The sequence below is a fragment of the Dickeya aquatica genome, from assembly GCF_900095885.1.
GTDB lineage: Bacteria > Pseudomonadota > Gammaproteobacteria > Enterobacterales > Enterobacteriaceae > Dickeya > Dickeya aquatica.
The window spans coordinates 2,710,311-2,767,981 of sequence record NZ_LT615367.1 but is presented as its reverse complement, the minus strand read 5'-3'; the positions used below and the strand labels follow the sequence as shown (position 1 = coordinate 2,767,981).

51 protein-coding genes, 4 tRNA genes and 1 pseudogene (2 of these 56 cut by a window edge) are annotated in these 57,671 nt (G+C 52.3%); 29 read left to right on the top strand and 27 right to left on the bottom strand.

The window, feature by feature from the left end:
• Positions 1 to 1,016, bottom strand: the 5' portion of a protein-coding gene (gene ydiK, locus DAQ1742_RS12510) for an AI-2E family transporter YdiK (protein ID WP_035341257.1). It extends 88 nt beyond the left edge of the window; only the first 1,016 of its 1,104 coding nucleotides appear in the window; its start codon is at positions 1,014 to 1,016; the stop codon falls past the left edge of the window.
• 327 nt (positions 1,017 to 1,343) lie between these two features.
• Between ydiK and ydiJ the strand changes: the two genes are divergently transcribed.
• A complete protein-coding gene (ydiJ, locus tag DAQ1742_RS12505; RefSeq protein ID WP_035341259.1) occupies positions 1,344 to 4,403 on the top strand; it encodes a D-2-hydroxyglutarate dehydrogenase YdiJ in 3,060 nt (1,019 codons plus the stop codon).
• Complete coding sequence (locus DAQ1742_RS12500; RefSeq protein ID WP_035341261.1) at positions 4,403 to 4,825, top strand: hotdog fold thioesterase; 423 nt, start codon at positions 4,403 to 4,405, stop codon at positions 4,823 to 4,825. Before ydiJ ends, DAQ1742_RS12500 begins: the two co-directional genes overlap by 1 nt.
• Before the next feature lie 53 nt (positions 4,826 to 4,878).
• Here the strand turns inward: DAQ1742_RS12500 and DAQ1742_RS12495 are convergent, their stop codons facing one another.
• Positions 4,879 to 5,280, bottom strand: coding sequence for a hypothetical protein (locus DAQ1742_RS12495; RefSeq protein WP_035345893.1), 402 nt, complete (start codon positions 5,278 to 5,280; stop codon positions 4,879 to 4,881).
• Between the two features lie 308 nt (positions 5,281 to 5,588).
• On the opposite strand from DAQ1742_RS12495, the pseudogene DAQ1742_RS12490 reads away from it, so the two are divergent.
• Positions 5,589 to 6,533 (top strand): annotated as a pseudogene (locus DAQ1742_RS12490) (L,D-transpeptidase family protein); the annotation flags it as partial.
• A 183-nt stretch (positions 6,534 to 6,716) separates the two neighbouring features.
• Here DAQ1742_RS12490 and DAQ1742_RS12485 read toward each other — a convergent pair.
• On the bottom strand, positions 6,717 to 6,953 hold the full coding sequence (locus DAQ1742_RS12485; protein ID WP_012769424.1) for a major outer membrane lipoprotein: 237 nt from the start codon (positions 6,951 to 6,953) through the stop codon (positions 6,717 to 6,719).
• Positions 6,954 to 7,260: 307 nt separating this feature from the next.
• Complete coding sequence (gene pykF / locus DAQ1742_RS12480) at positions 7,261 to 8,673, bottom strand: pyruvate kinase PykF (protein WP_035341262.1); 1,413 nt, start codon at positions 8,671 to 8,673, stop codon at positions 7,261 to 7,263.
• Between the two features lie 714 nt (positions 8,674 to 9,387).
• Between pykF and licT the strand changes: the two genes are divergently transcribed.
• The 6 genes from licT (at position 9,388) to DAQ1742_RS12450 (ending at position 17,558) form a co-directional block, all read left to right on the top strand.
• On the top strand, positions 9,388 to 10,233 hold the full coding sequence (gene licT, locus DAQ1742_RS12475) for a BglG family transcription antiterminator LicT (RefSeq protein WP_035341264.1): 846 nt from the start codon (positions 9,388 to 9,390) through the stop codon (positions 10,231 to 10,233).
• Between the two features lie 305 nt (positions 10,234 to 10,538).
• Positions 10,539 to 12,434, top strand: a complete 1,896-nt coding sequence (bglF, locus tag DAQ1742_RS12470) for a PTS beta-glucoside transporter subunit IIABC (RefSeq protein WP_035341266.1) — start codon at positions 10,539 to 10,541, stop codon at positions 12,432 to 12,434.
• A 29-nt stretch (positions 12,435 to 12,463) separates the two neighbouring features.
• On the top strand, positions 12,464 to 13,861 hold the full coding sequence (locus DAQ1742_RS12465; protein ID WP_035341267.1) for a glycoside hydrolase family 1 protein: 1,398 nt from the start codon (positions 12,464 to 12,466) through the stop codon (positions 13,859 to 13,861).
• A 128-nt stretch (positions 13,862 to 13,989) separates the two neighbouring features.
• A complete protein-coding gene (locus DAQ1742_RS12460; protein WP_035341269.1) occupies positions 13,990 to 15,588 on the top strand; it encodes a carbohydrate porin in 1,599 nt (532 codons plus the stop codon).
• 55 nt (positions 15,589 to 15,643) lie between these two features.
• A complete protein-coding gene (locus tag DAQ1742_RS12455) occupies positions 15,644 to 16,825 on the top strand; it encodes an alpha/beta hydrolase-fold protein (RefSeq protein ID WP_035341270.1) in 1,182 nt (393 codons plus the stop codon).
• Positions 16,826 to 17,081: 256 nt separating this feature from the next.
• Positions 17,082 to 17,558, top strand: coding sequence for a GNAT family N-acetyltransferase (locus DAQ1742_RS12450; RefSeq protein WP_035341272.1), 477 nt, complete (start codon positions 17,082 to 17,084; stop codon positions 17,556 to 17,558).
• 121 nt (positions 17,559 to 17,679) lie between these two features.
• Here the strand turns inward: DAQ1742_RS12450 and DAQ1742_RS12445 are convergent, their stop codons facing one another.
• From DAQ1742_RS12445 to DAQ1742_RS12435, 3 genes are all read right to left on the bottom strand, one after another.
• On the bottom strand, positions 17,680 to 18,870 hold the full coding sequence (locus tag DAQ1742_RS12445) for a cytochrome P450 (RefSeq protein WP_035341273.1): 1,191 nt from the start codon (positions 18,868 to 18,870) through the stop codon (positions 17,680 to 17,682).
• Positions 18,871 to 19,253: 383 nt separating this feature from the next.
• The gene (yajD, locus tag DAQ1742_RS12440; protein WP_012770157.1) at positions 19,254 to 19,601 is read right to left on the bottom strand and encodes an HNH nuclease YajD; all 348 of its coding nucleotides are present in this window, start codon (positions 19,599 to 19,601) and stop codon (positions 19,254 to 19,256) included.
• A 380-nt stretch (positions 19,602 to 19,981) separates the two neighbouring features.
• A tRNA-Ser gene (locus tag DAQ1742_RS12435) sits at positions 19,982 to 20,071 on the bottom strand.
• Between the two features lie 94 nt (positions 20,072 to 20,165).
• Between DAQ1742_RS12435 and mtfA the strand changes: the two genes are divergently transcribed.
• Both mtfA and DAQ1742_RS12425 read left to right on the top strand, forming a co-directional pair.
• The gene (mtfA, locus tag DAQ1742_RS12430; protein ID WP_035341275.1) at positions 20,166 to 20,957 is read left to right on the top strand and encodes a DgsA anti-repressor MtfA; all 792 of its coding nucleotides are present in this window, start codon (positions 20,166 to 20,168) and stop codon (positions 20,955 to 20,957) included.
• A gap of 122 nt (positions 20,958 to 21,079) precedes the next feature.
• Positions 21,080 to 21,155: transfer RNA gene (locus DAQ1742_RS12425), tRNA-Asn, on the top strand.
• Between the two features lie 460 nt (positions 21,156 to 21,615).
• Here DAQ1742_RS12425 and DAQ1742_RS12420 read toward each other — a convergent pair.
• A complete protein-coding gene (locus DAQ1742_RS12420; protein WP_035341276.1) occupies positions 21,616 to 22,767 on the bottom strand; it encodes an NADH-dependent flavin oxidoreductase in 1,152 nt (383 codons plus the stop codon).
• A gap of 155 nt (positions 22,768 to 22,922) precedes the next feature.
• On the opposite strand from DAQ1742_RS12420, the gene DAQ1742_RS12415 reads away from it, so the two are divergent.
• Complete coding sequence (locus DAQ1742_RS12415; protein WP_035341278.1) at positions 22,923 to 23,819, top strand: LysR family transcriptional regulator; 897 nt, start codon at positions 22,923 to 22,925, stop codon at positions 23,817 to 23,819.
• A 100-nt stretch (positions 23,820 to 23,919) separates the two neighbouring features.
• Here DAQ1742_RS12415 and DAQ1742_RS12410 read toward each other — a convergent pair.
• From DAQ1742_RS12410 to DAQ1742_RS12400, 3 genes are all read right to left on the bottom strand, one after another.
• Positions 23,920 to 23,996: transfer RNA gene (locus DAQ1742_RS12410), tRNA-Val, on the bottom strand.
• Positions 23,997 to 24,000: 4 nt separating this feature from the next.
• Positions 24,001 to 24,077, bottom strand: a tRNA-Val gene (locus DAQ1742_RS12405).
• 154 nt (positions 24,078 to 24,231) lie between these two features.
• Entirely contained in the window at positions 24,232 to 25,605 is a 1,374-nt protein-coding gene (locus DAQ1742_RS12400; protein ID WP_035341280.1) for an MATE family efflux transporter, read from the bottom strand.
• Between the two features lie 271 nt (positions 25,606 to 25,876).
• On the opposite strand from DAQ1742_RS12400, the gene DAQ1742_RS12395 reads away from it, so the two are divergent.
• Entirely contained in the window at positions 25,877 to 26,527 is a 651-nt protein-coding gene (locus tag DAQ1742_RS12395; protein WP_035341281.1) for a riboflavin synthase, read from the top strand.
• An 82-nt stretch (positions 26,528 to 26,609) separates the two neighbouring features.
• On the opposite strand, the gene cfa is transcribed toward DAQ1742_RS12395, so the two are convergent.
• Complete coding sequence (gene cfa / locus DAQ1742_RS12390) at positions 26,610 to 27,761, bottom strand: cyclopropane fatty acyl phospholipid synthase (protein ID WP_035341283.1); 1,152 nt, start codon at positions 27,759 to 27,761, stop codon at positions 26,610 to 26,612.
• A 393-nt stretch (positions 27,762 to 28,154) separates the two neighbouring features.
• Complete coding sequence (purR, locus tag DAQ1742_RS12385) at positions 28,155 to 29,180, bottom strand: HTH-type transcriptional repressor PurR (protein WP_035341285.1); 1,026 nt, start codon at positions 29,178 to 29,180, stop codon at positions 28,155 to 28,157.
• Between the two features lie 363 nt (positions 29,181 to 29,543).
• On the opposite strand from purR, the gene cydH reads away from it, so the two are divergent.
• Positions 29,544 to 29,633, top strand: coding sequence for a cytochrome bd-I oxidase subunit CydH (cydH, locus tag DAQ1742_RS12380; protein ID WP_158513809.1), 90 nt, complete (start codon positions 29,544 to 29,546; stop codon positions 29,631 to 29,633).
• A gap of 184 nt (positions 29,634 to 29,817) precedes the next feature.
• On the opposite strand, the gene DAQ1742_RS12375 is transcribed toward cydH, so the two are convergent.
• Positions 29,818 to 30,864, bottom strand: a complete 1,047-nt coding sequence (locus DAQ1742_RS12375) for a C40 family peptidase (protein WP_180706135.1) — start codon at positions 30,862 to 30,864, stop codon at positions 29,818 to 29,820.
• A gap of 336 nt (positions 30,865 to 31,200) precedes the next feature.
• Between DAQ1742_RS12375 and DAQ1742_RS12370 the strand changes: the two genes are divergently transcribed.
• The gene (locus tag DAQ1742_RS12370; RefSeq protein ID WP_035341289.1) at positions 31,201 to 31,554 is read left to right on the top strand and encodes a Grx4 family monothiol glutaredoxin; all 354 of its coding nucleotides are present in this window, start codon (positions 31,201 to 31,203) and stop codon (positions 31,552 to 31,554) included.
• A 47-nt stretch (positions 31,555 to 31,601) separates the two neighbouring features.
• Here DAQ1742_RS12370 and rnt read toward each other — a convergent pair whose 3' ends face one another.
• The gene (rnt, locus tag DAQ1742_RS12365; RefSeq protein ID WP_035341291.1) at positions 31,602 to 32,279 is read right to left on the bottom strand and encodes a ribonuclease T; all 678 of its coding nucleotides are present in this window, start codon (positions 32,277 to 32,279) and stop codon (positions 31,602 to 31,604) included.
• 143 nt (positions 32,280 to 32,422) lie between these two features.
• Positions 32,423 to 32,830: a lactoylglutathione lyase gene (gene gloA / locus DAQ1742_RS12360; RefSeq protein WP_035341293.1), complete on the bottom strand. Its 408-nt coding sequence runs from the start codon at positions 32,828 to 32,830 to the stop codon at positions 32,423 to 32,425.
• A 255-nt stretch (positions 32,831 to 33,085) separates the two neighbouring features.
• On the opposite strand from gloA, the gene DAQ1742_RS12355 reads away from it, so the two are divergent.
• Together DAQ1742_RS12355 and slyA are read left to right on the top strand one after the other, a co-directional pair.
• Positions 33,086 to 33,325, top strand: coding sequence for a DUF1289 domain-containing protein (locus DAQ1742_RS12355; RefSeq protein ID WP_035341295.1), 240 nt, complete (start codon positions 33,086 to 33,088; stop codon positions 33,323 to 33,325).
• 173 nt (positions 33,326 to 33,498) lie between these two features.
• Entirely contained in the window at positions 33,499 to 33,936 is a 438-nt protein-coding gene (slyA, locus tag DAQ1742_RS12350) for a transcriptional regulator SlyA (RefSeq protein WP_035341297.1), read from the top strand.
• Positions 33,937 to 34,203: 267 nt separating this feature from the next.
• Here slyA and DAQ1742_RS12345 read toward each other — a convergent pair whose 3' ends face one another.
• Positions 34,204 to 34,671 carry an outer membrane lipoprotein gene (locus DAQ1742_RS12345; RefSeq protein ID WP_035341299.1) on the bottom strand — a complete coding sequence of 156 codons (468 nt, stop codon included), beginning with the start codon at positions 34,669 to 34,671 and terminating at the stop codon, positions 34,204 to 34,206.
• A gap of 346 nt (positions 34,672 to 35,017) precedes the next feature.
• On the opposite strand from DAQ1742_RS12345, the gene anmK reads away from it, so the two are divergent.
• The 5 genes from anmK (at position 35,018) to pdxY (ending at position 39,813) form a co-directional block, all read left to right on the top strand.
• Positions 35,018 to 36,136, top strand: a complete 1,119-nt coding sequence (gene anmK, locus DAQ1742_RS12340) for an anhydro-N-acetylmuramic acid kinase (protein ID WP_035341301.1) — start codon at positions 35,018 to 35,020, stop codon at positions 36,134 to 36,136.
• A 117-nt stretch (positions 36,137 to 36,253) separates the two neighbouring features.
• Positions 36,254 to 36,559: an MliC family protein gene (locus tag DAQ1742_RS12335; RefSeq protein ID WP_035341303.1), complete on the top strand. Its 306-nt coding sequence runs from the start codon at positions 36,254 to 36,256 to the stop codon at positions 36,557 to 36,559.
• Between the two features lie 79 nt (positions 36,560 to 36,638).
• Entirely contained in the window at positions 36,639 to 37,352 is a 714-nt protein-coding gene (gene pdxH / locus DAQ1742_RS12330) for a pyridoxamine 5'-phosphate oxidase (protein ID WP_083961014.1), read from the top strand.
• A gap of 138 nt (positions 37,353 to 37,490) precedes the next feature.
• Positions 37,491 to 38,768, top strand: a complete 1,278-nt coding sequence (tyrS, locus tag DAQ1742_RS12325) for a tyrosine--tRNA ligase (RefSeq protein ID WP_145916234.1) — start codon at positions 37,491 to 37,493, stop codon at positions 38,766 to 38,768.
• 184 nt (positions 38,769 to 38,952) lie between these two features.
• The gene (pdxY, locus tag DAQ1742_RS12320; protein ID WP_035341307.1) at positions 38,953 to 39,813 is read left to right on the top strand and encodes a pyridoxal kinase PdxY; all 861 of its coding nucleotides are present in this window, start codon (positions 38,953 to 38,955) and stop codon (positions 39,811 to 39,813) included.
• Positions 39,814 to 39,927: 114 nt separating this feature from the next.
• Here pdxY and gstA read toward each other — a convergent pair whose 3' ends face one another.
• The gene (gstA, locus tag DAQ1742_RS12315) at positions 39,928 to 40,542 is read right to left on the bottom strand and encodes a glutathione transferase GstA (protein ID WP_035341309.1); all 615 of its coding nucleotides are present in this window, start codon (positions 40,540 to 40,542) and stop codon (positions 39,928 to 39,930) included.
• Between the two features lie 596 nt (positions 40,543 to 41,138).
• Here gstA and DAQ1742_RS12310 point away from each other — a divergent pair.
• Positions 41,139 to 42,758, top strand: coding sequence for an ABC transporter substrate-binding protein (locus DAQ1742_RS12310; RefSeq protein WP_035341312.1), 1,620 nt, complete (start codon positions 41,139 to 41,141; stop codon positions 42,756 to 42,758).
• Positions 42,759 to 42,803: 45 nt separating this feature from the next.
• Here DAQ1742_RS12310 and ribA read toward each other — a convergent pair whose 3' ends face one another.
• Positions 42,804 to 43,397, bottom strand: a complete 594-nt coding sequence (gene ribA, locus DAQ1742_RS12305; RefSeq protein ID WP_035341314.1) for a GTP cyclohydrolase II — start codon at positions 43,395 to 43,397, stop codon at positions 42,804 to 42,806.
• Positions 43,398 to 43,645: 248 nt separating this feature from the next.
• Between ribA and pgpB the strand changes: the two genes are divergently transcribed.
• The 5 genes from pgpB (at position 43,646) to yciH (ending at position 47,407) form a co-directional block, all read left to right on the top strand.
• A complete protein-coding gene (gene pgpB / locus DAQ1742_RS12300) occupies positions 43,646 to 44,374 on the top strand; it encodes a phosphatidylglycerophosphatase B (protein WP_232046483.1) in 729 nt (242 codons plus the stop codon).
• A gap of 309 nt (positions 44,375 to 44,683) precedes the next feature.
• Complete coding sequence (locus DAQ1742_RS12295) at positions 44,684 to 44,983, top strand: LapA family protein (RefSeq protein ID WP_035341316.1); 300 nt, start codon at positions 44,684 to 44,686, stop codon at positions 44,981 to 44,983.
• 12 nt (positions 44,984 to 44,995) lie between these two features.
• Positions 44,996 to 46,165 (top strand): lipopolysaccharide assembly protein LapB, encoded by a 1,170-nt coding sequence (lapB, locus tag DAQ1742_RS12290; RefSeq protein ID WP_035341318.1) that lies wholly within the window; start codon positions 44,996 to 44,998, stop codon positions 46,163 to 46,165.
• Positions 46,166 to 46,374: 209 nt separating this feature from the next.
• Positions 46,375 to 47,088: an orotidine-5'-phosphate decarboxylase gene (gene pyrF / locus DAQ1742_RS12285; protein ID WP_035341320.1), complete on the top strand. Its 714-nt coding sequence runs from the start codon at positions 46,375 to 46,377 to the stop codon at positions 47,086 to 47,088.
• Positions 47,081 to 47,407: a stress response translation initiation inhibitor YciH gene (gene yciH, locus DAQ1742_RS12280; RefSeq protein ID WP_035341322.1), complete on the top strand. Its 327-nt coding sequence runs from the start codon at positions 47,081 to 47,083 to the stop codon at positions 47,405 to 47,407. The genes pyrF and yciH overlap by 8 nt, the downstream gene beginning before the upstream one ends.
• A gap of 77 nt (positions 47,408 to 47,484) precedes the next feature.
• On the opposite strand, the gene DAQ1742_RS12275 is transcribed toward yciH, so the two are convergent.
• Positions 47,485 to 47,700, bottom strand: coding sequence for a glycine zipper 2TM domain-containing protein (locus tag DAQ1742_RS12275; protein WP_035341324.1), 216 nt, complete (start codon positions 47,698 to 47,700; stop codon positions 47,485 to 47,487).
• A gap of 325 nt (positions 47,701 to 48,025) precedes the next feature.
• On the opposite strand from DAQ1742_RS12275, the gene araD reads away from it, so the two are divergent.
• Positions 48,026 to 48,721 carry an L-ribulose-5-phosphate 4-epimerase gene (gene araD, locus DAQ1742_RS12270; protein WP_035341326.1) on the top strand — a complete coding sequence of 232 codons (696 nt, stop codon included), beginning with the start codon at positions 48,026 to 48,028 and terminating at the stop codon, positions 48,719 to 48,721.
• Positions 48,722 to 48,814: 93 nt separating this feature from the next.
• Here the strand turns inward: araD and DAQ1742_RS12265 are convergent, their stop codons facing one another.
• The 7 genes from DAQ1742_RS12265 to sapC all read right to left on the bottom strand — a co-directional run.
• On the bottom strand, positions 48,815 to 50,881 hold the full coding sequence (locus DAQ1742_RS12265) for a carbon starvation CstA family protein (protein WP_035341328.1): 2,067 nt from the start codon (positions 50,879 to 50,881) through the stop codon (positions 48,815 to 48,817).
• Between the two features lie 277 nt (positions 50,882 to 51,158).
• A complete protein-coding gene (locus DAQ1742_RS12260; protein WP_035341331.1) occupies positions 51,159 to 52,076 on the bottom strand; it encodes an aldo/keto reductase in 918 nt (305 codons plus the stop codon).
• Positions 52,077 to 52,160: 84 nt separating this feature from the next.
• Positions 52,161 to 54,092 carry an exoribonuclease II gene (locus DAQ1742_RS12255; RefSeq protein ID WP_035341333.1) on the bottom strand — a complete coding sequence of 644 codons (1,932 nt, stop codon included), beginning with the start codon at positions 54,090 to 54,092 and terminating at the stop codon, positions 52,161 to 52,163.
• 317 nt (positions 54,093 to 54,409) lie between these two features.
• Positions 54,410 to 55,201: an enoyl-ACP reductase FabI gene (gene fabI, locus DAQ1742_RS12250; protein WP_035341336.1), complete on the bottom strand. Its 792-nt coding sequence runs from the start codon at positions 55,199 to 55,201 to the stop codon at positions 54,410 to 54,412.
• Positions 55,202 to 55,346: 145 nt separating this feature from the next.
• On the bottom strand, positions 55,347 to 56,162 hold the full coding sequence (gene sapF, locus DAQ1742_RS12245; protein ID WP_035341338.1) for a putrescine export ABC transporter ATP-binding protein SapF: 816 nt from the start codon (positions 56,160 to 56,162) through the stop codon (positions 55,347 to 55,349).
• Positions 56,162 to 57,154, bottom strand: a complete 993-nt coding sequence (gene sapD, locus DAQ1742_RS12240; protein WP_035341340.1) for a putrescine export ABC transporter ATP-binding protein SapD — start codon at positions 57,152 to 57,154, stop codon at positions 56,162 to 56,164. Before sapD ends, sapF begins: the two co-directional genes overlap by 1 nt.
• Before the next feature lie 12 nt (positions 57,155 to 57,166).
• Positions 57,167 to 57,671, bottom strand: the 3' portion of a protein-coding gene (gene sapC / locus DAQ1742_RS12235) for a putrescine export ABC transporter permease SapC (RefSeq protein ID WP_035341342.1). The gene runs 389 nt beyond the window's last position; the window shows 505 of its 894 coding nt (coding positions 390–894); its start codon lies beyond the right edge, outside the window; it ends in the stop codon at positions 57,167 to 57,169.

Below are 57,671 nucleotides of genomic sequence, written 5' to 3'. Positions count from 1 at the left end.
ACGGCCAGCACCACCGGGCCAATAAACAGCCCTATCATGCCAAATGCCAGCAACCCGCCAATCACGCCGGAGAGAATCAGCAGCATCGGTAAGTCGGCACCCATGCGGATCAATAATGGGCGGATGACGTTATCCAGCGTTCCCACCACACAGCTCCAGATAAGCAACACGGTTCCCCAACTGGTGTCTCCGCTCCAGTACAGCCAGATTATCGCCGGTATCAGCACGACCAGTGGTCCGAGTTGTGCCACGCAAGACAGGAACATCAATACCGTTAACAGCGTGGTGTAAGGAATTCCGGCCAGCGCGAGACCAATGCCGCCCAGAACTGACTGCACGATTGCCGTGACCACCACGCCCAGTGCCACCGCGCGGATAGCCTGACCGGCCAGAATGACGGCTGAATCGCCCCCTTTGCGCCCCAGCCGAATGGCAAAGCGCCGCACGCCTAAAGCGACCTGATCCCCTTTGCTATACAGCAGAATGCTAAATAGCACCATCAGGGCGCAGTGCATCAGAAAGCGGCCGATATGGGCAGCCTGTGCCACAACCCAGGCCGCAGTCTGGCCAATATAAGGCTGCACTTTGGCCATTAATGCCGGGCCGCTACTGTGCGCCAGCGAGTGCCAACTGCTGTGTAACTTGGCCCCCACCAGCGGAATGGCGTTCAGCCAGTCAAGGGCGGGGGGCGTCAGGCGGTCTTGTTGGTTTATCCAGGTAATCAGGTTAGAGGCGTTATCGATAACACTGCTAACCAGAATCGAGGTAGGGATGACAAACAGCAGCACCAGCAGCAGAGTCATCACAATGACTGCCAGTGCGCGATATCCCCAGAGTATTTGCTGTAGACGAATCAATAGTGGCCAGGTGGCAATCACCACCATGCTGGCCCAGGCAAACCCGAGAATAAAGGGCTGTACAACCCAGAAGCAGGCAATAATCAGAATGCCAATGAATAACAGACTAAACAGGATCCGCGCCAGGTCGAACCGCTGTGACTGAGATGGTTTCATCAAGAGCGATTACCTCATTCAGGAACAGGCTTAATAAAAAATGATGAAAACAAGGCGACCTGCGCTGATGCGGCTGGCACCCGATGGCAGGACGGCCTCAATCATGCGTGATTTTCAACACTTTGCACAGTGATACCGTAAAGCTCCCGGCAGCATGGTGTGCGATGGTCTATTTGCATGGCGACAACAGCACTAAGTTTTTGTTATCCACTAACGCACAGGCCCGCGAAATATGATAAAACGAGATAGCCTCAGGCAGCCAATGCGCGGCCTGGATGGCATGTATCGTAATTAGGCAAACACCTCTCGCACGGACAGGGTCAACACATAATGATCCCACAGATCACACACGCACCGGGCATCGTTCAACCGGTGCTGAGCTTTTTGGAAGCATTGAAGCAGCAAGGTTTTACCGGCGATACCGCCACCAATTATGCCGATCGCCTGACGATGGCGACGGACAACAGCATTTATCAGTTATTGCCAGATGCGGTGGTTTTCCCGCGCTCAACCGCTGATGTGGCGTTGCTGGCGCGTTTGGCTGGCGAAGCACCGTTTCGTGAGCTGGTGTTTACCCCGCGAGGCGGCGGCACCGGCACCAACGGCCAGGCCCTCAACCAGGGCATTGTGGTGGACATGTCCCGCTACATGAACCGTATTCTGGAAATCAACCCGGAACAAGGCTGGGTACGGGTGGAAGCCGGGGTGATAAAAGACCAGCTCAATCAGTACCTGAAACCGTTTGGCTATTTCTTCTCACCGGAACTCTCTACCAGTAACCGCGCCACGCTGGGCGGCATGATCAATACCGATGCCTCCGGGCAAGGGTCGCTGGTATACGGCAAAACCTCAGACCATGTGCTGGGGCTGCGTGCCGTGCTGCTGGGCGGCGAGCTGTTAGATACGCAGGCGATGCCGGTCGCGCTGGCAGAACAACTGGCGCAGGATGACTCGCCCATTGGCCGTATCTACCACACCGTGTTGCACCGTTGCCGCGAGCAACGCGCGCGTATTATCGAAAAATTCCCCAAACTGAACCGTTTCCTGACCGGTTATGACCTGCGCCATGTGTTCAGCGATGATATGCAATCGTTTGACCTGACGCGAATTCTTACCGGTGCCGAGGGCACGCTGGCGTTTATCACCGAAGCGAAGCTCGACATTACGCCACTGCCTAAGGTGCGGCGACTGGTCAACGTCAAGTATGACTCGTTTGACTCTGCGCTGCGTAGCGCGCCGTTTATGGTGGAAGCCCGCGCGCTTTCGGTAGAAACGGTGGACTCAAAAGTGCTCAATCTGGCGCGTGAAGACATCGTCTGGCATTCCGTCAGTGAACTGATTACCGATGTGCCGGGCGAGGAGATGCTGGGGCTGAATATCGTTGAGTTTGCCGGCGACGATGAGGCCCTGATAGATGGGCAGGTCGGCGCGCTGTGCGAACGTCTTGACGGGCTGCTGGCTGCCCGTCAAGCCGGGGTGATTGGTTATCAGGTGTGCCGTGATTTGGCTGGCATTGAGCGCATTTATGCGATGCGTAAAAAAGCGGTCGGGTTGCTCGGTAACAGCAAAGGTCAGGCCAAACCTATTCCGTTTGCTGAGGATACCTGCGTGCCGCCGCACCATCTGGCGGATTATATTGTCGAGTTTCGCGCCTTGCTCGATAGCCACAACCTGAGTTACGGCATGTTCGGCCATGTGGATGCGGGCGTGCTGCATGTTCGCCCGGCGCTCGATATGTGCGACCCGCAGCAGGAAATGCTGATGAAGCAACTCTCTGATGAGATAGTGGCGCTGACCGCTAAATACGGTGGCTTGCTGTGGGGCGAACACGGTAAGGGGTTTCGCGCAGAGTATAGCCCGGCGTTTTTCGGGCCTGAATTGTATGATGAATTGCGTCGGGTTAAGGCTGCCTTTGACCCGGACAATCGCCTCAATCCCGGCAAGATTTGCGCACCGTTTGGCCTTGATGCACCGATGATGCGGGTCGATGCGGTTAAACGTGGCACTTATGATCGCCAAATCCCACTGGCGGTGCGTACTGCCTATCGTGGGGCGATGGAGTGTAATGGTAACGGGCTGTGCTTCAACTTTGACACCCGCAGCCCGATGTGCCCTTCAATGAAAATTACCGGCGATCGCATTCATTCACCCAAAGGGCGCGCCACACTGGTGCGCGAGTGGTTGCGGCTGCTGTCAGAACAAGGCGCTGACCCGCTGGTACTGGAAAAAGCGTTAGCGCAGCCGCGCGTCAGTTTGCGTGATATGATTGCGAAAACCCGCAATACGCTGGCGGCACAGCGCGGAGAGTATGATTTCTCTCATGAAGTGAAAGAGGCGATGTCGGGCTGTCTGGCCTGCAAAGCCTGCTCTACGCAGTGCCCGATTAAAATCGATGTACCGGGGTTCCGCGCCCGTTTCCTGCAACTCTACCACACCCGCTATTTGCGCCCGGTGCGCGATCATTTGGTTGCCGGGGTGGAGAGCTATGCGCCATTGATGGCGCGCAGCCCGAAAACATTCAACTTTTTTCTGCGTCAGCCCTGGATCAATGCGATAAGCCGCACGCAAATCGGCATGGTGGATTTACCGCTGCTTTCTGCCCCGTCGCTGCGCCAGCAGTTTGTTGGCCACCGCGCAATGGCCACTACGCTTGAGCAACTGGAACAGATGTCTGCTGCCGAGCGCGCTGACCATGTGCTCATCGTGCAAGACCCGTTTACCAGCTATTACGATGCACAGGTGGTTGCCGATTTTATCCGGCTGGTGGAAAAACTCGGGCTGCGGCCAGTGCTGCTGCCGTTCTCTCCCAACGGTAAGCCCCAGCACATTAAAGGGTTTTTACAGCGTTTTGCCAAAACGGCCACGAAAACGGCGGCTTTCCTCAATCGGGTAGCGCGTCTTGGCTTGCCCATGGTGGGGGTCGATCCGGCACTGGTGTTGTGTTATCGCGATGAATACCGTGAAGTGCTGGGGGATAAGCGCGGCGATTTTCAGGTGCACCTGGTGCACGAGTGGTTAAGCGGCGTGATAACCAAACGTGACGATGTCGCTGAGGCATTACGCGGTGAGGCCTGGTATCTGTTTGGTCACTGTACGGAAACCACGGCCTTACCCGCCAGCACACAGCAATGGGCGGCGATTTTTGCCCATTTTGGCGCACGGCTGGAAAATGTTAGCGTTGGGTGTTGCGGCATGGCCGGCACCTATGGTCATGAAACCCGTAATCTAACGCATTCAAAAGGGATCTACGCCCTGTCATGGCAACCTTCGTTGCAGCGGTTGCCTGCCGCACGTTGCCTGACGACGGGCTATTCCTGTCGCAGCCAGGTAAAACGTATGGAAGGGCGCGGGTTGAAACATCCATTGCAGGCGTTGCTGGAGCTGGTGTGATGCTGTGGAAACGTGAAACGGATATTGAGCAGTTAAATCGGATGGCGCAGGGCGGTATAGCGAGCCATATTGGCATCCGCCTGACCCGCCTGACGGATGAAACGCTGGAAGGGGTGATGCCGGTTGATAACCGTACCCGACAGCCATTTGGCTTGCTGCACGGTGGCGCATCCGTGGTGTTGGCCGAGTCATTGGGGTCGATTGCCGGTTATCTGTGCTCACAAGGTGAGCAGCGCGTGGTGGGGGTGGAGGTGAATGCCAACCACCTGCGAGCCGTGACGGAAGGCGAAGTGCGTGGCGTCTGCCGCGCGCTGCATACCGGCAAGCGTATGCAGGTCTGGCAGATTGATATTTTCGATGACCATGACCGGCTTTGTTGTACGTCGCGTTTAACGACGGCCGTGGTAACGCCGGAGTCGTAATCGTATCGGTGGTTTTCTCTCTCTCAGGCTCCCTTGGGAGCCTTGTTGAAAGCTCAGGGCATAAAAACCACACGTTGCATAAAATCGGTTTGAAATGCGGTTGCTTTGTCCCAGTGCCCCATCAGGCTGAATTGGTTGCAGATGCGCTGCAATGTCTGGCGTGCAAAATAGTAACTTTGTACCCGGAACAGGCGTTCTCGCCCTCTGCTGTTAATTTCCATAATCAGGCGCTGATGAATTCTTATCAGGCTAAACAGGTAACTGTTTTCATCTCCTTGCCTGATGCTCAGCTCGGCCATCTGTGTTCCTGTCAGGTAATAGTGCCGCAGGTCGCTCAGTTCGCTGTCATCCCGCTCAAGTGACAACTCTGCCAGATAAAACTCCATCGTGATATTGCGTAACTGACGCCGATAGTCATCAATCTGCGTCTGTAGCCAGGCGTTGAAGGAAAACATGTCCGTCACTCCAATATAAATAATAATCATTATCATATAACTGCTGTCTGCTTCACGCCATGCTTTTGATCGCTATCCTATAAAGAACATTCACGGTACGGGTGAAGGGGAAAAGCTGCCCTCATCCCTGATATCCTGTAGTGACATTTCGGAATTCATCGGCTGGATTTACGGCACCGCGACTTTTATTCTTGAGCGCTGTTTGTCGTAGTGGTTTTTCAATGTATTGATTAGTAATGAAAAATATCTATTGTCTGCCAGCGTTGGGTGCTGGCACTGGTGTGTGGTCGTAAAACAGGAAACCAATAATGAAACGAGCGCTGACTCTGATGGGACTCTTCTTTACTGCTTGTCTGACGGCAACCGCGCCTGCCTGCGCCGCGGAATATCCGCTGCCACCGCCGGATAGCCGCCTGATTGGTGAAAATATCACCTATGCGGTGCCGCATGATGGTCATCCGCTGGAAACCATTGCCGCCAAATTTAAAATAGGCCTTCTGGGTATGCTGGAGGCGAACCCCGGTACCGATCCTTTCCTGCCAAAGCCAGGCAGTTCGCTAACCATTCCGTTGCAGATGCTATTACCTGATACGCCGCGTGAAGGGATTGTGGTCAATCTGGCGGAATTACGTCTGTATTACTTCCCTAAAGGTGAGAATACGGTGCGAGTCTACCCGATAGGCATCGGCCAGCTTGGCCGCAATACGCCGGTCATGGTGACCCACGTCATTGAGCGACGCCCTAATCCTACCTGGATACCCACAGCCAATACGCGCCGTCACTATAAAGAGCAGGGGGTGATATTACCGGCGATGGTGCCGGGGGGGCCGGAGAATCCCATGGGCTGTTTGCACTGCGGCTGGAGAAAAGCGGTGGGGTCTTATTCGATTCACGGCACGAACGCTGATTTTGGTATTGGTATGCGTGTCAGTTCCGGTTGTATTCGCCTGCGCCCGGAGGATATTGAAGCGCTGTTCAACGACGTGCCGGTCGGAACCCGGGTGCAGATAATCAATGAGCCGATTAAAGTGGCCGTCGAGCCGGATGGGAAACGCTACATCGAAGTGCATCAACCGTTGTCACATACAGATAAGGATGACCCGCAAACCCTGCCGATTGCACTTGGCCAAAAGGTAAAAGCGTTTATCCATGATAAAGAGACTGATAGCCATGCGGTACAGCCAGCCATAGAACGTCGCTCGGGGATGCCTGTGCTGGTTAACGTAGGGCAGAGTGCATCATCACCATTACCTTGAAAGAAGAAAGGTCAGCGCGCGTTTACGCGCGTTCTGGCATGGCTTAAGGCCAGAGAGTCCGCACGCGAAGATAACAGGGAAGGAGAGGAATGAAACGACTGGACGTGTGTATCAGAGTAGTGGGCAGATAAGGCAAAAAAAATGGCGCACTGAGTGCGCCATTTTTCAGTCAGCCAGTTCTTACTTCTTGTAAGTACGAACCTGGTTGTCCAGGCGCTGGTTAGCACGAGCTGCGTCATCTTTAGCAGCCTGTACGTCGGTAGCCAGAGCGTCAACTTTGCTGGTCAGAGCAGATACTTTCTCGTTCAGAGAAGAAACGTCAGAAGACAGCTGATCCAGTTTAGCATTGCTGGAGCAACCAGCCAGCAGAGTTGAACCCAGGATTACCGCGCCCAGTACCAGTTTAGTACGATTCATTATTAATACCCTCTAAATTGAGTTAATCTCCATGTAGCGTTACAAGTATTACACAAACCGTTTTCTGATGAGAATAAATTTTTTATGGGAACGTGCTTAATTTCGATCGTTCGCTCAAAGAATCAGCGAGTTTTACAGGGAGGTTAAAAAAGTAAGTAAAACAGCGTTATTTTATCAGATAACTCTGGCCTTTATGGCGCGGGATATAGCATTTTTGTATAACCGATCACGCTATTTATCGGTTGCTAAAATGCAATATAAATAAAAAGCGCCCCGCAGGGCGCTTCAAAACGTTCTCATTATCAAATTACAGGCGGTGTACGGAGGCCGTATTGGTGGTGCCGCTTGATACCAGTGCGCCAGACACCATCACAACAACGTCACCTTCCTGGGCTAAACCACTGGCCAGTGCCGCTTCTTTGCCGATACGGTAGAAATCATCGGTGGAAGCAATTTCTTTGACCAACTGCGTTTCCACACCTTTGGTCAACAGCAATTGACGAGCGGTAATTTCATTCGTTGTCAGCGCCAGAATACGGGCATTCGGGAAGTATTTACGGATAGACTTCGCGGATTTTCCGCCCTGCGTTGCCACAACGATCAGCGGTGCTTCCAGCAGTTCGGCTGTTTCTACTGCGCCGCGGCATACTGCCTCGGTAATACGCAGTTTGCCGGTGTTGTGCGCTTTATCCAGACGCTGCTTCATGACCCGGTCAGTGCGTTCACAGATGGTGGCCATGATGCTGACGGATTCCAGCGGATATTTACCTTTGGCGCTTTCACCAGACAACATGACCGCGTCAGTACCATCAAGAATGGCGTTTGCGACGTCGCCTGCTTCGGCGCGGGTTGGGCGCGGGTTTTTGATCATGGAATCAAGCATCTGAGTCGCGGTAATGACCACTTTGCGCGCCTGATTACATTTCTCGATCATCATTTTCTGGGCAAAGATCACTTCTTCTACCGGGATCTCGACGCCCAGATCGCCACGCGCCACCATGATGCCGTCAGAGGCGTCTAAGATGTCGTCGAAGTTATTCAGGCCTTCCTGATTCTCGATTTTAGAGATGATCTGGATGTGCTCGCCACCGTGTGCTTTCAGGTGAGCGCGAATTTCTTCAACGTCGGAGCGTTTACGAATGAAAGAAGCGGCGACAAAGTCAACGCCTTGCTCACATCCGAAGATAAGATCGCGTTTGTCTTTTTCAGCCAGCGCAGGCAACTGAATGGAAACGCCTGGCAGGTTAACCCCTTTGTTTTCACCGAGGTCGCCGTTGTTGAGCACGTTACAGATGACTTCGCCACCTTTGATCTCAACGACTTCCATGCCGATCAAACCATCATCCACCAGCACGGTGTTGCCCACTTGCAGGTCATCTGCAAACCCGGCGTAGGTCACTGCAACGCGATCTTTGTTACCGATGATGCTCTGGTCAGTGGTGAACGTGAACGTCTGGCCTGCTGTCAAGGAGACATCCGCGCCGTTTTCCAGTTTGATAGTACGGATTTCAGGGCCTTTGGTGTCGAGCAGAATGGCTGCTTTCTGGCCGGTTTTTTCCATAACGGCGCGCAGGTTTTTGATGCGCTGACCGTGCTCGGCGTAATCCCCGTGCGAGAAGTTCAGACGCATGACGTTCATGCCAGCATTCAGCAGTTTGTTCAGAACGTCTTCTGACTCAGTTTTCGGGCCGATAGTACATACGATTTTGGTCTTTTTCATAACGGTAGTTTCTACAAGTTGTGATGGATAAAAAAACGGGATGACCGACGGTTAGATGCAGGCGAACCCCCGGCGACAGTCTGTTTGCGATGACATGAAAATGATAAGTATAGATGGTGACAGTTGCGGGAAGATGAAGAAGCACGTGAGCGGATACGGCCCGAAAAACATACGAAGCGAGGCGTCAATATCCCTGAGGATTGTGTGATGAGTTGTTGTGTTATCAGTGGCACGTGATTCGCTGAAACCATTCAATGAAACGACGTTCCGTATTATAGTTATCAGGCAAAGAGATACAAGCCGTTGACAGGAAGGATAATGCGTATTTTCGTGCTCTTGCGCAAAAAAAAGCGCGATTTATTGTTTTTACACAAACTTGTTGCGCAAATGCACGAAAAAATCAGCGATTGATGGCGGATGGTCAGTTCGCTCTTGCCCTGGTGTGCCGCGTCGTCATGGCAGGGGCCTTTACCGAATGGCTTGCGTCTGTTTTGTGTCGATCCGGCTCACGTTTCCGTTACCACAGACTTGAGCGTTGGCTGGCGGGTGGTAAGTTAACAGGGATGAGGTCTATCCGGTCAGTGCGGTTTTTGCATCATGACTGTGAATAACCAGGGTTGTTACTGCTCGAGGATTGTTACTGTATCGGCAGGCAAAACCAGATGTTCGCACCCGTTGCGAGTGTCTGGTTTTTTTGTTTTCAGGGCTCAGACAATGAAAATCGCCAAAATATTAAATAATAACGTTGTTACGGTCATCGATGAGCAGGGCAGTGAACAGGTCGTGATGGGTCGAGGGCTGGGTTTTAAAAAGCGGCCGGGGGATGACGTTGAACAGGCGCTGGTTGAGAAGATTTTTTCGCTGCGTAGCAGTGAGCTGACGGCTCGGCTGAGTGAAGTGATTGACCGCATCCCGCTGGAGGTCGTCACGACCACTGACAGGATTATTGCGCTGGCCAAGGAAACGCTGCCAGGCACATTGCAAAACAGCTTATACCTCTCGCTGACCGATCACTGCTATTTCGCTATTGAGCGCCATCGGCAAGGGGTGGATATTCGTAACGGCTTGCTGTGGGAAGTGCGGCGTTTGTATCAGAAAGAGTTTGCCGTCGGCCTGGCGGCGCTGGATATTATTGAACGGCGTCTGGGGGTGCGTTTGCCGGAAGACGAGGCCGGGTTTATCGCCCTGCATTTCGTGAACGCACAACTCGACAGTCACATGCCCGAAGTGGTGAAAATCACCCGGGTGATGCAGGAGATTTTAAATATCGTCAAATATCAACTGCATCTTGACTACAATGAGCAGGCGTTCAGTTACCACCGCTTTGTCACGCACCTGAAATTTTTTGCCCAACGTCTGATAGGGCAGTCTCCGGTTTTCAGTGAGGATGAGTCATTGCATGATGTCGTGAAGGAGAAATACCGGTTGGCTTATCGCTGTGCTGAAAAAATACAAGAGCATATTACGTTGAATTATGGTTATACCCTGACAAAAGAAGAACTCATGTTTTTGACTATCCATATTGAACGTGTCCGGGCTGAATTACAGGAGTCAACATGAGGGTGATGAAATAGCAGAAAGTGAAAATTGTAAGAAGTAAAAATTGCAGTTCGTCACAAAATAAACAATGGGTGTTTTTATGTCTTGCAAGAAGGGAAATAACCGGTAATCTCTGAGGCATGAAAATTGGATTGTGACTGTATCTTTGTTTCAAAGAATACAGGCAAAACCTGAACTGTTTTTGCAGATAATCACTGCGAAGAGACGGTTCAGGTTTTTTTTCGTCCTGAAAATGGCAGTGATGAAATTATTCTGAATGATCAGCCATATTTTTCAGGGATAGTGTAAGTATTAAGGATGCAGCGATGAATAATGAAACGTTAGCCAGTGAAATAAGGGATGGTGTCGGTGGACGGAGCAATATCATCAGTGTGATACACTGCGCCACCCGGCTGCGATTTAAACTACGAGATAACGCCAAAGCCAATATAACTGTACTGAAAAATAACCCTGACATCATTATGGTTGTAGAAAGTGGTGGGCAGTTTCAGGTGGTGGTTGGCAACCAGGTCGCCGATGTTTATCAGGCATTAATGGCGCTCGATGACATGGCCGATGCCGGTGAGGGGGCAGGCGACGAAAGCGCCAAAGAGAGTATGTTTGCCCGATTCATCGACATTATTTCCAGCATTTTTACTCCGTTTATTGGCGTGATGGCGGCAACGGGGATTTTGAAAGGGTTTTTAGCGCTGGGTATTGCCACTCAGGTAATAACAGAAAACAGTGGCACGTATAAACTGCTGTTTGCAGCCAGTGATGCGTTGTTCTATTTTTTTCCGGTTGTTCTTGGTTATACCGCGGGCAAAAAATTTGGCGGGAACCCTTTTACCACATTGGTTATTGGTGCGACGTTGGTTCACCCCAGCATGATCGCTGCTTTTACTGCCGCGCAGCAGCCAGAACACGCCATCCTGAATTTTTTGGGTATCCCCATTACCTTCATTAATTACAGTTCATCGGTTATTCCTATCCTGTTTGCCAGTTGGGTGTCATGCAAACTGGAGAAGCCGTTAAACCGCTGGTTACATACGAATATCCGCAATTTCTTTACACCACTGCTCTGTATTGTCATCAGTGTGCCGCTGACTTTTCTGCTTATTGGCCCGACCGCCACCTGGCTAAGCCAGATGTTGTCTGGTGGATATCAGTGGCTATACGGTCTGAATTCGCTGCTGGCGGGGGCGGTGATGGGAGCGTTCTGGCAGGTGTGCGTAATTTTTGGCCTGCACTGGGGGTTTGTACCATTGATGCTTAATAACCTGAGTGTCATGGGGCACGACACGCTGCTGCCGCTGCTCACACCGGCGGTACTGGGGCAGGCGGGTGCAACACTGGGTGTGCTGCTACGTACACAGGATATGAAACGAAAAGGTATTGCCGGGTCTGCGTTTTCGGCGGCCATTTTTGGTATTACCGAGCCTGCGGTTTATGGGGTGACATTACCGCTGCGTCGGCCTTTTATTTTTGGTTGTATCGGTGGTGCGCTGGGCGCGGCGGTGATGGGGTATTTTCATACCACCATCTATTCATTTGGATTTCCCAGCATCTTTACCTTTACGCAGATAATCCCGCCGGGCGGTGTGGACAACAGTGTCTGGGCCGCAATCATCGGCATATTGGCCGCTTTTACTTTTGCCTCGTTAGCCACTTACCTGTTTGGCATTCCTAAAATGGAGCCGCAAGTGCTGGCAGCACAAACGCCTGCTGCCGCATCCACGGAGCATTCACACACGATTACCGTGCGAGACGAAATGCTGTGCAGCCCGCTGGCTGGAGAGGTGGTGGCGCTGGAGAGTGTGGCAGATAAAACCTTTGCCAGCGGGGTGATGGGAAAAGGGATTGCGATTCGGCCAGCGCAAGGTCGGGTATATGCCCCGGCTGATGGCACTATCGCCTCTTTGTTTAAAACCCACCATGCGATAGGGCTGGCATCCAGCAATGGAGCCGAAATTTTAATCCATGTCGGGCTGGACACCGTGCGGCTTGATGGGCGTCATTTCACGCCACATGTGCGGGTCGGTGATGTGGTGCGTCAAGGTGACGTGTTACTGGAATTTGATGACGCCGCGATTGTGGCCGCGGGATACGATCTCACGACCCCAATTGTGATTACCAACAGTGAAGAGTATCGGGTGGTTGAAGCCGCCGCCAGAGGCAGTGTGCAGGCCAAGGCCCCGCTGCTACAACTGGCGCGGCAGTGATGAGTGAAATCTATACAGGAGAGTCAGTGATGAGTAGTCCTTTTCCGGCGCAGTTTCTTTGGGGCGGAGCCATTGCCGCCAATCAGGTAGAAGGTGCCTATCAGGCTGAGGGGAAAGGGTTGTCCACCTCAGATTTACAGCCACAGGGTATCTTTGGCGATATTGCAGAGCGCACACCGGGTGACAGCGGTATCAAAGATGTCGCGATTGATTTCTACCACCGCTACCCACAGGATATCGCGCTGTTTGCTGAAATGGGGTTTACCTGCCTGCGCACCTCGATTGCCTGGACGCGTATCTTCCCTGAAGGGGATGAGACGCAGCCGAATGAAGCCGGATTGGCATTTTATGACCGGCTATTTGACGAGATGGCGAAATACGGCATTCAACCGTTGGTTACGCTCTCGCATTATGAAATGCCTTATGGACTGGTCAAAAAATATGGCGGTTGGGCAAATCGGCTGACCATCGATTGTTTTGAGCGCTATGCCCGGGTGGTTTTTGAGCGCTACCGTCACAAAGTCAAACGCTGGCTGACGTTTAATGAAATCAATATGTCGCTGCATGCCCCCTTTACCGGTGTGGGTTTGCCGACAAACAGTGATAAAGGGGCGATTTATCAGGCCATTCATCATCAACTGGTTGCCAGCGCCAGGGCGGTAAAAGCCTGCCATGAGCTGATTGCCGATGCACAGATTGGCAATATGCTACTGGGCGCGATGCTCTATCCATTAACGTGTAAACCACAGGATGTGATGGAAAGCCTGCATCAAAACCGGGAATGGTTATTTTTTGGCGATGTGCAGGTACGCGGTGCTTATCCCGGCTATATGTGGCGGTATTTCCGCGAGCATGGCATCACACTGGCGGTAACCGAACAGGATAAGCTGGACTTGCAGTCCACCGTGGATTTTATTTCTTTTAGTTATTATATGACCGGCTGTGTCAGTACGGATGAAGCGCAGCGTGAGAAAACGCGTGGCAACATTCTCAATATGGTGCCCAACCCTCATCTGGAAAGTTCTGAATGGGGTTGGCAAATTGACCCAATAGGGCTGCGTTATTTATTGAATGTACTTTATGATCGCTATCAGAAACCGCTTTTCATTGTTGAGAATGGTTTAGGTGCTAAAGATACCGTGACAGAAAATGGCGAAATTCATGACGATTATCGTATTCGGTACTTAAACGATCATCTGGTACAGGTCAGTGAAGCGATTGCCGATGGCGTTGAGGTATTAGGATATACCTGCTGGGGGCCCATCGATTTGGTTAGTGCCTCAAAGGCTGAGATGTCAAAACGCTATGGTTTTATTTATGTTGACCGAGATGACAATGGGAATGGGACACTTGAACGGCGGCGTAAAAAAAGCTTCTATTGGTATCAATCTGTTATTTCCAGTCAGGGAAAAACGCTGACCCGATAAACTTTTTATTGATTAACCTGCGGATAAACCATCCGCAGGTGGTTAATACTTGCCTGCTTAATGGCAGCAGGGCGAAACGCTTTTTTTCTATTTCTGGTTTTTTAACAAAGTGACGGGGAAAGAACGTGATGAAAATAAAAAACAGCACATTGGTCATATTGAGTCTGTTATATCCGGTTTCTTTTATCGCAACGGCAGCACCGCTGAGTATTGAACAGCGGCTGGCTGCACTGGAAAAAGATTTAAAAGAAACCAGGCAGGAATTACAGCGATATAAAGAACAAGAAAAGCAGAATAAAACGACTGCACTGGTCAGTAATCATCAACCCCGCCCGATAACGGCAAATAATTCTTCTTCACTGGCCGGAAAAAGCGTTGCATCGCTTGCAGAAAAAAGCGTGTTACCTGCTACAACGTCAACCGAAAATCGACCGACCATGACTATCCATGAATTGAGTCAGGCAGTGAAAGACGATATCGGCTTTACCTATTCAGGGTATTTTCGATCCGGTTGGGCAAGCGGTTCACAAGGTTCGCCCAAATCCTGGGCCATTGGTTCGCTGGGGCGTTTTGGTAACGAGCATACCAGCTGGTATGACCTGATTTTAAAACAACGGGTTTTTAATAAAGACGGGAAATCAGCCTATGGCGTGATAAAACTTGATGGCAATGTCGGGCAATCCTACTCCGGTGGCTGGTTTGGTGAAGACAGTAGCAATGAAAATAAGTTGCAGTTCTCTGATATTTATTTAACCACCAACGGCTTTTTGCCCTTTGCACCAGAAGCGGATTTTTGGGTCGGTAAACATGCATTATCCGTGTATGAGATTCAAATGCTGGACTGGAAAAGTAATAAAACAGATTCAGCCGCAGGCATGGGCGTAGAGAATATCAAGTGGGGCGTTGGTGCGCTGGATGTGGCATTAACCCGCGAAGATATTGATGTCTACAATCGAAGTTTGACACAGTTTCAACAAGTGAATACCAATGCGGTAGAAGCACGCTACAAGGGCATTCCATTGTGGAATGGGGCCAGCCTGATGGTACTTGGCAAATATGCCATGGCCAATAAAAATGACACCCAGAAAAATAATGAAACCAACAACAATTATTTTCCAATGAAAGACGCCTGGCTGGGTGGCGTTGTTGTGCGTCAGTCATTACCTAATAACGGGTTTAATGAGTTTACTGCACAACTGGCCAATAACTCGATTGCCAGTAGCCTGGCGCGTTATGCGGGTTCCAGCCCGTTTGTTGCGGTAAACGGTAAATATTATGGCGATCACAGCGGTGGTACGGCGTTGAGATTAATATCGCAAGGTGAGATGTATCTGCGCCCGGATGTTATCGTGGCTAATGCGCTGGTATATACCCGTGGTCATGATGTCTATAGCTATGACACCGGGGCACATACGGATTTTGACAGTGTCAGGGCGGTGCTCCGGCCTGCTTATATCTGGGGGCAATACCATCAAACCGGTGTTGAGCTCGGCTATTTCAGCCAAACGAATAAAACTCAGGCGGGGCAATCGTTGACTGAGTCAGGCTATAAAACCACGTTATTTCACACGATTAAAGTGGATACCAGTATGCTGGCTTCGCGCCCGGAAATTCGCTTCTACGGAACCTATATTCGGGTATTGGATAATGAGCTTGATCAGTTCACATTTGCCGACAGCAAGAAAAACCAATTTACCGCCGGTGTGCAGGCGGAGGTCTGGTGGTGAGTTCACCACCTCTGTACTTGGCAATTTACGCTACCCCTACAATAAGAGGTTAAACATGAAAACCAGGAAAGGCTGTCTCGCACTCTTGCTGTCTTCACTGAGCCTGTGTGCGCCATTTGCTTCACTGGCGGCAGATGGTATTCCGGCACTGCCGCGTATTGATGTCGCAACGCGGCATTATGTATCACGGGTGAATGCCGATAACAGTATTACCTTTAGGCTGTTCGCACCGCAGGCACGCGAGGTGAGCGTTGTCACCGGGGCGACGCCTGAAACCTGGGTTGCCCATCCGATGAGTAAAAACGAATTGGGTGTCTGGTCTTGGCAGTCGCCACCTCAACAGCCTAATTTGTATGAGTATTTCTTTAATGTTGATGGTTTTCGCAGTATCGATACCGGTTCAGCGTTTCCTAAACCACAACGCCAGGTTAATACCAGTATGATTCTGGTGCCTGGCAGTTTGCTCGATACCCGGGCGGTGCCCCACGGCGAATTGCGCACCGTGACGTACCCTTCACCGTCACTGAAATCAGAACGGCAACTCTATATCTGGACTCCGCCGGGTTATAGCGCTTCCGGCACGCCGTTACCCGTGCTCTATTTTTATCATGGCTTTGGTGATAGCGGTTATTCAGCGGTGGCACAAGGGCGTATTCCGCAAATCATGGATAATTTACTGGCACAGAAAAAGATTGTGCCCATGTTGGTCGTTATTCCCGATACGGAAACGGAGACCGCTGAGGCGATACCGGAAGATTTCCCACCGAAAGAGCGGCGTAAGACTTTTTATCCGCGTAATGCCGCTGCGGCTGACAAAGAGTTAATTCATGAAATTATTCCGTTGATTAGCGAGCGTTTTCATGTGCGCCGCGATGCTGATGGGCGAGCCCTGGCCGGGTTATCACAAGGGGGATATCAGGCACTGGTATCCGGCATGAGCCATCTGGAACACTTTGGCTGGCTGGCAACCTTTAGCGGCGTGACGACGGAAACCGTACCCAACCCACAGGTGACGGCACAGTTGGGCCATGCAGCGGTTGTGAATCAACAGTTGCGTAATTTTACGGTGGTCGTGGGTGAAAAAGATACGGTGACCGGGAAGGATATTGCAGGTTTGAAAGCACAGCTGGAGCAGCAGGGGGTGCATTTTGACTACAAACTGTATCCAGGCCTTGGGCACGAAATGGATGTGTGGCGGCCTGCGTATAGTGAGTTTGTGCAGAAATTATTTAAATAACCCATAACGCAGTATGAAACACAAACGGGCAGGGGGACTCTGCCCGTTTGTGTTTGCCATTAATCCCATTTCTTGTGCAATGAAATCACGCCCCCTCCTGAGGGTGGCAATATTGGCGAAGAATATTGACGAAGGTACTAAAAACCGGAGGGACTACAGCCAGTCCTCAGAAATGAATTATATTGACGCTCCGGAGTCGCCAGCGTGACTAATGGTGTTCAATGTTGTTGTAGGAACTACTGCTAAGGAGTAAGGGATGATCTCTTTTTGTTCGATGACTGAAGAAGAGTATCCAGCTTTTCTCGACTATTTTATTTCTGATTATGCGGATGAGATACGGTCAAACTATAGACTTTCCCCGGCTGATTCTCTCGTAAGAGCGACTAAGGAAATATCGGAATCGCTAACGGAGGGCGTCAACACTCATGGACACGTATTATTGTGTCTTGTTGAACGGTCAGAGCAAACGGACAGGCATATCGGTTATCTCTGGTATAAACCAGATACAATTATGAGTAGTGTTTTTATCTGTGATTTTCATATTTTCAACGCCTGTCAGGGAATGGGGCTTGGTAAACAAACTCTTTGTGCTTTTGAAGAGCATCTACGGAAGAAAGGTTTTAAAGAAATCAGACTACGTGTTGCTGGCGATAATACCCGTGCCCGACATATCTACGAGAGCAATGGATTTGGTATTACGGGGGTCAACATGAGTAAGGCCATCACGGGCTGATGCACTAAGAATAGCCAGAGTAAGATGGATACCATGCTCGCCGCTTAACGCTGCCTGTTAAGCGCCGCATTCCTGGCCAGTCATAAGGTATAACGGCCATAATGATTTAAGCCTCTCTGGTTTACCAGGTGACAGGCAGCGCGTTAACGCCCCGCAGGTTTGCCCTGTGATTACGCCTGAGGCCTGGCATCATCGGCTGCATTGTTGGCAGGCGGGTCAGCAGGATATGCAGTGCAGCTTCCATTTCCGCAAGCGCGAGCCGATATCCCAGACAGTGGTGTATGCCGCCGCCGAAAGACAGACAGCGCCCTTCCTTGCGCCTGATATTCAGATTTTCCGGTGAGGAAAATACAGCGGGATCGTGGTTGGCTGCACCCAGAATAAGAAAAAGGTTAGTTCCACACTTGATGTGATGCCCCAGCACATCCATATCCTCCAGCGCTGTGCGATATAACATCTGAACGGAGCTGTCATACCTGAGACACTCTGAAACGGCTCCGGGGATCAGCGTGTCATCCTGCCTCAACAGTTCCAGCTCCATAGGATTGTTGTGCAGGGCCAACACGGCATTGCATATCATGTTTGATGTGGTTTCGTGTCCAGCAATAAACAGCAGTATGACGTTGGCGATAATTTCATCGTGCTGCAACCTATCACTATCGTTCTCACTGCCGAGGAAAAGTGACACCAGATCATTGCCGGTATTTTTCTGACGAGAAATGATTAATGCACTGAAATAGGCGTGGAGCGTGGAGAAGCCTTCCCCGGCCTTCAGAAGGTCAGTTTCTGTTATCTGGGGGTCGAAAATTTTTACCAGTGCCGATGCGGCATCGCCAAGTACCGGAGCATCGGACTCAGGCAAATCTAACATTTGACAGATGATCCGAACCGGTAAAGGAAACGCAAATTCCTTTGCCAAATCGCATGAGCCCCGGTCAATAAAGGCGTCAACCAGAGCATTCCCCGCAGTAAGGGCCATTTCTTTGAGCGGCGGAATCTCTTTTGTGCCGAAGGACTTCATGATAAGCCCCCTCAACCGGCCATGTTCGGGAGGATTCATGACGAGAAACATTTTGTTGATCCCCTGGAATACGGGCCGTTCTGCAAGCTTATCGCCAAAACGCAGCCGGACGCTCTCAATGTAGTTTTTACCAGCACGACGGTCATTTAGCAGCGCCTCCACAATGGCGTGGCTGCCACTGATCATGGCGTTCTCACTGGCCCGGATAAACGGCCCCTGTTCATGGAGTTTACGGTAGAGAAGAAAGGGATTTTCAGAATACTGTGGGTCCATCAGTTCATGAAGCTGCATAGGTTATCCTTCTGATATTCATAATTAAAAATGTGCTGACAAGTAATAACGCGCCAGGCATGTTGCTTTTGTTTGTGTCCTTAGATCTCATCAATAGGGTTTAGATACTTTACATTTAAAATAATACCATTGCGTTACAAAGTGACTTCCTGAATTCCTAAAATGAAGAAATGACGGGTCACTAACTATCTGAATTGAAGCCAGTGCGTTGGGGAGGTAATTGGGGTAGAAAGAGTAAGGCGGGGGCCGCGGAGCCGCGTGCGTTATCTCCTGGGGCTCTCAGACAAGAGCGAAGCCTTCTGTTTTGAGAAGGCATCGGCCCGCTGAATTCACCGCTCGTAGCAGCCCTTGCAGGGCAGAGCCAAAAGCGGGCGTTGCTGGCACTATTTCTTCTTATTAAGCATCGACTTTAGATCGGCAAAGGGATTATAGGTTGCTACACCCACATCTTTTTGCGCGTCTTCTCCCGCCACAACGGTTGTACCGTACTGCTCGGCTTCCGTGTATTTCGAGTGTTCGTGGTCATGACAATATAGACACAACAACTCCCAGTTGCTGCCATCTTCCGGGTTATTGGTATGGTCATGATCGATATGGTGAACCGTTAATTCGCGTAGGTTTGAATAAACAAACTCCCGTGAGCAGCGCCCACACACCCATGGATAGATTTTTAGTGCTTTCTCACGATAACCGCTTTCCAGCCGCGAGTAATTTTTTGGGATCAAAGCCATTGCTGATGCCACCTGTTATAAAGCGTTCATTTTACAATCTATCCCATATTATGGAACAGAAAGAGACCGTAGCGCACATGTCAATCCCTGTCCCCTCCGGCACCGGCATGTTTACCATGCCGGAATTCTGTTTCTGAATGGAGCAGGATTTTGGGTCAGGGCCACGTCAGCCAGAGCAGATTCTCTCATGCCAACAATGACCTAAAGATAAATTGTTTTGAGAGTGTGAGCCAGAGGAGGGAAAAATGAATGCTCGACAGAATACAACATGATAGAAATGAGTGAGTCAGAGAAAGCCGCGGCCAATGGCTTTTTTACGCATGATCTTATGCAAGGCAGAAGCAAGAATTGATAGTAAATTTTTGATTTTATTTAATGATTGGCGGAGAGAGGGGGATTTGAACCCCCGGTAGGGTTGCCCCTACTCCGGTTTTCGAGACCGGTCCGTTCAGCCGCTCCGGCATCTCTCCGTAAAAGTGACGCATATGATGCCCTGTTTTATGGCATGTTAACAAGTGCAAACCGACGCCTTTGAATTCAAGTGATGACTTAGCGAGCAACACCATGATGAAGTGGCAATGGAAGTCTTTTTCGCGCGATAGCGAACCAAACTGGCAGCCCGCACTATCCATTCCGCTGCTGGCCCCTTTAACCTCAGCGGAGCAACAGCAGCTTGTCACACTGGCACAGCAGTTTTTGCGCCAGAAACGGCTTATTCCACTGCAAGGCGTAGTCCTCACCGAGGTAATGGTACAGCGCATTGCTTTGTTGTTTAGCCTGCCGGTAATGGCGTTGGGTATTGAATGGCTCGATGGTTTCCATGATGTAGTGATTCACCCTGCGCCATTTGCTGTTGATGATGAGTGGGTGGATGAATTCGGGCTTGTGCACCGTGGCCCAGAAATTGCGCCGTCGCAACGCGGCGATCGGCAGGGCCCGTTGATGCTGAACTGGTTGGAAATTCAGGATTCGTTTGATTTATCTGGGTTTAATCTGGTTATTCATGAAGTCGCTCACACCCTTGACCAACGGGGCAATGAGCGCCCATCCGGTGTGCCTGAAATACCGTTACGCGAGGTCGCAAGCTGGGAGCGAGCGCTCCATGCCGCGATGGCTGAATTACGTGAGGAAATTGAGCTGGTTGGTGAAGACGCTGCCAGTATGGATGCCGATGCGGTGACCAGCCCGGCGGCGTGTTTTGCGGTACTATCCGAGTATTTTTTTAGTGCTCCTGACTTGCTGGCCGATCGTTTCCCCTTGGTATATCAACATTTTTGTCAATTTTATCGCCAGAATCCGCTGGCGCGTTTGCAACAGTGGCAACAACAACAGCTATCTAATGATAGAACCGAATGAAGGGTGGCAAGTGCGGCAATTTTCACCGCGTTGTACATAAGCCAAGCAATCGAGATAAAATCCTTGTATTGCCCGTTGACACTCAAAGGCACCACAGATAATATTCGCCCCGTTCCAGCGATTCCTCTGTAGTTCAGTCGGTAGAACGGCGGACTGTTAATCCGTATGTCACTGGTTCGAGTCCAGTCAGAGGAGCCAATTTAAAGAAACCAGATGTCTACTGACATCTGGTTTTTTGCATTTTATCAATGGGTTATCCCTTTCTTTAGGTTCATCTTCATCCATTCAAAACCACTCGAAGCCATACCTGTTTGCTGGTAAAAATGCGGGTAAAGCGGGTTCGATTTCGTTTTTACCAGCAATCGGAGGGAACCGTCATGCCACTTGCTGATATTAAAGTAAAAAACGCCAAACCATCCGAAAAGGTGGTGAAGTTCATATTATTTCAAACCCTAATACCCGTACAGGCCGCCAAATGTGCCTGTTAAATCTGCTTTGAACACCGGTTGCCCAGTCCCTTTTGGGCGTTGTCGCGTCCGGCCGTACTACCGGGCAGGACTGGGGCCTGGCAAGTGAGCACGGCAATCACCTCGCGTATCCGGTGTGAAATTTACCGTGACACCGTATGGATGAGAGCCGTCGCGGCAGCCGCAAGGTGTCACTCGGTCGCTTGCCCGGTTTCAGCCAGCGGGAACCAACCCTTTGCCATCATGATGACCGCCCACAGATTTTCTGGAATGCTCAGGTCCGGTACCGATACGGGATCAAGGACGCTGACAATGTCATGCGCGCGACCGGCCTTGGCCAGTGCGACCCAGTTTGGATTCATGACCAGCGCCTGGCCGATTGCGCTCAACGAGAGGCCCGCGTCCAGAGCCGCTTGTGCCTGCGCCGGCGTCTTTAGCCCGCCCGCAGCGATCAACGGAACGCGCCCGGCCACATGCTGAATGAGCAATTGCGTCGTCGTCTTGCCACTGTCATCCTCAATCGGCTTGCCATTGAGCACGTCGTGCAGTGACGCATGAAGATAATCAACGCCGGCGTTGATCAGCTCGTCGATCAGTATATTGGTATCCGCGAGCCGCAACCCGCCGTCAGCCTGTTCTTCAGGTGAGATACGGTACCCCAACAGAAAAGGCCGGTCAGTCTGCGCCTTGATGACCTGCCCGACGGCCTGAACAACAGACAACGGGAAGCGAAGTCTGTTGCTCAGCGAGCCGCCCCAATCATCGTCGCGGTGATTAGCCAGAGGCGAGAAAAAATCCTGAAGGAGGAATCCGTGTGCGCCATGTAATTCAATGCCATCGAAGCCTGCGTCGATCGCGCGTCGCGTCGCGTCAGCGAATGCCCTGATGATGTTCTCAATTTCATCATGTGTCAGTGCCGTGACGGTATTCCCCCCCTTGCTGAACAGACTGGCGGGTGCTTCCATCATGCTGGGGCCTACGACCCGTCCATCTGGAACAAGTTCCGGCACAGCCTTGCTGCCTGCATGAAAGATTTGCAGGATGGCGGGAGCTCCGCCACTCTTTGCGGCTTGCGCCAGTTTACGCAAGCTGGGTATGAAACGGTCATCGTAGGCAGCGAACTCACCCGTAAAGCCGACCCCTTCCGGTGTAACGTGCGTACAGCCAGTGATAACCATGCCGACATCCCTGACGCGGGCGCGAACGTAGTCAACCTCTTGATCTGAGATGGTTTCGTCAGGGTTGGCGGACCAGGTAGTCATCGGCGTCATGACAACGCGATTTCTAAGTGTCATACCATTTTCAAAGCGGAAATGGTCGAAAAGGAGGTTTGAATGGGCCATGAAATTTTCCTTGCAATGGTTACGGCACAATATTGACCCGGAAGGACCGGGTCAGGGTGTTGCTGGCTAAGATAAGGGGTATCGATTAAGTGGACTAGAGGCATAAAAACACTTAGCCTTATCATTTCAGTGATTAATCATGGCGGGAGAAGCCTTTGCGTCGCGACGAGATTGCCGATTTGACCGCCTTCGTGGTGGTTGCCGAGGAGCGCAGCTTCACGAAAGCCGCGCTTCGTCTGGGGATGGCGCAATCCGCCCTTAGCCAGATAGTTCGTCGCGTCGAGGAGCGCGTGGGACTTCGCCTGCTCGCGCGTACGACACGCAGTGTCGCGCCGACTGAGGCTGGAGAGCGTCTGCTTGCGAAACTTGGCCCTATGCTGCATGACCTCGACACGGTGATAGGCTCTCTCGGTGAGCTGCGTGACCGGCCTTCTGGAACAATCCGGATAACGACGGTGGAGCATGCAGCCAAGACCATACTCATGCCTGCCATGAAATCGTTGCTGGCAGACAATCCCGATATTCATATTGAGATCAGTGTTGATCATGCGCTGGTAGACGTCGTTGCCAATCAGTTTGACGCGGGTATTCGCCTGGGGGGCGATATTGACAAGGACATGATTGCAGTGCGGATTGGTCCCGACATCCCGATGGTTATCGTTGCCAGCCCGGCTTATCTGGCAAGACGTCCGGCACCGACAACGCCCGCAGAACTGATTGACCATAGCGTCATCAATTTTCGCCTGCCGACATCCGGCACATTGATTGGATGGCCTCTACTGAGTGACGGACGAGAAATACGAGTACGGGGACAGGGGCAACTGGTAGTGAATACGATTAATCTTCTGGTTGATGCGGTACTTGATGGGCATGGTCTGGCGTGTATCCATCGGGATCAGGTGCAGCAATGTATTGATAACGGCAGCCTTGTCCAGGTTCTTGGTAAGTTTACAACGACCATCCCAGGCTATCATCTCTACTACCCTAACCGCAGGCATCACTCTTCCGCGTTTTCTTTGTTTGTCGAAACCCTTCGATATCGCTCGTTGTAGTGGTCAACTCATGGGGTCAACTTCAGTGTGCCACTGCGAGATTATGTTATTGGGGTAACAAACGGGGTAATTTGAATTTCTATCGTGTGCTATAGATGATTGGTGCGACCGAGTGGACTCGAACCACCGACCCCCACCATGTCAAGGTGGTGCTCTAACCAACTGAGCTACGGTCGCATTATGGTGCGTTCAATTGGACTCGAACCAACGACCCCCACCATGTCAAGGTGGTGCTCTAACCAACTGAGCTATGAACGCATTTGTTTAAACATCATCGCCAGGCGGCGACGGGGACGAATATTAACGGGCTACCTGGATGCTGGCAAGGGGAAAAAACAAAAATACTGCTATCAACAGACTGATTGCACAGCTTATGGGCAGTACGCCGCATTTTTAGCGGCGTACTGACAGATTATCGCGCCGCTCTGGCGAGAATGTGTGCAACAGGTTGGCGCTGCACCCGACGGATGCGTAATACCATCATGGTTGCCGATGATGTCAGACCAACAATAAACCCCCACCAAAAACCGGCAGGCCCCATGCGAGGTAGCAGTATGTCGGTCAGCGCCAGTAGATAACCTACCGGCAGCCCCAGCATCCAATAGGCAATAAACGTGATGAAAAAGATGGCACGGGTATCTTTATAACCGCGCAGAACACCACTGCCAATGGTCTGTATTGCATCAGAAATCTGGTAAACCGCGGCCAGTAACATCAGGTGCGAGGCCATTGCTACCACCGCGGGGTCTTTATTGTAGAGCATTGCGATGTGCCCGCGCAGCGTGATGGTAAAAATCGCCGTGCAGACAGCCAGCAGAATGCCGGTAAGAATACTGGTGTGGGCGGCGATGCGGGCAGCATCCACCGCTTTTTCTCCCAGCCGGTGCCCAACGCGGATAGTGGCGGCAACGCCGACGGATAACGGTAATACAAACATGAGTGAACTGAAGTTGAGCGCAATTTGATGCCCGGCAACATCCACCACCCCCAGAGGCAGTACCAACAGGGCGACGATAGCAAACAGAGTCACTTCAAATAGCATCGCCAGTGCAACCGGGAGCCCCAGTCCGAACAGGCGTTTTAATACCGCCCAGTCCGGCTCCAGGCGCTTTTTCTGCCGCCGGATGTCCTTTAGCCAGTAGGCGTGGCGTGAGTACACCCCCAGTAATATCATCATTATCCAGTAAACAGAGGCCGTCGCGACACCACAGCCCACTCCCCCCAACTCCGGCATACCCAGTTTGCCGTGAATAAATATGTAGTTGATGGGAATATTGATAAGCAAGCCGATAAAACCGATAACCATTCCCGGTTGGGTTTTTGACAACCCTTCACACTGGCTGCGCAGAACCTGATAAAACAGGTAGCCCGGCACTCCCCAGAGTAGGGCATGTAAATATTTGATGGCTTTATCCGCTAATTCGGGAGCGCCATCATGCATCAGGCGAATAACATATTGCCCTTGATAGAGTACAAACATGGTGGCGACAGAAATCATGGCGGCCAGCAGAAACGCCTGTTGGGTTTGATGGGCGATACGGTCACGCCTGCCGGAGCCATTCAGGTTAGCCACAACCGGTGTGAGGGCCATTAGCAAGCCATGCCCAAACAAAATGACCGGTAACCAGATAGAGGTGCCCACCGCAACGGCAGCCATATCGGTTGCGCTGTAAGATCCAGCCATGATGGTATCCACCACCCCCATGGAGGTTTGCGAGACTTGCGCGATAATGACGGGGATCGCCAGCGCCAGCAGATGGCGCGCTTCTGATAAATACTTCTGCACAAAAACCTTCCTAGAACAGGATTGAGAGAGATCTCGCTACGAGAAAGACAATCATCCTTTATTCGTAAAAAAAGATAATGCATTGTAACGATTTACCCGTCGTAAACCAATGCCTGAACTGGCTGGTGAGTTCCGTTTGGTTTTCCTGTCAATCTGGTGCACACTGCCGTTCATTCGATGAATACGTTTGCGGGTTATTCCAATATAAGGAAAAGACGCGACGGTTGTATTCATCGCGTTTATTCCCGATTCAGGAGGCCAGAACACCATCATGTTTACCGGTATTGTTCAGGGCACGGCGACGGTCGTGTCTGTCGATGAAAAACCCAATTTCCGCACTCATGTTATCCAGTTACCTGCCGAACTGCTGCCGGGCCTGGAGCCTGGAGCCTCTGTGGCGCATAACGGCTGTTGCCTGACGGTAACGGAGATTGACGGCGATCGCGTGAGTTTCGATTTGATCAAAGAGACATTACGCCTGACTAATTTGGGTGATATCCAGGTGGGCGATCGGGTTAATGTTGAGCGTGCAGCCAAATATGGCGATGAAATTGGCGGGCATGTCATGTCCGGCCATATTATGTGCACAGCAGAGATAGTAAAGATCCTGACCTCAGAAAATAATCACCAGATTTGGTTCCGTCTGTCGGATGCCACGCTGATGAAATATGTGCTGCACAAGGGGTTCATCGGTATTGATGGTATCAGCCTGACGGTAGGGGAGGTGACACGCAGCCGCTTCTGTGTTCACCTGATCCCGGAAACGCTCCAGAGGACGACGCTGGGGCAAAAGCGGCTCGGTGATAGCATCAATATTGAAATAGACCCGCAAACACAGGCGATTGTTGATTCGGTTGAGCGCGTAATGGCAGCACAGCTGGCCCGGCAACAGGAAGAAGCGGCGTCAGCGCAGGACGAATAACCCTCACCCGGCGGCAAAGCGTGTGATTATGCCGCCGGATTATGCTTCCTGGATGAAACCGTGAGGTCTTGTGCCGAACCGATTAGCGTGCGACGTGCAGACCTCCTTCAACCCCCTCAACGCTAAACAGCACCTGCCAAAGCTGAATATTGCGTGCGCGGAATGCACCTGCGCAGGCGTTAAGGTAATAGCTAAACATGCGCTGAAAACGCGTGGAGTAGTGGCTGGATAAAACAGGCCAGTGTTGCTGGAAGCGTTGATACCATGCCATCAGTGTACGGTCATAGTCGGCACCAAAATTGTGCCAGTCTTCCATGACCAGATAAGGTTCGCTGGCGGTTGCGATATGTTGAACCGAAGGCAGGCAGCCATTGGGAAAAATGTATTTATTGATCCAGGGGTCGACTTTCAGGTTGGTCGCATTTGCTCCGATGGTGTGGAGTAAAAATAGCCCATTGGGCTTGAGGTTACGCCTGATTGCCTGAAAATAGGTGTCATAATTTTTAGGGCCAACGTGTTCAAACATCCCCACAGAAACAATACGATCAAATGGCTGGTGCATGTCACGGTAGTCTTGCAGCAGAATAGACACATCCAGGCCCTGGCAGCGTTGCTGTGCCAGCGTCTGCTGCTCACGCGAGATGGTAATACCGGTCACGCGAACGCCATAATGGCGTGCGGCAAAGGCTGACAGGCCTCCCCAGCCACAGCCGATATCCAGTAAGGTCATTCCCTGGCGTAGCTGCAATTTTTCGCAAATCAGATGCAACTTGTCTTGCTGTGCCTGTTCGAGCGTTTCGGCGTGTTTCCAGTAAGCGCAAGAGTACTGCATGTGCGGGTCAAGCATACGTGAGAAAAGATCATTACCGAGGTCGTAATGCGCCTTGCCCACCCTCCATGCGCGGCGGCGGGATTGCAGGTTTATCACTCTTGCCAGCAGTACCCGCAGCGTGTCATGCAAACGGTGCGGCAATTGGTTTTCCAGCCCGGCACGTAAAGCGCGATGAAAAAACATATCCAGGCGCTCGCACTCCCACCAGCCATCCATATAACTTTCGCCGAGCCCCAGTGAACCTTCCCGCAATATCCGTTTGTAGAAATTGGGATTTTTCACCTGTATATCAAACGGGTGCGAGCCATTGATAGTAATACCAGCGCCCGCCAGCATATTATTGACTATCTGGAACCAGGACGTGCCAGCACTCCCCAGATCCTCTGCGTAAGATGAGCTCATCACTTCCCCCCTACCTTGCCAACATTGCAGTGCAAGGAATTCGTTAGACCATTGTACCCATGAAGAACATTCGGTGGACTCAATCCATCGTCTGGCCCTGAAGACTCAGCGGTATTCAAGAGAAAAGCGGCTACGAAAGGCGTCTGCCACTGGGCGCGGAAAGGCGGTGGTGATTATGCGCACCGTGGCGCTCAATGAGCAGGGCAGCAAAATGGGCGATGTGAGGAGCCATCACAATCCTGCATCGTCACATGATGATTATTGTCGTTAAAGGCAATGACAAGTTTATGACTGCCCGCGCCTGTCGGCAAGATTCGACTGGCGTGGGCCGCACAATAGATTCAATCAGGCGGGCTGAAAGTGAACCCCACAGGCATGAAGATAAGGGGCAATTTAGCGGCGATAGTCCACAAACGGGCCATCAGCAACGGAGCGGCGCTCTATCAGCGTTGGGTGAACTTCGATAGTCTGTGCTTCTTCACGTTTGCTGGTAATGCGATCAAGCAGCATGGAGAATGCGGCCTGGCCGAGGCGCTCTTTGGGCTGATGGATGGTAGTCAGTGCCGGAGTGAAATAGCGCGCATGGCGAACGTTGTCATACCCTATCACCGAAATATCCTGAGGTACCCGCAAGCCCAGCTCATCAGCCGCACAGATAGCGCCCATCGCCATGATATCACCACCACAGAATACCGCGGTGGGGCGGTGTTTTTGTGCCAGAATCTGGTGCATGGCTTTATAGCCGGACTCTGGTTCGAAGTCGCCTTGCACCACCCACTCTTCGCGTATCGTAATATCGGCTTCCTTCAGCGCTTTAAGAAAACCAAGGTAGCGCCCGCTGCCAGTGTTACGCTCTTGTGAGCCGGGGATCGCACCAATATCGCGATGCCCGCGCTCAATCAGATAACGGCCTGCCATATAACCGCCCGCGAAGGCGTTATCGATAATTGTGTCGGTAAAATCGCTGTGCGCTTCCCCCCAGTCCATCACTACCATGGGGATATGACGGTAATCGGCCAGCATCGACAACAGTGCCGGTGGATATTCAGCACACATCACCAACAGACCATCGACACGCTTTTGTGCCAGCATCGACAGATAAGCGCGCTGCTTGTCCAGATTGTTGTGGGAATTACACAAAATCAGCGTATAGCCTCTGGCATAACAACTGTTTTCTACCGCTTCAATAATTTCAGCAAAATAGGGCGCTTCACTGGATGTGGCCAGCAAACCGATAGACTTGGTGTGATTCACTTTTAGGCTGCGTGCCACCGCGCTTGGCGAATAATGTAACTCCTCGATGGCGGCACGCACCGCAGCCTTGGTTTCTTCGGCGACGAAACGTGTTTTATTGATCACGTGTGATACGGTTGTGGTCGAAACGCCTGCGCGCTTTGCCACATCTTTAATCGTTGCCATCTTAGGTGACTCCTGAACAGTTGTAACAGCAACGTATCTGTTACAGCAGTAAATATGTTGTTAATCGTTTGCCTGCGTGAATTCTTCTCCAGCCAAACACTATTTTCAGGAGGAGACATGCCGAAGTGTAGCCGGAAGGGGAGCCGGGAGGGCGGCCAACGCAGTGCATACAGTAAACCGCGAATTTTGGCCGATTTAACTCAAAAGTGGAAGAGGTAATTCGTGTTATCTCTGTGATGGGGAAAGCGGTTTTTTTAAACGTCCTTCATATAATAGGCAAGATATTGATTATGCTTTTCATCGGTATCCATCTATTCTGATGATGTGATGGCCCACCGATTTGTCAAATACAGGAGATGGTTTATGGATACGAATTTGAAAATGTCGTTGTTCACGACAGTCGTTGCGCTGACGGTGATTGTGATATTTAGCATGAGTGCGGTGCTGAATTAACCCTGAGTACGCGGAGACTCACCATTGGCTGATGGCTCCTCTCGCGCAGATGTGATATCACCGCGGCCGCATTTTTTGTCGCGTGCAAAATAATGATGAAACAAGCCCCGAATGAGCAGATGCGCTTTCGGGGCTTGTTTCATCTGGTGAGGGGGCTGGCGGTAGAGTTATGACAGTGGTGTCATTAGCGCATGGTTTTTGGCGTAACCACACGGCGAGCGCCTACGTAGTGATCCTGCCAATAATCTTCACTTAACTTGCTGATTTTTATGTCAGAGCCAGTTCGGGGCGATTGAATAAAGCGGCCATTACCAAGATAAACGCCAACGTGATCTGCTGCACCACGATTTGTTATCCGAAAGAACACCAAATCGCCGCTTTCGAGTTCGCTCTTCTTGATGGGGGCGGCATCGCGTAAATGGAACATTTCGTTGGCCGTTCGTGGAATGGAAATTTTCACCACGTCTTTGTAGGCGTAATACACCAGCCCGCTGCAATCAAAACCAGAAATAGGGTGTCGTCCCCCCCAGTGATAAGGTTTGCCAATCTGGCTCATGAGCTTATTCATTGCCGTTTGCTTGGCGTGCTGATAGCGCTTTTGGTGTGCCGGGTTCATGGCTATGCCTGACTTGCTCATCTTATCGTTTTTATTCTTACCATGATGGGCATTGGCGGCTAGTGTCGCTGTATGCGTAGTGGCAGATTTGCCTTTTTGGTTTTTTGCCGTGGTATGCCCGGAGCCAGAGTGTGGCTCGCTGTTCGGGTGTTTGGCACTGGCGTGAGCGACTTTTGTCGGCTGCGTGTGCGCATTTTTTGCCTGTTCAGTGAGGGTTTTCTTAGCGTTTTTGCCCGCAGGTTGTGATGATTTAGCAACAGAACCTTTCTCTTCTTTTTTATCTTTTTTACTGTTGCTGGCCGTGTGACTGCGTGCGGCTGTCGAAGCTACAGCTGCTTTGCCTGTGGCTGCTTTGGTGTGTGAGGTGGCAGTCGTGTGGCTGGCGGTGTTAGCCGATGCTGTTGTGTGTTTTTGTGCTGGTTTGGCCGGTGTGGCACTGGCGCTTTTTTTAGCACTTTTCGCCGTCTTATTTTTTTTAGCATCATCCACGGCTTTATTCGCCGTCGCCACACCGCTTTTGCGTGGTAAAACAGCGTTACTGTGAGGCGTAGCCTGTGCCAGATTAAAAAACAGATTACTGAAAAATAATAAAAAAAGCGTAATAAATAACCGCATAATAATGCTGACCGAATGGTGTCCTCAATCGTTCAATCTTTACAGTATTCCCCAAAATGGCCTGATAAAAAAGTGGGGATAGGGCTTTTATTACTACAAAATAGTGAGAAAACGTTAACAACGGCCATTTTTTGCTTAATTATCCATCAGCAACCGCTGATTGAGCGCAGGGAGAATGCGAAATCGTAAAACCCTACAAAAGATAGCGTTTTTTTGTGGCCATCGCTATCGTTAGAATACCTGATTATAGAACGAGAAGCGGCGGGGTGCGCCTGGCCGCAATTCTATGCCCGACATTAACTGATAGGGCATCACGCGCTTAAGGAAGCATAAACCATGACGACCACAATTGAAAAAATTCAGCGTCAGATCGCTGAAAACCCGATTCTGCTGTATATGAAAGGTTCTCCCAAGCTGCCAAGCTGTGGTTTTTCTGCCCAGGCGGTACAAGCGTTGTCAGCATGCGGTGAGCGCTTTGCCTATGTGGATATTTTGCAGAACCCGGATATTCGTGCCGAATTACCTAAGTACGCTAATTGGCCGACGTTCCCGCAACTGTGGGTTGATGGCGAACTGGTTGGGGGCTGTGACATCGTGATTGAAATGTATCAGCGCGGGGAATTGCAACCACTGATCAAAGAAACCGCCGATAAGTACAGACTCCAGCAAGGGGATGAATCCCAGGCTTGATGCGGGCCAGACATCAGGCAACGGCTGTTGCCTGATGTCGTATGGCGTTATTCTTCTGCGCCGATAGCAGACGGCGTGCCACTCTCTGTTCCAGCCGAAAGCGGCCACCCGCCAAGGCGTTTCCAGCGATTGACCAGCTCGCAAAAAAGTTCTGCCGTGCGTTCAGTATCATATAAAGCCGAATGTGCCTGACTGGCATCAAACGTAATACCGGCTGCGATGCAGGCTTTGGCCAGCACGGTTTGGCCGAGTACCAGGCCACTGAGTGCCGCGGTATCAAACGTGGCAAATGGATGGAAAGGATTGCGTTTAAGGCTGCAACGTTCAGCCGCCGCCATGAGAAAACTGTGATCAAAGGTGGCGTTGTGCGCTACGATGATGCCCCGATTACAGTCTTGATCTTTAATGCCTTTGCGTACCTGTTTGAAGATTTCGTGCAACGCTTCGTATTCACTGACCGCACCCCGCAACGGGTTTTTCGGGTCGATGCCGTTGAAGGCCAATGCTTCCGGGCGCAAAATTGACCCTTCAAAAGGCTCAACATGGAAATGCAATGTTTCGTCTGGTTTTAACCAACCGCTTTCATCCATTTTCAGCGTAATAGCCGCGATTTCCAGTAATGCATCGGTTTTCGCGTTAAATCCTGCTGTTTCCACATCGATTACCACGGGATAAAAACCACGGAAACGTGCATTCAGGGCGTTCAGGTTATGTTTTTCGGCCATTCGTTTTTTAATTTCTTCAGCAACATACAATGCACATTATGGCAAATTCTGCCATGGGATGCAGCAGGCAAGCAGGTCACGCCGCCCGATGACGGCGAAAGGCAGGTGTCGGCTGACACCTGAAAAAGAAAACCGGCAGGAGGTCAGTTCCCCAGTCCCTGGCCGGCCTGAGCACGTTCAATCAGCTCGATTTTATAGCCATCAGGGTCTTCAACAAACGCAATAACGGTGTTACCGCCTTTAACCGGGCCTGCTTCACGGGTCACTTTGCCACCTGCCTGCCGGATACGCTCACAGGCACCCGCAACATCATCGACGCCCAGCGCGATGTGACCAAAAGCGCTGCCCATCTCGTAACTGTCTACACCCCAGTTATACGTCAGTTCAATGACTGAACCGTCGCTCTCCTCGTTATAACCGACAAATGCCAGAGAGTATTTATATTCCGGGTTTTCGCTGGTGCGCAGTAAACGCATGCCCAGTATTTTGGTATAAAAATCAATGGCGCGTTGCAGGTCGCCAACGCGCAGCATAGTGTGAAGTAAACGCATAATGACCCCTATCTTGAGACTGTGGGTTAACTGCCACTGACGGTACAGGCGAGTGACTTGCCTGAAACAACAGAGGCCGAGTATAGCGTTGTTGCCGGGCAGAGCACAAATATCTGGCCGGTTGTGTGCCGGTGATTGGCTGGAAAAAGCGGCGATATGCGGTAAAATGGCGATTATTCGCGTATTGGCCTGATGCCATACTTGCCAGTGACAACGATCAAGGCTTCAATAAAAGAGGTCTGATAAGGAGGTCTTGTGGCGGAACAGCTTGAGCTTTTTCCCGTTCCTAATCCCTGTCGTGGGATCTGTCAGGCCGATGACCGTGGTTTTTGTCGTGGCTGCTTGCGAAGCCGCAATGAACGTTTTAATTGGCAGGCCATGAGCGATGCGCAAAAACAGGATGTGCTGCGTTTGTGCCGTCAGCGTATGCGACGCGCTCAGCGAAGTGAAAAAAATTCAACGTCTACGCAGACAGATCAACCCACCTTGTTTTAAATGACATGGTGATATTTAATGATATAAATTAAGTTCAGGATCATTTTTAATTAATTATTATTTGCTAGAATGGCACAACAACAATAAAACATTTTCTATTTAACGTTCGTTTTAAATCAGAGTTGATTGCAATCCAGGGATGTATCTTAGTACGCTAACTATAAGGAGAAGTGATGGAATTGCCGTTAGGTTCTGATTTAGCCCGGTTGGTTCGTGTATGGCGAGCTTTGATTGATCACCGATTGAAGCCGCTGGAGCTCACGCAAACGCACTGGGTCACACTGCATAATATCCACCAGTTGCCGCCTGGACAGTCCCAGATTCAGCTAGCGAAAGCCATAGGAATAGAGCAACCTTCGCTGGTAAGGACATTGGATCAACTTGAAGATAAAGGATTAATTACCCGCCATATATGTACCCACGATCGTCGTGCCAAGCGTATATTGTTAACCGATATGGCAGATCCCATCATTCAGGCGGTTAATGATGTAATTGATCAAACGCGTAGCGAAATATTAGATGGCATTACACCGCAAGAGGTCGATGAACTGGCGACAATTATCTCACGACTGGAAAAAAACATTTTAGCACTGCATGAGAGCCAATCCTGATTAATAGAATAAGTAAATATTGTGACGAATCGCTATTTGATTTTTAGTAACACTAATGTGAATTATTGTTGTGAAAATTTCGCAAAACGAGATCAGTCACATTCGCCTCTGAATAATTTTAGGGGGCAGAGCAGCGACATTGCAGCGATGCACATACGGGTGGTATTAGCATGTTGTGGCGGTGCGGATGCGCAGAACAGACTAGCAATGTGAAAGGAAATAAAGAGAAACAATCACCACCAAACGGTGGTGATTGTTTTTCAGGAATTAACGTGCAGAAACGGTGACAGCGCTGCCGTTGCTGGCCATTGCTACGCGCTGGCCTGCGTGGAACTTGGTGTCGCCCTGCTTTTGTACCACCATGATGGTTGTACCATCATCTTTACGAATTTCCAGCTCAACGCCCTGAACGCGGTTTGCGGCACCGCCGATAGCATTACCAGCCAGAGCGCCTGCGCCTGCGCCAACAGCCGTCGCGACGGTTTTACCTGTACCGCCACCGAGAGTGTGACCCAGAACCCCACCCAGAATAGCCCCGCCAACGGTGGCCACAGCATTATCTTTATCGCCAGCCTGAATCTGTACCGGACGAGTAGAAACAACGGTGCCGTAGGTCACAGTTTGAACTTGTTTGGCATCAGATGCACTGTAAACGTCTCCTGACAGGGTGCTGGTATTGGCACAACCGGCCAGAGTGATACTCGCAAGAGTGATCACGAGAAAACGTTTCATCATAAAAAAGCTCCTTTTAATATTGCTGTTATTGCTGCGTCGGGGCGTGCAGCCTGAGCCGACGAATTATCTACTGCTTCATGAGGGTGGGTGAAAGAACGATGCCACCGGTTTAAATGCTGTTTAAGATAAAACAGTACACGTCAATATTGATAATAAACGTGCGACGAGGTTCCTTGTGAAGCCTCTTTTTTCTTAAAAAACGTGTCAAACGGTTATTTTTTACCAGAATTGGCATCCGCCTGACAAAAAAGACAAAATCTGACCGTAATATACTACCTGTGTGCTAGTCTGTCGCGCAAATGTAAAGGTGGCGGTAACGTTATTTTCCTAATTTAAAGGTAATCCAATGAGGTCGGGAAGATATATTGGTGTGATGTCTGGAACCAGTCTGGATGGTGTTGATGTGGTGCTGGCGGCTATCGATGAGTCTACCGTTGCCCAACAGGCCAGCTACTGTCACCCCATTCCCCCGGAATTACGCCGGGCCATTTTGGCGATGAATCAGGGTCAGGCGGTAACGCTCTCGGCACTGGGGCAATTGGATACCCGTCTGGGATCACTGTTTGCCGAAGCCGTACAGGCCTTGTTGCGCCAGACCGGACTGAGCGCCAGCGATATCACGGCAATTGGCTGCCACGGGCAGACCGTCTGGCATGAACCGCAAGGGGATGCGCCATGTACGCTGCAAATTGGTGATGCTAATCGTATTGCCGCCATGACAGGGATTACCACCGTAGGGGATTTCCGACGAAGGGATATGGCATTAGGCGGTCAGGGCGCTCCGCTGGTGCCGGTATTTCACCACGCCTTACTGCAACACCCGGTCGAGCGTCGCATCGTACTGAATATCGGCGGTATTGCGAATATTTCGGTACTGGCTCCAGGGCGTGCGGTAAAAGGCTATGACACCGGACCGGGTAATATGCTGCTCGATGCCTGGGTGTGGCGTAACTGTGGGCTACCTTATGATAAAGATGCTGCCTGGGCGATGACCGGACACGTCAATAATGTGTTGCTCAGTCATCTGCTGTCCGATCCCTATTTCGGCCTGCCTGCACCCAAGAGTACCGGGCGAGAGCACTTTAATCTGGCCTGGCTTGAGCGGCAACTGGCACGTTTTTCGATGTTACCCCCACAAGACGTGCAGGCCACCCTGGTGGCATTAACCGCCGAGAGTATTGCCGGGCAAGTGCTGCTTACCGGCGGGTGTGAGCGGGTATTGGTGTGTGGCGGTGGGGCGCGAAATCCGTTATTGATGAGCCAGTTGTCAGCGCGTTTACCGGGGATAGAAGTGAGCACTACCGATAATTTCGGTATTCGTGGTGATGACATGGAAGCGCTGGCGTTTGCCTGGCTGGCCTTTCGCACACTCTCCGGTTTACCCGGCAACCTGCCTTCGGTAACGGGCGCTCGCTGTGAAACGATTCTTGGCGCTATTTACCCGGTAGTAACCGGCATTTGGTAATCAGATTTTGCTGACAGGTCATCTCCCCGGCGGTTGATAGACTACGTTGTTGTGACATGTTGCCGGCACAAGAGTGTCATTGTGCCGGATTCATTGTTAATGACAGGAGATGACATCGTGAAACCGCTCTTGATTGCCGCAGTGCTGTTATTAAGCGGCTGTACCCGTTTAGTCCCTTCCCCGCCATTACAAACCTTGCACTATCAATGTGGCACGATGCCATTAACGGTAAACCTGCATATGGCCGACAGGAATGAATCCGTTTCGTTTCTGCTTGATGGCGAGCTGCATACGTTGTATCCGGTTGTCGCGTCCTCGGGCAGCCGGTATAGCGATGGGAAGTATACCTTTTGGCGCAAGCAGCAGCAGGCGCTCATCATGAGGGGGGAGCGCATTATCGTGAATGATTGTGTGTTGCGCTAGGGGCCGTTGAGATTTTGGCGTCACGGGCGCAGAATGATTTTTTTGTTATTTTTGTCTGGTTTGGTAACGGCAGGATCTCATGACCACAGAACACGATGATGTGCATCACTCCGAGTCACGCAATAAGGTCGCGCTGTCTCCTCAGCAGGCGGCGAGTGTTGATATCGCCGATTTACGGCGCGAATACACCCGTGGTGGGTTGCGACGTCACGATCTTAGCGCTAACCCGCTTGATTTGTTTGAACGCTGGCTGAAACAGGCGTGTGAAGCACAACTGGCGGACCCAACGGCGATGTGCGTGGCGACGGTTGATGAGCAAGGGCAACCTTATCAGCGAATCGTACTGCTGAAACACTATGACGAAAAAGGCATGGTGTTTTACACCAACCTGGGCAGCCGTAAAGCACAACAACTGGCTGTCAATTCGCGTATTAGCCTGTTATTCCCCTGGCATATGCTGGAGCGTCAGGTCATCGTGCAGGGGCGTGCCGAAAAATTGCCGATGCTGGAGGTGATGAAGTATTTCCACAGTCGGCCGCGCGATAGCCAGATTGGTGCCTGGGTGTCAAAGCAGTCCAGCCGGATTTCTGCACGCAACTTGCTGGAAAGTAAGTTTTTCGAGATGAAGCAGAAATTTCAGCAAGGGGAGATCCCATTGCCCAGTTTCTGGGGGGGATTTCGTGTCTCTATCGATGCCATCGAATTTTGGCAAGGTGGGGAACATCGCCTGCACGATCGTTTTCTGTACCAACGCGAGGGGCAAGGCTGGTCAATTGACCGTCTGGCACCCTAAATCACGCTAATTTGTTACGCGAAGCGCTGGCACTCCCGTGGGCCGCGCTTTATTCTATGTCACCCTGAATTTTTCTTTCGCCAACGTGGCGAAAAGTCGTGTACCGGTAAAAGGTGCAGTCGTTTATACATGGAGACTTTGATGGCAAGCAATCTGATCCAACAATTGCAAGAGCGGGGCCTGGTGGCCCAGGTAACGGACGAGGCTGCGTTAGCAGAGCGACTGGCGCAGGGGCCAATTGCACTGTATTGCGGTTTTGATCCGACCGCTGACAGCTTGCATTTGGGACATCTGGTGCCACTGCTGTGCCTGAAACGCTTTCAGATGGCCGGTCATAAACCGGTTGCTCTGGTCGGTGGAGCCACCGGGCTCATCGGTGACCCGAGTTTTAAAGCGGCCGAACGTAAACTCAACACTCAGGACACCGTACAAGAGTGGGTAGAGAAAATCCGTCGTCAGGTTGCGCCGTTTTTGGATTTTGACTGCGGTGATAACAGCGCGGTGGCTGCCAACAACTACGACTGGTTCGGCTCGATGAATGTGCTGACATTCCTGCGCGATATTGGCAAGCACTTCTCCGTTAACCAGATGATTAACAAGGAAGCAGTGAAACAGCGCCTGAATCGTGATGATGTCGGGATTTCATTTACCGAGTTTTCCTACAACCTGTTGCAGGGCTATGATTTTGCTTCACTAAACGGGCTGTATGATGTTGAGTTGCAAATTGGTGGGTCTGACCAGTGGGGCAATATTACCTCAGGTATCGATTTAACCCGGCGCTTGCACCAAAAACAGGTGTTTGGCCTCACCGTGCCGCTTATCACCAAGTCAGACGGTACTAAATTCGGTAAAACCGAAAGCGGAGCAGTCTGGCTGGATCCGAAGAAGACCAGTCCATACAAATTCTATCAATTCTGGATCAATACCGCCGATGCAGATGTTTACCGCTTCCTGAAATTCTTCACCTTCATGGATATTGAAGTTATCAATGCCCTGGAAGAGGAAGATAAAAACAGCGGTGTGGCACCGCGCGCGCAGTTTGTGCTGGCAGAAGAAGTGACCCGTCTGGTGCACGGGGAAGAGGGATTGTCAGCGGCTCGTCGCATCACCCAGAGCCTGTTCAACGGTAATCTGGGCGACCTGACTGAGGCGGACTTTGCCCAACTGGCGCAGGATGGTATTCCTATGGTTGAACTGGCTGGCGGTGCGGATTTACAGCAAGCGCTGGTCGATTCCGAATTGCAGCCATCACGCGGTCAGGCTCGCAAAACCATTGCCTCTAATGCCATCACCATCAATGGCGAGAAACAATCTGACCCTGAATATACCTTCTCGGCGGCTGACCGCCTGTTTGGTCGCTACACTCTGTTGCGTCGCGGCAAAAAGCACTACTGCCTTATCTGCTGGAAGGACTAACCCACCCAACGAAGGGAGCGATTGCTCCCTTTTGCTTTGATGCCCCGAAGCGAGACGGTGAGCTTGTCATTCCCGGCAAGTCTCTGCCGGTTTTTGGGGAACATCGGTCGCACGCATGGTGATAACACCGTATTTAATAACAACACAGATCGCATTTATTAAGCAGGCAAGGGTAGTTAATTTCATGAAAAACGTACTGTCTATCCAGTCCCATGTGGTTTTTGGTCATGCCGGAAATAGCGCGGCAGAGTTTCCCATGCGGCGTATGGGAGTAAACGTCTGGCCACTTAACACCGTGCAATTCTCTAATCATACTCAATATGGTCAGTGGACCGGTTGTGTGATGCCCGCCGAGCACCTGACCGAGATTGCGCAGGGGATCAGTAATATTGATGTGCTCAAAGACTGTGATGCCGTACTGAGTGGTTACATCGGTTCACCTGAACAGGGCGGGCATATTCTGGAGATTGTTCGGCGTGTCAAAGCGGCGAATCCAGACGCTATTTATTTTTGTGACCCCGTCATGGGCACCCCGGAAAAAGGCTGTATCGTTCCGGCAGGCGTGAGCGATTTTCACTGCCAGCAATCGCTGCTGGCAAGCGACATGATAGCTCCCAATCTGCCTGAGCTGGAGCTGTTGAGTGGCAGCACTATCCATACGGTTGAAGACGCGGTCATTGCCAGCCGGGCGCTTTGCCAGCGCGGGCCCAAACTGGTCTTGGTAAAACACCTCAGCCGTGCTGCTATCCATCAGGACAGCTTTGAAATGTTGCTGGTAAGCCATGATGAAGCCTGGCATATTCGCCGCCCGCTGGTGGATTTCGGGCCTCGTCAACCGGTAGGCGTTGGCGATTTGACCAGCGGTCTACTGCTGGCAAATCTGCTCAAAGGCGCAACACCCGTACAGGCGCTGGAGCACACCACTGCCGCTGTGTACGACGTCATGTGTATGACCAAACAGTTGGGGCAATATGAGTTGCAACTGGTGGCGGCGCAAGAGGGTATTGTGCAGCCCAGCCAGCATTTTGCTGCAACGCGCCTGTAAGCGGCCACGTTCATAACGGGGAGTGAGTGATCCCCCCGTTATGAACCTCAGCATAGATATGGTTATTACGAACAGTACCAATATCGCCAGAGCGAGGCGTTAACGTGCCTGCGGTTAGAATTTAACTTCCAGTCCTTCTGCCGTGAGCGCTTTTTCTACCGCGGGTCGTGAAGATACGCGCTCCAGATAAGCCGACAACGCCGGAAACTGAAGCAAATTGAATTTCAGTTCATGCGCCCAGCGACAAATGGTAAACAGATAGGCATCGGCTACGCCGAAGCGGTTACCCACCAGATAGTCATGCTCACTCAATACTTCATTCAGATAACGAAAGCGTTGCTCCAGGTAGCTTTTTAATAACTCTTTGTACAATTCCGGTGTGCCGGGCCGAAACAGTGGTGTGAACGATTTATGCAGTTCGGTGGAAATGTAGGCCAGCCATTCAATGGCGCGATAATGATGGATGGTGCTTGACGGGGCTATCAGATTATATTGCGGTGCCTTGTCTGCCAGATACAGAGCAATGGCGACGGTTTCCGTCAGAACCGTGCCATCGTCAAGCGCCAGTGCGGGGACTAACCCTTTGGGGTTGACCAACAGATAATCGCTTCCCTGTTCCGTTTTTTTCGTGCGCAGGTCGACTTTCACCAGCGTGAATTTGGCCCGGGTCTCGTGCAGGATGATATGCGGAAATAGTGAACAACTTCCCGGTTTGTAATAGAGTTTCATTCGCCATTCCTTCAGTAAACGTCTTTGCGGTGAGTCGCAGTGTCAGATAAAAAAAGTATTCAGGTAAAACGTACTACAGTCGTTCTGGCTCAGGTGGGGTGACGGTTATCCGCCTTCGCCAGACCTATTCAGGGCACGACTTGAAAATAGGATCTAACCGTTGTGCTTTTTAATCATCATTACTTATAACAATTGTAAAAATCTTAACAGGATAGCGTAAGTTCATCTTGCTACAGTTCCGTCAGACTGGCTGTGCGCGGTGTCGCAAGATAGGTGTACTACCCAACCATAGCCTGCAACGGCTCTGTGATGGTTGCCGCAGCGAGACCAGATACCTTGTTATAGTTATCGGTCATCCGATGAGAATATTCACGTCATTAGCGCGTTATCTTGTTATCCGTGTTAAAAAAGCCTGATTTACAGATTGTGTTATCGTTAAGCATGCCATCGTTTTTCTGGTGCGGATGCGTTGCCGCTTGGGCTGGCGGGAAATGGTCTGGCGTATTTCCCCTCTTGTGCATACGGCAAGGATGCAGTATTAGTTATTGATGGCTTAATGCCATGATCCATAAAATAAAATTATAGAGGAGCAAGGAATGACGATAGACAAGGGTTGGCTGGCATCGGTACTGGGTGCATTAAGCCTGACTGCGGTTTCAGTGCAAGCGGCAGTCGTTCCTGCCGGAGTCCCGTTAGCAGAAAAACAGGAACTGGTCAGAGCCAATGGTTCTGAACCGGCATCGCTTGACCCACACAAAGTGGAAAGCGATGTTGAAGGCAATCTTATACACGATTTTTTTGAAAAACTGATCTCGGTGCGTGATGACGGCACCGTGATACCGGGCCTGGCGGAACGCTGGGAAAATAAAGACAACCAGATATGGACGTTCCATTTGCGTCCGGGGCTTAAGTGGTCTGACGGTACGCCGATAACGGCGGATGACGTGGTGTTTAGCTGGCAGCGTCTGGCTGACCCGAAAACGCTGTCGCCCTATCAGAGCTATGTGGGCAGTTTGCATGTTCTGAATGCCGATGAAATTATCGCTGGCAAGAAAAGCCCTCAGGAACTGGGTATTAAGGCACTGGATGCGCAAACGGTGCAAGTGACACTCGATCAACCGCTGTCGTATTTTCTGCCGATGGTCGATCACTATGTGATGGTGACGGTACCGAAAGCGGCGATTGAAAAATTTGGTGATAAGTGGACGCAGACTGCCAACTTTGTCGGCAGCGGCCCGTTTGTGCCGACGGAGTGGGTGGTTAATGAGCGCATCAGCGCCAAACGCAACGTCAATTATTGGGACAACGCCCATACCGTGCTGAACAAAGTCACCTATTTGGTGATTGTCTCGAATACCGCAGAAGTGAACCGCTACAAGGCGGGCGAGGTTGACGTCACGTACACGATGCCGAACCAGTTGTTCAAGTCCCTCAAGCAGGAGCTGCCGAACGAAGTCAAAGTGTCGCCGTTCCTCTCTACCTATATTTACCGCTTTAATACCCAAAAACCGCCATTTAATGATGCGCGGGTGCGGCGTGCGCTGGATTTGGCGCTGGATAAAGACGTGATTGCCGACAAAGTGATGGGACAAGGTCAGTTGCCTGCTTATAACTACGTTCCGCGAGGAATGGCCGGTTACACCAGCACTCAGCCGGAATGGGCCAGCTGGACACAACAACAGCGCAACGCTGAGGCGAAAAAATTGCTGAAAGAGGCGGGGTTTGATGAAAGCCACCCGCTGAAGTTCGAATTGTTGTATAACACCTCGGAATCACATCAGAAGATTGCTATCGCGGCGGCCTCGATGTGGAAGCAAAATCTTGGTGCAGAGGCCACGCTGTTGAATCAGGAGTGGAAAACGCTGCTGGATACCTCCCGTTCCGGGAATTTCTCCGTGGTGCGTAACTCCTGGGGGGCTGACTATAACGAACCTTCAACCTATTTTGATACCCTACGCGCCAAAGACAGTAACAATGCCGGTAAATTCAACGACAAAGCATACGATGAGGTACTGGATAAAGCAGTGAAAGCCTCGTCGCTGGACGAGCGGGTAAAACTCTATCATCAGGCAGAAGGGATTTTGCAACAGCAAATGCCGCTCATCCCTATCTACTACTACGTGCGCAGCCAGATGGTGAAGCCGTATGTGGGTGGGTTCAAGCCGGATTTGAAAGGAGATTACTACAGCAAGGACGTTTACATCATCAAGCACTGATAGCCAAAATACGTCAGGTGGCAAGCGCCACCTGACGTACAGTGATTATTGGCTATCCAGCAGGTGCCCCATCTTGGCCGCTTTGGTCGCAAGATAGTGTTCGTTTTTCGGATTGCGGCCGACTATCAGCGGCACTCGCTCTACGATATTGATGCCAGCTTCGCTCAGGATATTCACTTTTTTCGGATTATTGGTGAGTAACCGTACTGCGGCCACATTCAATAATTTGAACATGTCTGAACACAGAGTGAAATCACGCTCATCAGCGGCAAAGCCGAGTTGATGATTGGCTTCCACGGTATCTGCGCCCTTGTCTTGTAGCGCGTAAGCGCGAATTTTGTTCAGTAGCCCGATGTTACGCCCTTCCTGCCGATGATACAGCAGTATGCCACGCCCCTCTTCGGCAATCTGATTCAAGGCCGCTTCCAACTGGAAACCACAGTCACAACGCAGGCTAAACAGTGCATCTCCGGTCAGACACTCCGAATGCACTCTGGCCAGCACCGGTTCCGGGCTGGAAATGTCGCCATAAACCAACGCCAGGTGATCACGCCCGGTCGCAGTTTCCTCAAACCCTACCATCAGGAAATCGCCCCACGGGGTGGGTAGTTTGGCTTCCGCCACCCGTTTTAGCTGCATGTTAATCTCCAAAGCATGAATGATGAATTCCGGCTCCTTACGGGAGAGGGAATCACGTGCCGACGCCACCGGAATACTCCCCGCGCCGGGGGCCCGTGGTCCTTATGACCGGTGACTGAATGACTCGGGAATAGCGGTGTCGTTGACATAACTGACAGCTATTTTACGCCATACTGACAGCGGACGCCCTCTTTTTTGATAAAATTGTGAAAAATTTGTTTTAATATCCTGCTGAATTATAGGGAGAAATGATGCGCGATCTCACCAGACGTACCTTAATTGGTACAATGTCATTGATGATGTTGCCGTTATGGGTGTGGGCAACAGGATGGCACTGGCAACCAACGGTAGCCGGATGGTGGCTTAAACCCTTGTTCTGGATGACCGAAACGGTGTCTGCCCCGTGGGGTGTACTAACCAGTATTCTCTTGTCAGGCTGTACGGTATGGCTTTTGCGTATCCGCGGTCGGCAGGCCATCGCCGTTATCGTTATCCTGTTGGCTACACTGGTGGCCGGGCAGGGGATGAAATCGGTAATGAAGCACTGGACGCAAGAGCCCAGGCCATTCTTGGTGTGGCTGGAGCAGACGAATCAGATAACAGTCACAGACTTTTATGCATTAACTGACGATGATCGCGCCGCGTTGTTGGCCCGCCAGTTACAACAAACAACGTCCATTCCCTCCTGGCAGCAGCAACACTGGCAGCAACAAGCTGACTACGCCTTTCCTTCCGGGCATACCGTGTTTGCAGCCAGTTGGGCACTGCTGATAGTGGGTTTGCTCGGTTCCCGTCGCTGTTATGGAATGGTCGTGCTGATGATGTTATGGGCGAATAGCGTGATTGGCAGCCGACTGGCGTTAGGCATGCATTGGCCACAAGATGTTGTTGTTGCCACACTTATCAGCATGGTGCTGGCGCTGATGGCTGGTTGGCTGTTAAGGCGTTTTTTCCCTATTTTATACTCTTCCCGTTGAGTGGCCTGTCGCGCCCCATTACGGCAGGCTAACCGTCTGGCTTTGTGCCTGAAAGCGCTCGAACCTTAGGTAAGGTACCGCTGCGCGAAAGGCATCACACAACGATAATGCTATCCACTGCACGCAGCCATTTGCTGAATAATGCTGCGTGTCACCGCTTTTCCTGCCTGACGCTCCTGACTGTCTTTCCCACCCGGTGGGGGAAATGCTAAGTTAATGGGGTTCACCGCCGAAATTTGGCATAATTCATCTGGTTAAGTTCATCCGTTTACGTTCATTTGCGTAAGACGACACCCACAGGAAGCGAACGTGAAATACATGCTGATTTTTTTTCTGGTGCTGGCGATTTTTATTGTGTCTATCACGCTTGGGTCACATAACGATCAGGTGATCACATTTAACTATCTGCTGGCTCAGGGTGAATACCGGTTATCGACATTGCTGGCCACCTTATTTGCGACCGGGTTTGGGCTGGGCTGGGTGATTTGTGGGGCGTTTTATCTGCGCCTGCGCATTGCGCTGGGGCGTGAACAACGTAAAATCAAGCGTCTTGAGCAGCAGTTGTCTGCCTCGTCGGCAACCACGTCCACCGATTCTGCCACCCACTAAGGAACAACCTCCATGTTAGAACTGCTGTTTCTGTTGCTGCCGGTTGCCGCCGCCTACGGCTGGTATATGGGGCGCAGGAGTGCACAGCAGGATAAACAGGACGAAACCAATCGTTTATCGCGTGACTACGTCACCGGGGTGAACTTTCTGTTGTCCAACCAGCAAGATAAAGCCGTTGAGCTGTTTCTTGACATGCTTAAAGACGACAGTAACACCTTCGAAGCGCACCTGACGCTGGGCAACCTGTTTCGCTCGCGCGGCGAGGTTGACCGGGCTATCCGTATTCATCAGGCTCTGACTGAAAGCGCGTCGCTCAGTTTTGAGCAGCGCCTGCTGGCAGTGCAGCAACTGGGTCGTGACTATATGGTCGCAGGGCTGTACGACCGCGCAGAAGAAATTTTCAAACAACTGGTCGATGAAGACGAATTTCGGGTGAGCGCACTGCAACAGTTATTGCAGATTCACCAATCTACCAGTGACTGGCCAAACGCTATCGAGACGGCAGAAAGACTGCTTAAACTCGGTAAAACGCAGCAACGCAGTGAAATTGCGCACTTCTACTGTGAACAGGCATTGCAGGCAATGGGCAGCGATGATCTTGATAAAGCCATGGCGATGCTGAAAAAAGCATCGATAGCGGATAATCAGTGCGCTCGTGTGTCCATTATGCTGGGGCGCATCTATATGGCACAGCAACATTATGCCCAGGCCGCAGCCGAACTCCGGCAGGTGCTGGAGCAGGATAAGGAGTTTATTAGTGAAGCACTGCCGATGCTACAAGACTGCTATGTCCAGTTGAATCAGCCAGACGTGTGGGCGACATTTTTGCGCCGCTGTGTGGAAGAAAAATGTGGCTCCAGCGCTGACCTGATGATGGCGGATGTGCTGGAGCAATATGAAAGCACGGAGTCTGCACAAACCTATGTCACGCGTCAGTTACAGCGTTACCCTACCATGCGGGTATTTCACCGCCTGATCGATTACCACTTACGTGAAGCGGAAGATGGCCGGGCGAAAGAGAGCCTTTTGGTGCTGCGCAACATGGTCGGTGAGCAAATTCAGGCCAAACCGCGTTACCGTTGTCACAAATGCGGTTTTACCTCTCAGTCGCTTTACTGGCATTGCCCCTCTTGCCGCAGTTGGGCCAGTGTGAAGCCGATTCGTGGGTTAGATGGCGAGTAACGCCCCGATAACCAACGTGATAACGAGGCCTGTTTGCGCCTCAGGGGAGAGGCTGGTAGTTACAACATACTAAAAAATTGCTGACATAGCAGCGGCGCGGTGGTTTGGCATTTGTCCGGCAGGGCGGGTAGAATGCGCGCGAAAACGATTTCACTCATTCATGCTTAACGACGGGAACACCAGTGAACGGCTCAACAACCTCTTTGAATATGATGTCTACAGGCTCTCCGATTATTGTGGCGCTGGATTATGCTGACCTGCATGCCGCGTATGATTTTGTCGATAGAATCGACCCGCAAGACTGCCGGTTAAAAGTGGGAAAAGAGATGTTCACCCTGTTTGGCCCGCAATGTGTGACGGCGTTGCAGCAGCGTGGCTTTCAGGTGTTTCTCGATCTCAAATTCCATGATATTCCCAATACCACCGCGCGCGCCGTGGCCGCCGCGGCGGAACTGGGCGTGTGGATGGTGAATGTGCATGCCAGCGGTGGCGCGCGTATGATGACGGCGGCGCGCGAGGCGCTGTTACCGTTTGGCCATCAGGCACCGTTGCTGATTGCGGTGACGGTGCTCACCAGCATGGATGAGGCGGATTTAAACGGCCTTGGCATCACTTTGTCGCCGGCGGAACAGGCTGAAAAGTTGGCAACATTAACTCAGCAGTGCGGGCTGGATGGTGTCGTCTGCTCGGCTCATGAGGCGGTGCGCCTGAAACAGGTGTGTGGGGCGGACTTCCGTCTGGTAACACCGGGTATTCGTCCGGCAGGCAGCGATGCAGGCGATCAACGTCGTATCATGACACCTCAGCAGGCGCAACAGGCTGGGGTCGATTATATGGTGATCGGCCGGCCCATCACCCAGTCAGCCGACCCGGCGGCAACCTTAAAAACCATTCTGACGTCATTAGGAGTCAGTCATGCGTGATGATAACAGCCGCTTGGTTTACTCCACGCAAACCGGGCGTATCGAGGAACCGGCAGACAAACCTGTGCGGGCCAAAGGCGATGGTGTGGTACGCATTCAGCGCCAGACCAGCGGGCGCAAAGGTAAGGGCGTATGTCTGATTACCGGCATTGATCTTGATGATGCTGAACTTGAGCGGCTGGCCGCGGAGCTGAAAAAGAAGTGCGGCTGTGGCGGTGCGCTTAAAGACGGTGTGATAGAAATTCAGGGTGATAAACGCGATCAGCTAAAAGCATTACTGGAAGCGAAAGGCATGCGCGTTAAGCTTGCCGGAGGTTGATGCGCTTGCCAGACAAACAGGCTCCGTCAGGGAGCCTGTTTGCTATCGGGTGTTGACGCCCCTGTGCACACCGGGGATTAGCGGGTTGTCTGGTGTCCGATAATGCCGCCGACCGCCGCACCGCCGACGGTTCCCACCGCGCTGCCGTTGGTTAATACCGCGCCACCCAGCGCGCCAATTCCGGCACCAATCGCGGTATTGCGCTGGCGTTTATTCATGCCTGCGCAGCCAGCCAGTGTGCTGATAATCACCATTGCCAGTACCGTGGCAGTCAGTTTTCTATTCATCTGCATTTTTATACTCCTGTTATTGCTGTTTTACGGCAAGGTGACGGCGCTAAAAATCATGCGGTAACGCCAACCCATGAGCGCTTGATTGCCGTGACTCGCGGTGTGAGGTCTGGCTGCCAGTATAGTGACCGGCCACTGGCACGACAGGTGAAAAACTCTGAATTCATCGCACACCGGCGGCGTTTGCCGTGATTTCATTCTCCCGTGGTGTTGGCGTCATCGCACACCGGTCTCCCCAGCAGAACACCGCCCGTTTTTCAGCCATTTCCACCATACCGCTGCCGCCCGCCGGACAGCAGAATAGCCAAAATCACACGGGAGAATGAACATGCTGGAAGAGCTGAAAATGCAGGTGCTTGACGCCAATCTGGCTTTGCCCCGTCATCAACTGGTGACGTTTACCTGGGGGAATGTCAGTGCGTGCAGCCGTGAGCACGGGCTTATGGTGATTAAACCCTCCGGTGTTGAATATGATGCGATGACGCAGCAGGACATGGTCGTCGTAGAGATTCGCACCGGGCGGGTCGTGGAAGGTGAGAGAAAGCCCTCGTCAGATACCGATACGCATCGGGCGCTGTATCAGGCTTTTCCGGCCTTGGGGGGCATCGTCCATACCCATTCACGCCATGCCACTATCTGGGCGCAGGCCGGGAAAGATTTACCCCCCTGGGGAACCACTCATGCTGACTATTTTTACGGCCCCATCCCCTGTACCCGGCTGATGACGCCACACGAAATCGCCGGGCAGTATGAATGGGAAACGGGGCAGGTTATCGTCGAAACCTTCCGTGAGCGAGGTTTATCACCCGAGGCCATTCCGGCCGTATTGGTGAATGCGCATGGCCCTTTTGCCTGGGGGAGTGATGCTGAAAATGCCGTGCACAACGCTGTGGTACTGGAAGAGATTGCTTACATGGGGCTATTTTCTCACCAGTTAACCCCGGCGCTGGCATCAATGCAACCTGCATTACTGGATAAGCACTACCTGCGCAAGCACGGGGTACATGCCTATTACGGCCAATAATGTCAGCTTGGCCACTCAGGTTGATGGTTTGTTTTGCATGCGGGGTGTTAAGGGAGATTGAACGCCCAGGCTGGGCGTTCGGTTTTACGCGTTTTAGTGCTGTGCGCTATCCTGACGCCAGCTGGCCGGGGTTTCCTGCACTGTGGGCTGCTGGCTATGCAGCGCCCGGCGAATCACCAGGAAGGCGGCAACCAACATCGTCACTGCAACCAGCATAAAGAATCCACACAGTATTGCGTTGATTTGGTTACTCAAAACGATGGTCGCCATGTCCTGCATGGTTTTGGCTGGCGCAATCAGGGTGCCGGACTCAATACCTTTTGAGAACCGGTTTGCCTGCGCCAGAAAGCCGATACTGGGTTTTTCATGAAAGATTTTCTGCCAGCCGGCCGTCATCGAGGTAATAAACAGCCAGGCTGTCGGCAATAATGTGACCCAGGCGTAGCGCTGTTTCTTCATTTTGAACAGCACCACCGTACCGAGGATCAGCGCCATTGACGCCAGCATCTGGTTGCCGATGCCAAACAGCGGCCATAGCGTATTAATGCCGCCAAGCGGGTCAATCACCCCCTGATAGACGAAAAAGCCCCAGCCCGAGACAGCAACGGTAGTGCCCGCCATATTACCCAGCCAGGAGTGGCTTTTGCCCATGCCGGGAATAACCAGTCCTGCCAGGTCTTGCACCATAAAGCGGCAGGCGCGGGTGCCCGCATCCACGGCAGTCAGAATAAACAGCGCTTCAAACAAAATGGCGAAGTGATACCAGAATGCCATCATCGCCCGGCTGTTAAAAATGTCAGTGATGATATGCGCCATACCGACGGCAAAGGTAGGTGCGCCCCCGGCGCGTGAAAGAATGGTATTTTCACCGACGTCTTTGGCGATGGTCGTCAGGTCTGCCGGGGTGATGACAAATCCCCAGGCGCTTATCACCTGTGCGGCGTTTTCCACGGTGGTGCCTATTACGGCGGCGGGGGCGTTCATTGCAAAATAGACGCCCGGGTCGATTACCGAGGCGCAAATCAGCGCCATGATGGCAACGAAAGACTCCATCAGCATCGCGCCGTAGCCGATAAAACGAATATGGCTTTCACGCTCAACCAATTTGGGGGTAGTACCGCTCGACACCAGCGCATGGAAGCCGGAGATAGCGCCACAGGCAATGGTAATAAACAAAAACGGGAACAGGCTACCGGAAAACACCGGCCCGCTGCCGTCGATAAAGCGGGAAATGGCAGGCATTTTCAGTTCCGGCATGGCAAAAACAATACCGACTGCCAGCCCGACAATGACGCCGATTTTCAGGAAGGTGGATAAATAGTCACGCGGAGCCAGTAGCAGCCAGACGGGTAACACCGAGGCGATGAACCCATAAATCACCAGCACCCAGGTCAGGGTTGTGCCGCTGAGGGTGAACAGTGGCCCCCAGTAAGGATGTACGGCAATCTCACCACCGTAAGTGATGGCCAGCATCATCAGCACAAAACCTATCAGCGAGACTTCGGCGATTTTTCCCGGCCGCAAAAAGCGCATGTAAACGCCCATAAACAGCGCAATCGGAATGGTGGCAGCAATCGTAAACGTGCCCCACGGGCTGTTGGTAAGCGCTTTAACCACCACCAGTGCCAGCGCTGACAGGATGATTATCATCACGCCCAGTGCGCCCAGCATAGTCACCACACCGGCAAATGCGCCCAGTTCCTGCCGGGCCATTTCGCCCAGTGAGCGGCCATCGCGCCGGGTAGAAATAAACAGCACCAGAAAATCCTGCACGGCTCCGGCCAGCATCACACCAAGCAAAATCCATAACGTGCCGGGTAAAAAACCCATTTGCGCGGCCAGAATCGGCCCGACCAGCGGCCCGGCTCCGGCGATAGCCGCAAAATGGTGGCCGAACAATACCCACTTATTGGTGGGGACATAATCCAGCCCGTCGTTATGGCGTTCGGCAGGCGTGATGCGCCGGTCGTCGAGTTCAAACACCCGGCGGGCAATAAACAGGCTGTAAAAACGGTAGGCAATGCTGTAGCAGGCGACGGCGGCAATCACCAGCCAGACGGCGTTAACATGCTCACCACGGCTGAGTGCCAGCATGGCAAACGCCACCGCTCCGGCAATCGCAACAGCTATCCAGGCTGACATACTTTTGATGGTTTTCATCTCACTGACTCCAGAGTGGTTGTCATTTCCCGCTGCCGGTTGGCTCATAGGCAGTGTTACCACACGCATAACGTGTGGCATCAATAAACACCATAGTGCAGTGATTCAGGAGCGTGATTAGATAGCGATAAAAATGTGAACAAAGCTATATTTTTGTTATGGAAATGATTTTTCCGGCAGCGGTGTTACCGGTGAAAGATGGCGTAGCAGACCGGCAGCAAATCATGGGGTGCACGCCTCACCCGGCATAGCCTGGATGAGGCGTGCCTATCCGTGCTCAGGGCAGTGTGTTCCCCGCGGCCCGGTAGATGTCATACCAGGTTTCGCGGCTGATGCGCAGTGATGAGGCCGTGGCGATGTCCTGTAAGCGTTGCGGGTTCATGCTGCCGACTATCACCTGCATACTGGCCGGATGGCGCAACAGCCAGGCGGTGGCGATGGCCGTTGTCGAGACAGCGTATTCATCGGCGGCTTTTTGCAGGGCAGCGTTGAGCGTCGCAAACTGGTCGTTACCGATAAATACACCATCAAAAAAGCCGTACTGGAAGGGCGACCAGGCCTGAATTGTCATGTTTTTCAGGCGGCTGTACTCCAGTACCATACCATCATGATGCAGCGATGGTGCATGGGTCATATTGACGTTGAAACCGGCATCGATCATCGGGGTGTGCATAATACTTAACTGCAACTGATTGGTAAGCAGCGGCTGGCGCACGGCGGTTTTTAGCAATTCAATTTGCAACGGATGCTGGTTGCTCACGCCGAAATGGCGCACCTTGCCGCTGGTGTACAGCTCGTCGAATGCGCCAGCGACCTCGTCTGGCTCACACAAGGTGTCTGGGCGGTGCAACAGCAGCAGGTCAAGGTAATCGGTATTCAGGCGCGTCAGGCTGCCTTCCACACTTGCGAGAATATGCTGTTTAGAGAAATCGAAATAGCCGGGGCGGATGCCGCATTTACTCTGGAGGATCAGTGCGTCGCGGCGAATACCGCCTTGTGTGATGGCTTTCGCAAACACCTCTTCCGAGCGCCCGGCACCATAAATATCCGCATGGTCAAAAAAGTCTATGCCGACATCAAGCGCGCTCTGTATCAGGGTAACGGCGTCCTGCGGGCTTTTTCCGGCAAGACGCATACAGCCGAGGGCAATATTGGGAACACTGAGTGTACTGCCACCAAGCGGAATTCTTTTCATCGTATCGACTCCTTTATGCGCGGGGGAGTGGCCGAAGGGGAAAAAAAACGCCATCCGTCAGGATGGCGTCAGGCCGTTCAAGGTTCAGGCTGCCGGTTTGGCAATGATGTTGCGGGTGTCAAGGCGCACCTCGGTCAGCACCACTTGCAGTGTGTCACTCTGGCGGTAAACCGTTTCACCTTTCACGGTCACGATACCGGTTTCCTGGCTGCACACCAGCTCGTCACGCACCGCATGAATAAACGAGGCGGGCACAAAGGCGGTTGCGCCGTTGTCAAGCAGGCGAATGCGCAGACCGCCGCGATTCACATCAATGATCTCAGCAGTAAAGCGTGTGTCGGTGCCCGCTTTTTCCTTGAGGAACCGCGCGTAGAGCCAGTCGCTGACATCGCGCTCGGCCATGCGGTTCAAGCGGCGGCGTTCAGCCAGTTGCTGGGTAACGTCATCGTGCGGTTTGTCAGCGGTGGCACCGGTAATAATCGCTTTGAGCAGCCGGTGGTTGACCATATCGCCATATTTACGAATCGGCGATGTCCAGGTAGCGTATGCATCCAGTCCCAGGCCGAAGTGCGGGCCGGGCGTCGTGCTGATTTCGGCAAACGACTGGAAACGGCGAATGCGGCTGTCGAGGAATTGCGTGGGTTGTGCGTCAAGCTCACGGCGCAGTACGCAAAAGCCTTCCAGCGTCAGCAATTGCTGCGCGTCAGCGCGGATGCCGTGGCCGGATAATACCGTAACCGCCTGTTCGACGCTCACTGGGTCAAAACCGTTATGCACGTTGTAGATACCAAAACCAAGCGTATCGCGCAGCACAGTGGCCGCACAGACGTTGGCGGCAATCATCGCCTCTTCCACGATACGGTTTGCAATCCGGCGCGGCTCAGTGACGATATCCAGCACTTCACCTTTCTCGCCCAACACGAAACGATAGTCAGGGCGGTCGCGGAAGACTAACGCATGGGTGGCGCGCCATTGGCTGCGCGCCTGACATACGCGATGCAACAGACGGATCTGGCTGGCGATGGCCTCACTGCCCGGCTGCCATTCACCTTGCTGTTCCAGCCAGTCGGAAACCTCGTCGTACACCAGTTTAGCGCGTGACTCAATCCAGGCAGCGAAGAAATGCACCTGACTGAGTGCGCCATCGGCGGCAACCGTCATGCGGCACGCCAGCACCGGACGGCGCTCATGCGGGCGCAGCGAGCAGATATCATCGGACAGGTGACGTGGCAACATCGGAATGTTGAAGCCAGGCAGATAGTTGGTGAACGCACGCTGGCGGGCAATTGCATCCAGCTCACTGTCAGCCGGGACATATGCGGTCGGGTCGGCGATGGCAACAGTCATCTCCAGGCTGCCGTCGTCACGCTCCTGAACATACAACGCATCGTCCATATCTTCGGTGCTGGCGCTGTCAATGGTCACGAAATCAAGCCCGGTCAGGTCTTCGCGTGAAAGCGCGCCATCATTCAGCTCTGCCGCATCGGCCTGTGGCGCAACACGTTCCAGATTATGCCGTGACAGCGTGACCCACCACGGCGCAAGCGGATCATCGCCGGTGGTAATGTAGTGGGTCAGGTCGGCAAAAAAGCCGCGATCGCCCTTGAGCGGATGGCGACGCATTTCGGCAACCGCCCAGTCGCCTTCTTTGAAATCCTGCTCGACCCCGCGTGCCGGACGGCAGGGGATCGCGTCTTTCAACAGCGGATGATCCGGCACAATCGATAACCGGTCATCTTTCTTTTGCACACGGCCGACGAAGCGGCTCAGAAATGGCTCGACCAGTGATTCTGGCTCGGCAATTTCGCGCTCTTTTTCGGTGTGCAGCGTGACGATAATACGATCGCCGTGCATCACTTTTTTCATGTGCGGCGGCGGGATGAAATAGCTCTTCTGCGCGTCGGCTTCAAGAAAACCGAATCCTTTGTCGGTGGCTTTAACGGTGCCTTCCGCTCGTGGCGTCTGAGAGTGGAGTTGCTGTTTTAGCTGCGCAAGCAGCGGGTTGTCTTGAAACATAGCGTCCAGAATTGCGATTAGCGGTTAAATGACGGTTAATAATGGTGTTAATGGCAGACAGTTTTACGCGAATCAGCCGCTGGCGGCAAGCGTTGTTCGGGCTGTCAGGGCCATCTGTTTAACGGCTGGGCAGTGTATCCGGCATACACCGGCGCTCAGGCAATCTGCTGTTGCCGTGTGGCACGAACCGGGCGTTTTCGCGTGTTAAAAAATTCGCGTGTTAAAAAAACAGTGTGGCAGTGGGCGGGGCAGGGGTAAAGGCAGGGCGATGGCACAATACAGTAAACGAGCCATCCGGCTCGTTTACTGTGAGGGAATTACTCGCCCAGTTCCAGCTCGTTCATGGCCGCGATATTAAAACCCCCATCGACGTGCAGCACTTCACCGGAGATACCGGCTGCGAGGTCAGAGCACATGAAGGCGGCGGCGTTACCCACGTCTTCAATGGTGACAACACGGCGGATAGGGGTGACGGCTTCACAATGTGACAGCATCTTTTTGAAATTCTTGATGCCAGAGGCCGCCAGTGTGCGGATAGGGCCTGCGGAAATGGCGTTAACACGCACACCGTCACGGCCCATGGCGTTGGCCATGTAACGCACGTTGGCTTCCAGCGAGGCTTTTGCCAGCCCCATCACGTTATAGTTCGGGATAGCGCGCTCGGCACCGAGATAAGACAGCGTGATAAGCCCGGCGTTCGGGGTCAGCATGCTGCGGCAGGCTTTTGCCATCGCCACAAAGCTGTAAGCGCTGATATCGTGCGCGATGGCGAAGCCTTCGCGGGTGACCGCGTTGACATAATCGCCATCGAGCTGGTCGCCCGGTGCGTAAGCGATAGAGTGGACGAAGCCGTCGAAGGTTGGCCAGACGTTAGCCAGTTCTGAGAACAGCGCGGTGATGCTGTCATCTTGCGCAACATCACAGGGTAAGACGATGCTTGAATCAAACTCTTTGGCAAACTCTTCCACACGCGACTTCAGCTTGTCGTTCTGGTAGGTAAACGCCAGTTCAGCACCTTCGCGGTGCATCGCCTGTGCGATACCGTATGCAATGGAGCGGTTGCTGGCAACGCCCGTGACCAGAATGCGCTTACCGGTAAGAAAACCCATGGCAGTATCCTTTGAGAATTGTTGCTGCGACCATCGGCAAAATAGTTTTTACCATGATCGGTGTGAATAAACCGGGCGATTCTAGCACGCCTGACGCCCGGAGGGGTACTCCAACCACTTTTGCGACGCGTGCGGCCCGGGTGAGTTAAGGCTGATGGCTGTCTCGTCGCCAGGCATCGGCGCTGAGTGCTTCACCGAAATGGCTGGCGATGAGACGCTTGGTTAAGTCATGTAATGGCGAGGCCAGCACGTCGGCCGTGCTGCCGCGCTCAACCACTTCACCGGCCTGCATCACCAGAATCTGGTCGCTGATATGCTTCATCATGCCCAGATGCTGCGTGACATAGATATAGGAAATGCCGTGCTTTTCCTGTAATTCCAGCATCAGGTTGATGATTTGCGAACGCATTGACATATCCAGTGAGGCCAGCGCTTCGTCAGCCACAATCACTTTGGGTTGTAAAATCAGGGCGCGAGCCAGCCCGACGCGCTGCTTTTGCCCCGGCGCTAATGCATGTGGGTAATAGGCGGCGTGATCGGCACGTAACCCCACCTGGCGCAACGCCAGATGAATGGCTTTATCGCGCTCATGTGGCGTGAGAGTTGTGTTCAGCCGCAGCGGTAACTCCAGCAACTGACCGATGCGCTGGCGCGGGTTAAGCGCGTTGGCGGAGTCCTGAAAAATCATCCGAATGCGTTGACTGCGATAACGGTAGTCGCCAAAGCTCAAGGGATGGTCGTCAATCACCAGTTCACCGGAGGTGGGCGGGATAACCCCGGCCAGCATTTTAGCCAGCGTTGATTTCCCGGAACCATTCTCTCCGATAATCGCCAGCGTCTGCCGTTCGCGCAGGGTGAAACTCACCGATTTTACCGCTTCAACATGCTGACGGCGGAACCAGCCGGTGCGATAACGAAAGATTTTGGTGAGGTTGCGGGCTTCCAGCAGGGTTTCTACCATCAGGACTCCTCCATGTTGAGCGGGAAGTGGCAGGCGTACCAATGGTTTTTCACCGGAATTAGCGGTGGTGTGGCCATGCACTGCTTTTGTGAATAAGGGCAACGGGGGCCTAAGCGGCACCCGACGGGCAGATGTTCGAGCGAAGGGATCGCGCCAGGCAGTGCATTCAGCCGGCTTTTATGCGGCAGTGAGCGGCCAAAATCGGGCATGGCGCGAATCAGAGCCTGAGTATAAGGGTGGTGTGGTGCGTTAATTAACTCATCGCTCAGTGCACTTTCCACCGTCTGGCCGCAATACAGCACATTGATACGATCGGCCCATTTGCTCATGGTTTGCAGGTCATGGCTGATGAGCAAAATGGTGGTGTTATTATTTTGGTTCAGCCGCGAGAGCAGACGGAAAATTTGTGCCTGCGTGGTGGCTTCCATCGCGTTGGTCGGCTCATCGGCAATCAATAACCTTGGCTGGTTTGCCAGCGCGATGGCAATCATCACTTTCTGGCACTCCCCTTCGGTGAGCTCGTAGGGGTAGCTGCGCATAATGTCTTTGTGGTCTTTGATGCCCACGCGGTGCAATAACTCAATGGCGCGGCGTTTGCGCCAGTTAATGCGTTGCCACCAGCGGCCTTTGAATGTCCAGCCGGGGATGGATTGTATCAACTGGCGGCCTACCCGAGCTGACGGGTCAAGGCAGGATTGCGGCTCCTGAAAGATCATCGACATATTATGCCGCACCAGCTTGCGCCGTGCGCGCGGTGTCAGTTGCAGGATATCCACATCGTCAAAACGAAAGCGATCGGCGCTGATGCGCCAGTTTTCTTTATTGATGCCACAAATCGCTTTGGCGATAAGGCTTTTGCCCGAACCGGATTCCCCGACAAGGCCGCGAATTTCGCCTTCATTGAGGCTGATGCTGACGCGATCCACCGCTTTGACCGGGCCGTCCGGTGTCAGGAATTCAATGGTCAGATTACGAATTTCCAGTAATGCCATGATGGTTGTCCGTCACGATTCGGTTTGAGCGAGCAGGGCACGGCGCAGGCCATCCCCCAGCAAATTAACGATAAGGACGCTCACGGTGATGGCCGCCCCCGGTAACATCACCGTCCAGGGGGCGGCGTACACCAGCTCCAGCGCGTTGCCCATCAGCCCGCCCCATTCTGTCGTGGGTAACTGAGCCCCCAGATTAAGGAAACCGAGCGCGGCAATATCCAGAATAGCTATCGACAATGCGCGGGTCACTTCACCGACCAGCAACGGCAGGATGTTCGGCATCACCGCATACCAGATAATGTAACGTGTGGAAGCGCCATCCAGCCGGGCGGCGGTGACATACTCTTTTTCCAGCTCATCATGCACTGCGCTGTAGAGCGTGCGCACCATGCGCGGCAGCAGCGCCATCCAGACGGCCAGCATCGCGTGTAACAGGCTGGGGCCGATAAAGGCAATCACCACCATCGCCAGCAGTAACGACGGAATCGACAATAGCGGGTCGAGAATGTGGTTGAGT

Excerpts from the sequence above, each read along its gene's own strand:
- mtfA (WP_035341275.1), top strand. The coding sequence starts at position 20,166 with ATGATGAAGTGGCAATGGAAGTCTTTTTCGCGCGATAGCGAACCAAAC.
- DAQ1742_RS12465 (WP_035341267.1), top strand. The coding sequence starts at position 12,464 with ATGAGTAGTCCTTTTCCGGCGCAGTTTCTTTGGGGCGGAGCCATTGCC.
- pykF (WP_035341262.1), bottom strand. The coding sequence starts at position 8,673 with ATGAAAAAGACCAAAATCGTATGTACTATCGGCCCGAAAACTGAGTCA.
- ribA (WP_035341314.1), bottom strand. The coding sequence starts at position 43,397 with ATGCAGCTAAAACGGGTGGCGGAAGCCAAACTACCCACCCCGTGGGGC.
- DAQ1742_RS12445 (WP_035341273.1), bottom strand. The coding sequence starts at position 18,870 with ATGCAGCTTCATGAACTGATGGACCCACAGTATTCTGAAAATCCCTTT.
- cfa (WP_035341283.1), bottom strand. The coding sequence starts at position 27,761 with ATGAGCTCATCTTACGCAGAGGATCTGGGGAGTGCTGGCACGTCCTGG.
- yciH (WP_035341322.1), top strand. The coding sequence starts at position 47,081 with ATGCGTGATGATAACAGCCGCTTGGTTTACTCCACGCAAACCGGGCGT.
- cydH (WP_158513809.1), top strand. The coding sequence starts at position 29,544 with ATGGATACGAATTTGAAAATGTCGTTGTTCACGACAGTCGTTGCGCTG.
- DAQ1742_RS12265 (WP_035341328.1), bottom strand. The coding sequence starts at position 50,881 with ATGAAAACCATCAAAAGTATGTCAGCCTGGATAGCTGTTGCGATTGCC.
- DAQ1742_RS12345 (WP_035341299.1), bottom strand. The coding sequence starts at position 34,671 with ATGATGAAACGTTTTCTCGTGATCACTCTTGCGAGTATCACTCTGGCC.
- DAQ1742_RS12370 (WP_035341289.1), top strand. The coding sequence starts at position 31,201 with ATGACGACCACAATTGAAAAAATTCAGCGTCAGATCGCTGAAAACCCG.
- DAQ1742_RS12255 (WP_035341333.1), bottom strand. The coding sequence starts at position 54,092 with ATGTTTCAAGACAACCCGCTGCTTGCGCAGCTAAAACAGCAACTCCAC.
- DAQ1742_RS12275 (WP_035341324.1), bottom strand. The coding sequence starts at position 47,700 with ATGCAGATGAATAGAAAACTGACTGCCACGGTACTGGCAATGGTGATT.
- pdxY (WP_035341307.1), top strand. The coding sequence starts at position 38,953 with ATGAAAAACGTACTGTCTATCCAGTCCCATGTGGTTTTTGGTCATGCC.
- araD (WP_035341326.1), top strand. The coding sequence starts at position 48,026 with ATGCTGGAAGAGCTGAAAATGCAGGTGCTTGACGCCAATCTGGCTTTG.
- DAQ1742_RS12500 (WP_035341261.1), top strand. The coding sequence starts at position 4,403 with ATGCTGTGGAAACGTGAAACGGATATTGAGCAGTTAAATCGGATGGCG.
- gloA (WP_035341293.1), bottom strand. The coding sequence starts at position 32,830 with ATGCGTTTACTTCACACTATGCTGCGCGTTGGCGACCTGCAACGCGCC.
- sapD (WP_035341340.1), bottom strand. The coding sequence starts at position 57,154 with ATGGCATTACTGGAAATTCGTAATCTGACCATTGAATTCCTGACACCG.
- pdxH (WP_083961014.1), top strand. The coding sequence starts at position 36,639 with ATGACCACAGAACACGATGATGTGCATCACTCCGAGTCACGCAATAAG.
- pgpB (WP_232046483.1), top strand. The coding sequence starts at position 43,646 with ATGATGCGCGATCTCACCAGACGTACCTTAATTGGTACAATGTCATTG.
- DAQ1742_RS12455 (WP_035341270.1), top strand. The coding sequence starts at position 15,644 with ATGAAAACCAGGAAAGGCTGTCTCGCACTCTTGCTGTCTTCACTGAGC.
- ydiJ (WP_035341259.1), top strand. The coding sequence starts at position 1,344 with ATGATCCCACAGATCACACACGCACCGGGCATCGTTCAACCGGTGCTG.
- DAQ1742_RS12310 (WP_035341312.1), top strand. The coding sequence starts at position 41,139 with ATGACGATAGACAAGGGTTGGCTGGCATCGGTACTGGGTGCATTAAGC.
- DAQ1742_RS12485 (WP_012769424.1), bottom strand. The coding sequence starts at position 6,953 with ATGAATCGTACTAAACTGGTACTGGGCGCGGTAATCCTGGGTTCAACT.
- DAQ1742_RS12375 (WP_180706135.1), bottom strand. The coding sequence starts at position 30,864 with ATGCGGTTATTTATTACGCTTTTTTTATTATTTTTCAGTAATCTGTTT.
- DAQ1742_RS12395 (WP_035341281.1), top strand. The coding sequence starts at position 25,877 with ATGTTTACCGGTATTGTTCAGGGCACGGCGACGGTCGTGTCTGTCGAT.
- DAQ1742_RS12460 (WP_035341269.1), top strand. The coding sequence starts at position 13,990 with ATGAAAATAAAAAACAGCACATTGGTCATATTGAGTCTGTTATATCCG.
- fabI (WP_035341336.1), bottom strand. The coding sequence starts at position 55,201 with ATGGGTTTTCTTACCGGTAAGCGCATTCTGGTCACGGGCGTTGCCAGC.
- DAQ1742_RS12495 (WP_035345893.1), bottom strand. The coding sequence starts at position 5,280 with ATGTTTTCCTTCAACGCCTGGCTACAGACGCAGATTGATGACTATCGG.
- purR (WP_035341285.1), bottom strand. The coding sequence starts at position 29,180 with ATGGCAACGATTAAAGATGTGGCAAAGCGCGCAGGCGTTTCGACCACA.
- pyrF (WP_035341320.1), top strand. The coding sequence starts at position 46,375 with ATGATGTCTACAGGCTCTCCGATTATTGTGGCGCTGGATTATGCTGAC.
- DAQ1742_RS12260 (WP_035341331.1), bottom strand. The coding sequence starts at position 52,076 with ATGAAAAGAATTCCGCTTGGTGGCAGTACACTCAGTGTTCCCAATATT.
- DAQ1742_RS12450 (WP_035341272.1), top strand. The coding sequence starts at position 17,082 with ATGATCTCTTTTTGTTCGATGACTGAAGAAGAGTATCCAGCTTTTCTC.
- rnt (WP_035341291.1), bottom strand. The coding sequence starts at position 32,279 with ATGGCCGAAAAACATAACCTGAACGCCCTGAATGCACGTTTCCGTGGT.
- DAQ1742_RS12420 (WP_035341276.1), bottom strand. The coding sequence starts at position 22,767 with ATGGCCCATTCAAACCTCCTTTTCGACCATTTCCGCTTTGAAAATGGT.
- anmK (WP_035341301.1), top strand. The coding sequence starts at position 35,018 with ATGAGGTCGGGAAGATATATTGGTGTGATGTCTGGAACCAGTCTGGAT.
- bglF (WP_035341266.1), top strand. The coding sequence starts at position 10,539 with ATGAATAATGAAACGTTAGCCAGTGAAATAAGGGATGGTGTCGGTGGA.
- gstA (WP_035341309.1), bottom strand. The coding sequence starts at position 40,542 with ATGAAACTCTATTACAAACCGGGAAGTTGTTCACTATTTCCGCATATC.
- lapB (WP_035341318.1), top strand. The coding sequence starts at position 44,996 with ATGTTAGAACTGCTGTTTCTGTTGCTGCCGGTTGCCGCCGCCTACGGC.
- sapF (WP_035341338.1), bottom strand. The coding sequence starts at position 56,162 with ATGGTAGAAACCCTGCTGGAAGCCCGCAACCTCACCAAAATCTTTCGT.
- slyA (WP_035341297.1), top strand. The coding sequence starts at position 33,499 with ATGGAATTGCCGTTAGGTTCTGATTTAGCCCGGTTGGTTCGTGTATGG.
- licT (WP_035341264.1), top strand. The coding sequence starts at position 9,388 with ATGAAAATCGCCAAAATATTAAATAATAACGTTGTTACGGTCATCGAT.
- yajD (WP_012770157.1), bottom strand. The coding sequence starts at position 19,601 with ATGGCTTTGATCCCAAAAAATTACTCGCGGCTGGAAAGCGGTTATCGT.